Source organism: Stenotrophomonas sp. EMP41 (assembly GCF_047495535.1).
In the GTDB taxonomy this organism is placed as follows: Bacteria; Pseudomonadota; Gammaproteobacteria; order Xanthomonadales; family Xanthomonadaceae; genus Stenotrophomonas; species Stenotrophomonas sepilia.
Genome location: NZ_CP179923.1, coordinates 2,885,729 through 2,942,410, shown reverse-complemented (window position 1 = coordinate 2,942,410; position 56,682 = coordinate 2,885,729). Strand labels below are relative to the sequence as shown.

47 protein-coding genes (1 of these 47 running past the window's edge) are annotated in these 56,682 nt (G+C 67.6%); 28 read left to right on the top strand and 19 right to left on the bottom strand.

Annotated elements, in window-relative coordinates; translation table 11 throughout:
• The first annotated feature begins 441 nt into the window (after positions 1–441).
• Positions 442–945 carry a hypothetical protein gene (locus ACMGRF_RS13500; RefSeq protein ID WP_414485283.1) on the top strand — a complete coding sequence of 168 codons (504 nt, stop codon included), beginning with the start codon at positions 442–444 and terminating at the stop codon, positions 943–945.
• A gap of 341 nt (positions 946–1,286) precedes the next feature.
• Here the strand turns inward: ACMGRF_RS13500 and ACMGRF_RS13495 are convergent, their stop codons facing one another.
• Complete coding sequence (locus ACMGRF_RS13495; RefSeq protein WP_231109319.1) at positions 1,287–1,643, bottom strand: winged helix-turn-helix transcriptional regulator; 357 nt, start codon at positions 1,641–1,643, stop codon at positions 1,287–1,289.
• 142 nt (positions 1,644–1,785) lie between these two features.
• Here ACMGRF_RS13495 and ACMGRF_RS13490 point away from each other — a divergent pair, with 142 nt between their 5' ends.
• Positions 1,786–2,730, top strand: a complete 945-nt coding sequence (locus ACMGRF_RS13490) for an aromatic alcohol reductase (RefSeq protein WP_414485282.1) — start codon at positions 1,786–1,788, stop codon at positions 2,728–2,730.
• Between the two features lie 394 nt (positions 2,731–3,124).
• Here ACMGRF_RS13490 and ACMGRF_RS13485 read toward each other — a convergent pair whose 3' ends face one another.
• Positions 3,125–3,454: a hypothetical protein gene (locus ACMGRF_RS13485; protein ID WP_134709586.1), complete on the bottom strand. Its 330-nt coding sequence runs from the start codon at positions 3,452–3,454 to the stop codon at positions 3,125–3,127.
• An 83-nt stretch (positions 3,455–3,537) separates the two neighbouring features.
• Positions 3,538–3,894: a hypothetical protein gene (locus ACMGRF_RS13480; protein WP_049413338.1), complete on the bottom strand. Its 357-nt coding sequence runs from the start codon at positions 3,892–3,894 to the stop codon at positions 3,538–3,540.
• An 828-nt stretch (positions 3,895–4,722) separates the two neighbouring features.
• Here ACMGRF_RS13480 and ACMGRF_RS13475 point away from each other — a divergent pair.
• Together ACMGRF_RS13475 and ACMGRF_RS13470 are read left to right on the top strand one after the other, a co-directional pair.
• Positions 4,723–5,574 (top strand): alpha/beta hydrolase, encoded by an 852-nt coding sequence (locus tag ACMGRF_RS13475; protein WP_312549236.1) that lies wholly within the window; start codon positions 4,723–4,725, stop codon positions 5,572–5,574.
• Between the two features lie 82 nt (positions 5,575–5,656).
• Positions 5,657–6,595 (top strand): alpha/beta hydrolase, encoded by a 939-nt coding sequence (locus tag ACMGRF_RS13470; RefSeq protein WP_049441283.1) that lies wholly within the window; start codon positions 5,657–5,659, stop codon positions 6,593–6,595.
• 57 nt (positions 6,596–6,652) lie between these two features.
• Here the strand turns inward: ACMGRF_RS13470 and ACMGRF_RS13465 are convergent, their stop codons facing one another.
• Positions 6,653–7,075: a response regulator gene (locus ACMGRF_RS13465; RefSeq protein ID WP_049413341.1), complete on the bottom strand. Its 423-nt coding sequence runs from the start codon at positions 7,073–7,075 to the stop codon at positions 6,653–6,655.
• 92 nt (positions 7,076–7,167) lie between these two features.
• Positions 7,168–7,935 (bottom strand): type II CAAX prenyl endopeptidase Rce1 family protein, encoded by a 768-nt coding sequence (locus ACMGRF_RS13460; protein ID WP_414485281.1) that lies wholly within the window; start codon positions 7,933–7,935, stop codon positions 7,168–7,170.
• 150 nt (positions 7,936–8,085) lie between these two features.
• Here ACMGRF_RS13460 and ACMGRF_RS13455 point away from each other — a divergent pair, with 150 nt between their 5' ends.
• Entirely contained in the window at positions 8,086–8,409 is a 324-nt protein-coding gene (locus tag ACMGRF_RS13455; RefSeq protein WP_262224228.1) for a zf-TFIIB domain-containing protein, read from the top strand.
• 75 nt (positions 8,410–8,484) lie between these two features.
• Here the strand turns inward: ACMGRF_RS13455 and ACMGRF_RS13450 are convergent, their stop codons facing one another.
• The 6 genes from ACMGRF_RS13450 to ACMGRF_RS13425 all read right to left on the bottom strand — a co-directional run bounded on the left by ACMGRF_RS13450 (position 8,485) and on the right by ACMGRF_RS13425 (position 15,428).
• The gene (locus ACMGRF_RS13450) at positions 8,485–8,997 is read right to left on the bottom strand and encodes a GNAT family N-acetyltransferase (RefSeq protein ID WP_180879711.1); all 513 of its coding nucleotides are present in this window, start codon (positions 8,995–8,997) and stop codon (positions 8,485–8,487) included.
• Between the two features lie 81 nt (positions 8,998–9,078).
• A complete protein-coding gene (locus ACMGRF_RS13445) occupies positions 9,079–9,990 on the bottom strand; it encodes a copper resistance protein B (RefSeq protein WP_414485280.1) in 912 nt (303 codons plus the stop codon).
• Positions 9,987–11,798, bottom strand: a complete 1,812-nt coding sequence (locus ACMGRF_RS13440) for a copper resistance system multicopper oxidase (RefSeq protein WP_414485279.1) — start codon at positions 11,796–11,798, stop codon at positions 9,987–9,989. Before ACMGRF_RS13440 ends, ACMGRF_RS13445 begins: the two co-directional genes overlap by 4 nt.
• 75 nt (positions 11,799–11,873) lie before the next feature.
• A complete protein-coding gene (locus ACMGRF_RS13435) occupies positions 11,874–12,257 on the bottom strand; it encodes a CopL family metal-binding regulatory protein (protein ID WP_049413350.1) in 384 nt (127 codons plus the stop codon).
• A 168-nt stretch (positions 12,258–12,425) separates the two neighbouring features.
• Positions 12,426–14,231 carry a DNA helicase RecQ gene (gene recQ / locus ACMGRF_RS13430; protein ID WP_049441274.1) on the bottom strand — a complete coding sequence of 602 codons (1,806 nt, stop codon included), beginning with the start codon at positions 14,229–14,231 and terminating at the stop codon, positions 12,426–12,428.
• Positions 14,232–14,879: 648 nt separating this feature from the next.
• Positions 14,880–15,428, bottom strand: a complete 549-nt coding sequence (locus ACMGRF_RS13425) for a Dps family protein (RefSeq protein ID WP_005418469.1) — start codon at positions 15,426–15,428, stop codon at positions 14,880–14,882.
• Between the two features lie 86 nt (positions 15,429–15,514).
• Here ACMGRF_RS13425 and hrpA point away from each other — a divergent pair, with 86 nt between their 5' ends.
• Entirely contained in the window at positions 15,515–19,597 is a 4,083-nt protein-coding gene (hrpA, locus tag ACMGRF_RS13420) for an ATP-dependent RNA helicase HrpA (protein ID WP_414485278.1), read from the top strand.
• Positions 19,598–19,671: 74 nt separating this feature from the next.
• Here the strand turns inward: hrpA and ACMGRF_RS13415 are convergent, their stop codons facing one another.
• On the bottom strand, positions 19,672–20,196 hold the full coding sequence (locus ACMGRF_RS13415) for a hypothetical protein (protein ID WP_049414182.1): 525 nt from the start codon (positions 20,194–20,196) through the stop codon (positions 19,672–19,674).
• A gap of 130 nt (positions 20,197–20,326) precedes the next feature.
• Here ACMGRF_RS13415 and ACMGRF_RS13410 point away from each other — a divergent pair, with 130 nt between their 5' ends.
• Together ACMGRF_RS13410 and ACMGRF_RS13405 are read left to right on the top strand one after the other, a co-directional pair.
• Entirely contained in the window at positions 20,327–22,483 is a 2,157-nt protein-coding gene (locus tag ACMGRF_RS13410) for a RelA/SpoT family protein (RefSeq protein ID WP_049439524.1), read from the top strand.
• Positions 22,484–22,513: 30 nt separating this feature from the next.
• Positions 22,514–24,079: a hypothetical protein gene (locus tag ACMGRF_RS13405; RefSeq protein ID WP_414485277.1), complete on the top strand. Its 1,566-nt coding sequence runs from the start codon at positions 22,514–22,516 to the stop codon at positions 24,077–24,079.
• On the opposite strand, the gene ACMGRF_RS13400 is transcribed toward ACMGRF_RS13405, so the two are convergent.
• Positions 24,076–26,175 (bottom strand): glycosyltransferase, encoded by a 2,100-nt coding sequence (locus ACMGRF_RS13400; RefSeq protein ID WP_049414186.1) that lies wholly within the window; start codon positions 26,173–26,175, stop codon positions 24,076–24,078. The genes ACMGRF_RS13405 and ACMGRF_RS13400 overlap by 4 nt on opposite strands.
• A 96-nt stretch (positions 26,176–26,271) precedes the next feature.
• Between ACMGRF_RS13400 and mrcB the strand changes: the two genes are divergently transcribed.
• From mrcB to tsaB, 4 genes are all read left to right on the top strand, one after another.
• Positions 26,272–28,698: a penicillin-binding protein 1B gene (gene mrcB, locus ACMGRF_RS13395; protein WP_414485276.1), complete on the top strand. Its 2,427-nt coding sequence runs from the start codon at positions 26,272–26,274 to the stop codon at positions 28,696–28,698.
• Positions 28,695–29,231 carry a hypothetical protein gene (locus ACMGRF_RS13390; RefSeq protein WP_049414191.1) on the top strand — a complete coding sequence of 179 codons (537 nt, stop codon included), beginning with the start codon at positions 28,695–28,697 and terminating at the stop codon, positions 29,229–29,231. Before mrcB ends, ACMGRF_RS13390 begins: the two co-directional genes overlap by 4 nt.
• A 597-nt stretch (positions 29,232–29,828) precedes the next feature.
• Complete coding sequence (locus tag ACMGRF_RS13385; protein ID WP_262223387.1) at positions 29,829–31,877, top strand: ATP-dependent DNA helicase; 2,049 nt, start codon at positions 29,829–29,831, stop codon at positions 31,875–31,877.
• Positions 31,878–31,886: 9 nt separating this feature from the next.
• Positions 31,887–32,600: a tRNA (adenosine(37)-N6)-threonylcarbamoyltransferase complex dimerization subunit type 1 TsaB gene (tsaB, locus tag ACMGRF_RS13380; protein ID WP_049411606.1), complete on the top strand. Its 714-nt coding sequence runs from the start codon at positions 31,887–31,889 to the stop codon at positions 32,598–32,600.
• Positions 32,601–32,974: 374 nt separating this feature from the next.
• On the opposite strand, the gene ACMGRF_RS13375 is transcribed toward tsaB, so the two are convergent.
• Both ACMGRF_RS13375 and gshB read right to left on the bottom strand, forming a co-directional pair.
• Entirely contained in the window at positions 32,975–33,859 is an 885-nt protein-coding gene (locus tag ACMGRF_RS13375) for an energy transducer TonB (protein ID WP_414485275.1), read from the bottom strand.
• On the bottom strand, positions 33,859–34,806 hold the full coding sequence (gene gshB, locus ACMGRF_RS13370; protein ID WP_134709577.1) for a glutathione synthase: 948 nt from the start codon (positions 34,804–34,806) through the stop codon (positions 33,859–33,861). Before gshB ends, ACMGRF_RS13375 begins: the two co-directional genes overlap by 1 nt.
• 240 nt (positions 34,807–35,046) lie before the next feature.
• Between gshB and pilG the strand changes: the two genes are divergently transcribed.
• From pilG to ACMGRF_RS13335, 7 genes are all read left to right on the top strand, one after another.
• Positions 35,047–35,448, top strand: coding sequence for a twitching motility response regulator PilG (pilG, locus tag ACMGRF_RS13365; RefSeq protein WP_005418455.1), 402 nt, complete (start codon positions 35,047–35,049; stop codon positions 35,446–35,448).
• An 18-nt stretch (positions 35,449–35,466) separates the two neighbouring features.
• On the top strand, positions 35,467–35,829 hold the full coding sequence (locus ACMGRF_RS13360) for a response regulator (protein ID WP_005410717.1): 363 nt from the start codon (positions 35,467–35,469) through the stop codon (positions 35,827–35,829).
• A complete protein-coding gene (locus ACMGRF_RS13355) occupies positions 35,829–36,359 on the top strand; it encodes a chemotaxis protein CheW (protein ID WP_049415560.1) in 531 nt (176 codons plus the stop codon). Before ACMGRF_RS13360 ends, ACMGRF_RS13355 begins: the two co-directional genes overlap by 1 nt.
• A 41-nt stretch (positions 36,360–36,400) precedes the next feature.
• Entirely contained in the window at positions 36,401–38,437 is a 2,037-nt protein-coding gene (locus ACMGRF_RS13350; protein WP_049415562.1) for a methyl-accepting chemotaxis protein, read from the top strand.
• 100 nt (positions 38,438–38,537) lie between these two features.
• Positions 38,538–45,263, top strand: a complete 6,726-nt coding sequence (locus ACMGRF_RS13345) for an Hpt domain-containing protein (protein ID WP_414485274.1) — start codon at positions 38,538–38,540, stop codon at positions 45,261–45,263.
• A complete protein-coding gene (locus tag ACMGRF_RS13340; RefSeq protein WP_049415566.1) occupies positions 45,250–46,587 on the top strand; it encodes a chemotaxis protein CheB in 1,338 nt (445 codons plus the stop codon). The genes ACMGRF_RS13345 and ACMGRF_RS13340 overlap by 14 nt, the downstream gene beginning before the upstream one ends.
• A complete protein-coding gene (locus tag ACMGRF_RS13335; protein ID WP_005418442.1) occupies positions 46,584–47,048 on the top strand; it encodes a chemotaxis protein CheW in 465 nt (154 codons plus the stop codon). The genes ACMGRF_RS13340 and ACMGRF_RS13335 overlap by 4 nt, the downstream gene beginning before the upstream one ends.
• A 102-nt stretch (positions 47,049–47,150) precedes the next feature.
• On the opposite strand, the gene ACMGRF_RS13330 is transcribed toward ACMGRF_RS13335, so the two are convergent.
• Positions 47,151–47,888, bottom strand: coding sequence for a 16S rRNA (uracil(1498)-N(3))-methyltransferase (locus ACMGRF_RS13330; protein WP_099495361.1), 738 nt, complete (start codon positions 47,886–47,888; stop codon positions 47,151–47,153).
• Positions 47,879–49,270 (bottom strand): adenosylmethionine--8-amino-7-oxononanoate transaminase, encoded by a 1,392-nt coding sequence (gene bioA / locus ACMGRF_RS13325; RefSeq protein ID WP_414485273.1) that lies wholly within the window; start codon positions 49,268–49,270, stop codon positions 47,879–47,881. The genes ACMGRF_RS13330 and bioA overlap by 10 nt, the downstream gene beginning before the upstream one ends.
• A gap of 77 nt (positions 49,271–49,347) precedes the next feature.
• Here bioA and nudE point away from each other — a divergent pair, with 77 nt between their 5' ends.
• The 7 genes from nudE to gcvH all read left to right on the top strand — a co-directional run bounded on the left by nudE (position 49,348) and on the right by gcvH (position 54,030).
• Complete coding sequence (gene nudE, locus ACMGRF_RS13320; RefSeq protein ID WP_005418435.1) at positions 49,348–49,911, top strand: ADP compounds hydrolase NudE; 564 nt, start codon at positions 49,348–49,350, stop codon at positions 49,909–49,911.
• Positions 49,908–50,711 carry a 3'(2'),5'-bisphosphate nucleotidase CysQ gene (gene cysQ / locus ACMGRF_RS13315; RefSeq protein ID WP_414485272.1) on the top strand — a complete coding sequence of 268 codons (804 nt, stop codon included), beginning with the start codon at positions 49,908–49,910 and terminating at the stop codon, positions 50,709–50,711. Before nudE ends, cysQ begins: the two co-directional genes overlap by 4 nt.
• A gap of 13 nt (positions 50,712–50,724) precedes the next feature.
• Positions 50,725–51,564, top strand: coding sequence for a nucleoside triphosphate pyrophosphohydrolase (mazG, locus tag ACMGRF_RS13310; RefSeq protein WP_414485271.1), 840 nt, complete (start codon positions 50,725–50,727; stop codon positions 51,562–51,564).
• Complete coding sequence (locus ACMGRF_RS13305) at positions 51,561–51,890, top strand: YnfA family protein (RefSeq protein WP_049415583.1); 330 nt, start codon at positions 51,561–51,563, stop codon at positions 51,888–51,890. Before mazG ends, ACMGRF_RS13305 begins: the two co-directional genes overlap by 4 nt.
• Before the next feature lie 75 nt (positions 51,891–51,965).
• On the top strand, positions 51,966–52,268 hold the full coding sequence (locus tag ACMGRF_RS13300; protein WP_049415586.1) for a DUF962 domain-containing protein: 303 nt from the start codon (positions 51,966–51,968) through the stop codon (positions 52,266–52,268).
• Between the two features lie 159 nt (positions 52,269–52,427).
• Positions 52,428–53,540, top strand: a complete 1,113-nt coding sequence (gene gcvT / locus ACMGRF_RS13295) for a glycine cleavage system aminomethyltransferase GcvT (RefSeq protein ID WP_049438098.1) — start codon at positions 52,428–52,430, stop codon at positions 53,538–53,540.
• A 94-nt stretch (positions 53,541–53,634) separates the two neighbouring features.
• On the top strand, positions 53,635–54,030 hold the full coding sequence (gene gcvH, locus ACMGRF_RS13290) for a glycine cleavage system protein GcvH (protein WP_005418426.1): 396 nt from the start codon (positions 53,635–53,637) through the stop codon (positions 54,028–54,030).
• 292 nt (positions 54,031–54,322) lie between these two features.
• Here gcvH and ACMGRF_RS13285 read toward each other — a convergent pair whose 3' ends face one another.
• Positions 54,323–54,694, bottom strand: a complete 372-nt coding sequence (locus ACMGRF_RS13285; protein WP_134709580.1) for a hypothetical protein — start codon at positions 54,692–54,694, stop codon at positions 54,323–54,325.
• Between the two features lie 111 nt (positions 54,695–54,805).
• Here ACMGRF_RS13285 and ACMGRF_RS13280 point away from each other — a divergent pair, with 111 nt between their 5' ends.
• Positions 54,806–55,312, top strand: coding sequence for a hypothetical protein (locus ACMGRF_RS13280; RefSeq protein WP_049415591.1), 507 nt, complete (start codon positions 54,806–54,808; stop codon positions 55,310–55,312).
• A gap of 64 nt (positions 55,313–55,376) precedes the next feature.
• On the opposite strand, the gene ACMGRF_RS13275 is transcribed toward ACMGRF_RS13280, so the two are convergent.
• The gene (locus tag ACMGRF_RS13275) at positions 55,377–56,291 is read right to left on the bottom strand and encodes a LysR family transcriptional regulator (RefSeq protein ID WP_180881111.1); all 915 of its coding nucleotides are present in this window, start codon (positions 56,289–56,291) and stop codon (positions 55,377–55,379) included.
• Between the two features lie 114 nt (positions 56,292–56,405).
• Here ACMGRF_RS13275 and ACMGRF_RS13270 point away from each other — a divergent pair, with 114 nt between their 5' ends.
• Positions 56,406–56,682: the start of an SDR family NAD(P)-dependent oxidoreductase gene (locus ACMGRF_RS13270; RefSeq protein ID WP_111096398.1), read on the top strand. The gene runs 482 nt beyond the window's last position; the window shows 277 of its 759 coding nt (coding positions 1–277); it begins with the start codon at positions 56,406–56,408; its stop codon lies beyond the right edge, outside the window.

Genomic DNA, 56,682 nt, shown 5'->3' with positions numbered 1-56,682 from the left:
GGCGTAGGATCGAACTGCGCCAGCAGTCGTTCGCGACGGCACTGGTCAAGCCAGTGGTGCCAGATCTCCATTTCATCCATTAGTCCTGTGGCGCCGCAAGCTGGGCACGTGAGCGTGGTGCCCTTCGGATCCGTGTGAAAGCCTGCGTCCTTAGCCATTGAGGACCTCAGTCCACAGTTCTTACAGGTTGATCGCACCTGCTCCAAGCGGATGATCGCGCCATTGAGCGCAAGCAGGGGAAGGATCGAATGGATCCTGAAGGCGTTGGGAGGGTGCATGGCCGTGCCGTTTAAGGGCTGGACACGGGGGCAGAGGATTCTGCACCGGAGAAGAGCCGCGAGACCGCAGTGTGCGCCCCTCAGAGTGAACCCTTCATCACAGCAAGCTGAAGCGTCGACCGTCATCGCAGGATCTGCGACGGCCGGTCGTATCCTTCCGGCCATGTATTCCTCCTACAGCTTCCGCACCGCCCCGATCCCTACTGGCTGGGTCCAGGCCGGTGAGCGCTGGGCGCTCTGGTACAACGGCCGCGAGACGGCCAGCGTCACGCCCGATGGCGGTCCTGGGGTCCGGCTATGGATTGAAGGCCAGAAGATGTGGCAGGTGAAGGAAGTGCGCGCTGCCAACGTCCGGCAGGCGAAGCGGTACGCCGAGCGCTGGTGTGCGGCCAGGCTCTATCCCGATCTGCCCCTGCGTCAGGCGGTTGCCCGGCTGACCGACAGCACCCCGATCCAGCCGGGGTCCCCGCTGCCGGCCCTGCCGCCGACCCGCGAGCAGCAGCAACAGGCCCGGCGTCTGGCCGAGGCAGGAGCGAAGGAGGTCGAGCGGATCAAGGCGGCGCTTGAACCGCGCAAGCCGCCGGCAGAGACGAAACCCCGAGCGAGAGATGCCCGCACCAAGGCATGGGTAAGGGCTGGGTTGCAGCAGCTTCGGCGCGGTGTTTAAGTGGACCAAGGCCGTTCCGCAAAATTCCCCAACCCCTTGCGCCGCAAGACTTTGAAATGCTCGTTTTGATCGTCTATGCGGAACAGATTGAAGCGTAAGACGTTGAAAGATGTAGGGTTGTCTCGTGACTTTTAATCTTTTGGTCGAAGGTTCGAATCCTTCACGGCCCACCAATTGCATCAACGACTTAGGCGCCCTTGCGGCGCCTTTTTCGTGTCTCCGGAAAAATTGCCGGAAAAATTAGGTGGTTCCACGCTCAAGTGCGTTCCTCCTGCCGGGCGGTTGAACGACCGGCAGTTCATCGTCACCTTCGGCGATCCCGTGGAACGGACAGTGCATCTTCATTTCCCGTCTGAAGAATCAAAATTCTGCCGACATTGGCGGAATTCCTCCGCATGAGCCACTACCCATGTCCACATGGGAATCATCAGTACAAGAAGGTCCTTGCCCAGCGCTGTGATGCTGTACTCCACGTGCGGCGGTACTTCGTGGAAATCCTCCCGGCTGATCAACCCGTCACGCTCCAATTGCCGGAGGGTGCGCGTAAGCATGCGCTGGGTGATCCCCTTCATCCGTCGTGCGACCTCGGCATGACGCAGCGTTCCATACACGCCAAGCGCATGGATGATGCCCAGGGACCAGCGGCTACCAGCGTGCGCTAAAACCTCCCGGCGCAGTCCATCTTCGTCCTCGCTCATCCCGTCGCATATCGCTTGAGAGTGCCTTAGCAGTTCTTCCGGACTCATGAACGGTGCGGTCGGTATCATCGATGTGCCTTCTTACGTGTGGGCCAGTAGGCGAGCAGAATCGCCGCCATCGTACACACACAGGGCGATTTCCATGTCATCTCATATCAGCACTACCCCCTCTCGGTCGATCCTGGTGCTCGGCGCAGGCGAGCTTGGAATGCCTGTCATCCGGAACCTTGCACGTTTGGCCGTAAGTCATCCAGGCACACGGATCAGTGTGATGCTACGGGCGACGTCGATTGACTCAGAACTGCCGGAGAAGCAGCGGGTGGTCGATGAAATCCGCGCCTTGGGGGTGAATATCGTTGCTGGTGATCTGGTGACTGAATCGGTAGAGCCGTTGGCGGCTACCTTTGCGCAGTTTGACACAGTGATTGGATGCACCGGCTATGCCGCAGGCCGCGATACGCCAATGAAGGTTGCGCGTGCGGCGGTGAAGTCGGGTATTCCCCGCTACTTTCCTTGGCAGTTCGGTGTCGATTTCGATGCCATCGGGCGCGGTGGTCCCCAGGACCTGTTCGATGCCCAGCTGGACGTGCGCGAGTATCTGCGTTCGCAGACTGCGATGGACTGGGTGATCATCTCTACTGGAATGTTCACCAGTTACCTCTTCGAGCCGGACTTCGGGGTGGTCGACCTGGTTGGGCATAAAGTGAACGCGTTGGGCTCGGCGAGCAATGCTGTCACCCTGACCACGCCGGATGACATCGGCGCAATGACAGCGCGCATCGTGTTCCACGCACCTGCGATCCGCAACGAGATCGTGTATCTGGCAGGCGATACCATCCGCTACGGTGACCTTCCGGATATTCTGCAGAAGGCGTTCGGGGAACCTTTCGAGCTGGTGATCTGGGGCGTACCCCAGCTCATGCAGGAACTGGCTAACGACCCGGGCAACATGATAAAGAAGTATCGCGCCGCCTTTGCCCAAGGGAGGGGCGTTGCGTGGGATGTGGAGCGAACCTTCAATGCGAAGATCGGGGCCGAGCTACAGGGCGTGCAGGCGTGGCTGGATTCCAACGTGCAGCGCTCCTGATTTGCCGCTGGATTGTGAGGAGGCGCCCGCTGGGCGCCTTTTTCATTGCCGTTCCCGCCCGCACGCTCACGATGGTCGCACGTCGCGGCACACCAGTTCACCAGTGGCTCGGTAACCGGCGTCAAACGGTGGAACCTTGGTCGTGGACCCCGTGTATATCCCTTGAGAAGGCGGAAAAATTGTCGAGTGAGCTTAGGGTCGGCAATGGTTCCACGCTCGGCGGGCGGAAAAATAGAGCGGCGCACCCGGTTGTTTTCAAAGGAGTCGCAAGCCTTCTTTTGATCTTTTGGTCGAAGGTTCGAATCCTTCACGGCCCACCAATGCAATCAATGACCCAAGTCATTCAAAAAGGTACCGCTCAGCGGTGCCTTTTGTGTTGTTGCCCGCAAAATGCCTATTTCGCCTTGGCGCCGCGCGCCCGCGCCGCCTCGCGTTCGGCGGCTGCCTGCGCGGCGACCGCTGCGGCGTTGGCGGCAGCATTCGCAGAGCGTTCCGCTGTCGCACGATCCGCATCGAACCGCGCCTGCCGCTGGGCGCTGTAGGTGCGTTCCAGTTCCAGCGAGGCAAGGAAACTGTCTGGATGCTTCGCCGCACACGCCTGCTGTACCAGTTGCACAGCATGATCGGACAGCCCGGGCTGGATATTGCCCAGCAGGCAATCGGCATACGGAACGGACGCAGCGGGGCCAGCAGCCAGCGCGGCAACGATCACGACATTCAACACGCAAACCTCCTTGTAGGTTTCGATGGGACCCGGTGCCGGCCGGTCCGGCACCAGTATGGCCCGGTTCGCGGCACAGGGTGATGCTACTCCGGCCGCACATCCCGGCACACCAGCTCGGCCAGGCTGCGGCAGGCAAAGAACAGCCCTTCAACCACGCCTGCGTCCAGATGCCGGTCCGGCGTGGCCATTGCCCGGCAGCGGTCGGCGGCGTGCAGCATTTCCGCCACGGTCAGCATGCCGATGGCGGCCCGTTCCACCCGCGACAGGGCAACCCCGCGCCCGATGGAAACGCTGGTTTCAGGCCAGGGCAGGCCATCGGCGCCTTCGCCCGCGCGGATGCGCTTGAGGCAGCCTAGAAACGTGCTCAGTTCGGGCGAAGGGTTGTCGTCGTCATCGTGGGTGCTGGCGGTGTATGAAGCATAGGGCGGACGGTTGGCCATCTCGGCTTCCTCGACTCTGGAGTGGGCGTGCCACCGCGCAGAACGGGTGGCGGGCGATGCGTGGCTGCAAGCCGGAATGACATCACGCAGTAACCGGCGGGCCAGAAGGCCCCCACGCAGCGCCCGCCATGAAGGCCGACGGATCACCCGCCGGCACGGTCCAAAGACAGTGTCGGCGGGTGAGCGCAAACAACAGCGTGAATGTCATTACGGGCTTGCAGGCCCGCTGCCACCCGTTGTCGGTGGCGCAGCATGGTGTTTACGCCTGCGCATGGAACTCAATGAGGATTTTCCGAAGAACGATGCGGAATCCAGGCGCGCGGGAATGCTCGCGCAGGGGCAGCTATTGCAGCAAGCGACAGCTCGCGACGCATGTGCTCATGCGCTTGGCTGATCGCGTTGCAAAATGCTGTTAGCTGCCGCTGACGGCACGTTTGCCGTGATGGGGTACGTGGAAAGTGGGCGCCACGTTTGCCAGCCGTGGTGGTACGGAACAGCGGGTCACGCACTCAAAAATCGGTGCATCTGCGACGTCCAAGGTGTTGTAGAGCCGAGCCATGCTCGGCTGCGATTTGCGCGGTGGGCTGAGCCGAGCGTGGGCTCGGCTCTACAGTGATCCGTCCCATCCACGACGGTTGAGCTGTTGTAGAGCCAAGCCATGCTCGGCTGCGATTTGCATGGGAAACCGAGCCGTACCCGGTTGCGCGCGGGGAGGTCATCCCCGCATGGCATGGATCCACGCATCTGGCAGGGATGCTGAGCGTGCAGAAGCCGCCAATGCCTGCCGCTGGGCGCTATGCTCGGCCTCTTCCCAGGACGGGTCACCCCATGCGCTTGATCATGCTGTCGCTGTTGTTGTCCGCCATCTCCGTCGCGCCGCTGATGGCCGCCGAACCGGCACCATCCGCACAGGCATCGCCGGCAAACCCGCTGGTGATCGGCGAAACCTTCACCATCGAATCGAAGGCGCTGGGCGAGACCCGCCGCATCAATGTCTACCGTCCGCAGCCGTGGGGCCTGGACCCGAAAGCGCCGCTGCCGGTGCTCTACATGCCCGACGGCGGCATCGGTGAGGATTTCCTGCATGTGGCCGGGCTGGTGCAGGTGCTCAGCGGCAACGGCAGCATGCGTCCGTTCCTGCTGGTCGGCATCGAGAACACCGAGCGCCGCCGCGACATGACCGGCCCCAGCAGCGACCCGCAGGACCAGAAGATCGCGCCGCGCGTTGGGGGTTCGGCGGCCTACCGCGCGTTCCTGCGCGATGAACTGATGCCGCAGGTCCGCCAGCGCTACCCGACCACCGACGAGCGCGCACTGATCGGCGAGTCACTGGCTGGCCTGTTCGTGGTCGAGACGCTGCTGCAGGAACCGGCGCTGTTCAACAGCTACATTGCGCTGGACCCCAGCCTGTGGTGGAACCGGGGCACGATGCTGGCGGCCGCGGCCAAGCAGTTGCCGGCCGTGATGCGCGCGCAGCCGCGCGTGTTCCTGGCCAGCAGTGGGCAGCCGGAGCTGGCTGCGTCCGCCGCACAGTTGGCCACGCTGCTGCAGCAGGCGTCGCCATCGCCACTGGTGAAGTACCTGCCGCTGCCTGAGGAAACCCACGCCACGATCTATCACCCGGCCGCCTTGCAGGCGCTGCGCACGCTGTTCCCGGCGCCGCCGCCGGCCTCGCCCTGACCGCACTGGCAGCGGCGTGCACAGCATGCAAGGATGCGGCAGCGGCGCCATCCGGTGCGCCGCCCGCAATGGGAGCGTGTGGATGCAGCGTGTGCGTGGATGGAGTATGGCGGCCTGCCTGGCCGTGAGTGGCTGTGCGATGTCGGTGGCGCCACCGGCAACGCAGCCTGAAGCGAAGGGCGACGCGACCAAGGCCGCGACGGGCGTGGTGCTGCCGGATACCGAAGCGCTGCGCGTGCATGACCCGGTGGGGCGCGATTACCCGATCTGGGTGGCGCTGCCGGCCGACTATGCGGCGCATCCGGAAAAGCACTACCCGGTGCTGTACGTGACCGATGCGTTGTACAGCTTCCCGCTGGTGCGCAGCGTGCGCAACCTGGTGGGGCAGCAGGGCGTCAACATCGAGAACTTCATCCTGGTCGGGCTGCCGCCGCAGGAGGGCCTGACCTCCAAGCAGAGCCGCTCGCGCGATTACACGCCCAGCAATCCAGCGCGTACGGTCGATGGCTACTACAGCGATGACGTCACCTACGGCGGTGCCGCGCACTACCGCGATTTCCTGGCAGCGCAGGTGCTGCCGATGGTCGATGCACGCTACCGCACCGATCCCGCCCGCCGCATGTTCGCCGGCCATTCCTATGGCGCCTTGTTCGGGGCCTACGTGTTGACGACCCAGCCGGACATGTTCAGCACCTACATCCTGTCCAGCCCGTCGCTGTGGTTCGACCAGCTGCTGCTGCCGCGTATGCAGGATGCCGCTGTGATTCCGGCGCAGCCGACGCGGGTGCTGTTGTCGGTGGGAAGCTACGAGACGGACAAGCCGGGGCCGCGTTACTCAACCGGGAACGACATGCTGCGGCAGACTGCCGACTTCACTGCACAGCTTGAGCGCAGTGGCCGCAAGTTGAAGGTGGACAACGTAGTGATCGACGGTGAGGACCACCTGACCGTCTACCCGCGGGTGATCACCCGTGCGCTGCTGGACGTGATGCCGGGAGAGGGGCCGTATACCAGCGGCTGATGGCCGGTTGCATCCACGCGTGGCGCGGATACTGGGGTGTTGGCGCGGATGACTGCCTCACGCCGCCTGCGCGTCCGGCCCGATCAGTACGCCCACATCGGCGTGCCGGAAGCACAGCCGGATGGCGTCGAGCAGCTCGCTCATGTTGTAGGGCTTGGGCAGGAAATGAATGCCGTCGCGCAGCTGCGGCAGCACCTGGTGCTGGTCCATGCCCGACGTCACCAGGATCGGCAGCTGGGGATACAGGCTGCGAACCCGGTTGGCGGCTTCAATGCCGCTGATCGGGCCCAGGTTGACGTCGGTGAACAGCAGGTCGAAACGCTCACCGGCGGCCAGCAGGCCCAGTGCTGCTTCGGCAGAGCTCACACCCACCACGTGGCAGGCCTGGCTTTCCAGCGCAAGACGGCTCAGCTCGCGGGTTTCCTCGGCATCCTCGATCAGCAGGACGCGGGGTTCAACGTGGCGCTTGGACAGCAACATGACGCTACAGCTCCGGAAAGCAGCAATGAAAAGGCGCGCAAGTATGCGCAAGCCGGGGGTGATCCCGGCGTGCACGCCAAGCTAAGTGGGCGTTACAGCGAGCGCTGGCGCTGGCGGCGTACCTGCCAGGCCAGCACCGCCACCGCCAGCAGCGCGGTGCCGATACGCAGGCTGGTGGCCTGCCAGCCCAGCGCAACGACGTCGTCGAGGCTGAACACGTTCCACGCCATGTTCATCGATACGTGCAGCACCAGGCCGCACCACAGGGTGTCGCCGTCCAGATGGTCGAGCCAAGCGAAGATGAAGCCGCCCAGTGCGATGACCGCGCCGACGAACAGGGCAGTGACGCCGCCGTCGAAGCCGCCGAAGCCCAGCCAGTGCACCCAACCGAACAGCAGCGCCTGCGGCAGCGCAAGCAGGGACCACGGGCCACGCATGAGCTTCACCAGCAGCACGAAGCCGAGGCCGCGGAACAGCACTTCCTCGGCCAGTGGGAACAGCACGGCGAGCATCGTCGCATCGAGTGCGGTCAGTGCGGTGTTGGGCGTGCCCAGCACCGCCAGGCCCAGCCAGCAGGGCAGGCTGGCCAGCAGCACCCACAATGGGCCGCGCCAGCCGTTTCCGTGCAGCCCCAGGCTGGCCATCAGGCCCACCCCACGCGGGCGCAGCAGTGCGGCCAGGAGCAGGGCCAGCAGGACGGCCAGTGCGTTGTCCAGCAGGCTGCCGCCGTAGGGCATAGGCAACGCGGGAATCGGCGCGCCTGCGGCCGCAGCGACATCGCGCAGATTCAGGCCAACGCCGACGCCGAGCAGCACCAGCAGCAGGCGCGCGGCGTTGGGCAGGCGGGACAGGACGGTCATGCACGCACTCCCTGCGGAACCAGCGTGGAGTGTGGAAGGCGGCCGCGGACGCTGGCACGCGCCGGAAGTCCCTGTGCCATCGGTCATGTGTTGCCGCACAGTCATCGGTGGGCAGGTAAAGTCGTTGCCAGACCTTCAGGAGCCATGCCCATGCTGTGCCCCGTGTGCAAGACCCAGACCCTGCAGATGGCCGAGCGCCATGGCATCGAGATCGATTACTGCCCCGGCTGCCGTGGCGTGTGGCTGGACCGTGGCGAGCTGGACAAGATCATCGAACGCGCCGGTGCCGGCGCTGCGGTGCCGCCGCCGGCACCTGTGCAGGCGCAGCCGGCCGCTGCGACGCCGCCGCCGGTGATGCATCGCGATACCCGCCACCTGGGCCAGCGCTACGAGGACAACCGTGGCCAGCAGTACGGCCATGGGTACAGGAAAAAGAAGAAGGACAGCTTCCTGTCGGAGCTGTTCGATTTCTAGTTTGTAGCGTCGAGCCATGCTCGACGGGATGTTGCAGGCCCTGGTCGAGCATGGCGCGACTCTACAGAGACGCGATCACGGCCGCCGCAGGATGAACTCGCGGTCGTGCGTGTCACCGACGATGAAGTCGTACTCGCCCACCTTGCTGCAACCGTAGCGCGCGTAGAAGCGTTGCGCGCCGGAGTTTTCTTCCCATACGCCCACCCACAGGGTGCGGCGGCGCGGCTGGTCCAGCCAGGCCATGAACGCGTCCATCAGGCGTGCACCATGGCCGCCGTTCTGGTGTGCGGCCAGGATGTAGAACCGCTTCAGTTCGATGTCGCCCTCGCGGGCCTCGGCATGCGGCAGGGTGTTGGCACCGGCGGCCAGGTAGCCGACCACGGCGTCGCCGTCCATCAGCAGCCAGATGGCACTGCGTGGGTCGGACAGTTCGATGCGCTGCGGTTCGCTGCTGTAGTGCGCCTGCAGGAAATCATGCAGCTCCTGCGGCGGATAGGAATCGCCCCAGGTTTCATTGTAGGTGGCAATCGCGATGGCCGACAGGGCGTCGACATCGGCAAGGGTGGCGCGGCGGATCTGCAACGACATGGGGGTGCCTGCAATGGAGCGTGGCGCAGTGTAGCCGGCCCCGGCGGCTGCCGGGGCTGGCCATTGCTCACGAACCGCTGCTCAGAACCACATGCGCACGCCCGCCACCCAGCGCGTGTCGCGTGCGTGGTCGCCAGCATAGTCGGCGGTGTCGCCAAACGTGCGCTCGTGGCTGATGCCGATGTACGGCGCGAAACGGCGGCTGAACTCATAACGCAGGCGCAGCCCGGCTTCCACCTTGTTCAGGCCGCGGCCGATGCCGTACTCCGGTTCATCCTTGGCTGCGACGGTGGCTTCCAGCAGCGGCTGCAGGATCAGGCGGTTGGTCAGCAGCACGTCGTACTCGACCTCGGCCTTGGCCAGCACCTGGCCACCGGAGCCCATGTACAGCGTCGCCGAGCTCTCGAATTTGTACGGTGCAAGGCCCTGGATGCCGATGGCCGCCCAGGTACGCGAGTCGGCCGGCCGGAAGTCCTGGCGCACGCCGACCAGCACGTCCCACCACGGCGATACGCTGCGACCATACAGTGCTTCCAGTGACGACGATTCCGTACGGCCGCGGCTGCGTTCGCCATCGGTGCGCAGCCACAGGCGGTTGATGTTGCCACCGACCCAGCCGGTGGCCTCCCAGGCCTGTCCGTTGCTGTCCTTGCCGTCCCAATGCTCAAGCCGGTCGATCAGCAGCAGGCTGTTGATTTCCGGCGCATGCTCCATCGCGCCATGGGCGATCGGCGGGAAGGCCGCGGCGCGGTCGGCATCGGTGGGCACCGGGATGGGGTCGCGCGGTTCGGTTGGTGCGGGCGCGCCGTGCCCCATCGCTGCGTGGTCCATTGTTGAATGGTCCATCGTCGAATGATCGGCCGGTGTCGTTGCGGTCTTCGCCGGCGGCGCCATCGCGCCCATGTCATGCCCGGCATGCGATTGTGCGAACACCGGCAGTGCGGCAGCCAGGCCCAGGGCCAGCAGGCTGGGGGAAAGCAGTGAGCGGCTCATTCTTCGATCCTCACTTCGCGCATCATGCCCGCTTCCATGTGGTACAGCAGATGGCAGTGGTAGGCCCAGCGACCGAGCGCATCGGCACGCACGCGGTAACTGCGGCGGGTGCCCGGCGGCATGTCGATGGTGTGCTTGCGCAGCTGGAATTCGCCCTGCGCGTTCTCCAGATCGCTCCACACGCCGTGCAGGTGGATCGGGTGCTGCATCATGGTGTCGTTGACCAATACGATGCGCATGCGCTCGCCGTAGTTCAGTCGCAGCGGTTCGGCGCTGGCGAATGGAATGCCGTCGAACGACCAGGAGAACTTCTCCATGTGCCCGGTCAGGTGCAGCTCGATCTCGCGGCTCGGCTCGCGGCCATCGGGATCCTCGAACAGGCTGCGCATCGCGCCGTAGGTGAGTACCTGGCGGCCGTTGTCGCGCAGACCGATGCCGGGATCGTCCAGCTTCGGTTCGGTGGCCGAGCTCTGCATGTCCACCAGCGGGTTGTTGCGCTCGCTGGCCGGGTGCTTCGGTGCCCTGCTGGCGGCATCGCCGCCGCCGTGCGGGCCGTGGCCCATGCTGGCGCCGCAGCCGCCTTCCATGCCCTTCATCGCGGCCATGTCGTGGCCACCATGGTCACCACTACCCATGTCGTGCCCCATGTCGCTCATCGTCAGCAACGGGCGTGGGTCGCGCGCGGGAATCGGTGCCTGCAGGCCATGGCGGACCGCCAGCGTGCCGGCGGCAAAGCCGGTACGGCCCATGTCCTGGCAGAAGATGGTGAACGCGTCCTGCCCGGTCGGTTCCACCAGCACGTCGTAGGTTTCGGCCGGCGCGATGCGGAACTCGTCGATGCTGACCGGATGGATGTACTGGCCGTCGGCGGCGACCACGGTCATCTTCAGGCCGGGAATGCGCACGTCGAAGTAGGTCATCGAGGCGCCGTTGATGAAGCGCAGCAGCACTTTCTCGCCGCTGCGGAACAGCCCGGTCCAGTTGCCGGCCGGGGCGGTGCCGTTCATCAGGTAGGTGTAGGTATGCGCGTTGATATCGGAGATGTCGGTGGGCGTCATCCGCATCCGCCCCCACATGCCACGGTCGGACAACGCGGCCGACCAACCGTCGCGCTTCACGTCACGCAGGAAGTCGGGCAGGGTGCGCTTGTAGTAGTTGTCATGCTCGGCGAGCTTCTTCATGCGCCGGAACAGCGCGCCCGGATCCATGTCGGTCCAGTCCGACAGCATGATCACGTGCTCGCGGTCGTGCCGGTACGGCGCTGGCTCGGCCGGGTCGATGATCAGCGCACCGTACAGGCCGGCCTGCTCCTGGAACATCGAGTGGCTGTGGTACCAGTAGGTTCCCGACTGCTTCAGTTCGAAGTGGTAGTGGTAGGCCTCACCGGGGCCGATCCCATTGAAGCTCAGCCCCGGGACACCGTCCATGTTCGCAGGCAGCAGGATGCCGTGCCAATGGATCGAGGTCGGGTGGCGGGCCAGTGTGTTGCGCACGAACAGGTCCACGGACTGGCCTTCGCGCCAGCGCAGGATCGGCGCCGGCAGCGAGCCGTTGACGGTGATCGCCGGTCGGGTGCGGCCGGTGAAATTGGCCAGCGATTCGCCGATGGCCAGTTCGATGCGGGTATCGCTGAGCACGGCCGGAGCGCCGGCCAGGCGTGGGGTGGCAGTGGCTGCGGCAAGCGCGCGCTGCGGCACGCCGACGGCAGCAATGCCGGCGACCACGCCACCGGCGGCGAGGCCCTGCACGAACAGGCGGCGCGACGGCATGGGCAGGGCGCCCGGGCCGGGGGGATTACGGGTATTCATGAGGATGACTCCAGACACGGAAAGACGCCGGCAGGCCGCCGGCTCCGGTGCGCAGCGCGCACGCTGCGTGTGGAATCAGCCGATGGGAGGGCGTGAGATCGGCGGCAGCGGCGGCGCCGGCCGGCCGGTGGCCGGCATCGGCTGCGGGGCCAGCGACAGGCCGGGGCCCGCCAGGTACGGCAACGGCTGCACAACCAGCAACGGGTGCTGGGCACAGCTGCGCACGCAGTCCTTGATCTGGCAGTGGGCGTCGTGGGCCGGGGCCTGGGCCTGCGGGGCCGGGTCGGCCTGCATGCCGGCGTGGTGGTGGCAGTCGGCGTCACCGCCAGCTGCTGCGGCCGCGACGGCGTGTGCCATCCGCCCCATTTCTTCATGACCACTGGCCATGGCCGCGTTCAGCCCGTTGAGCAACAGGCTGAGCATGAGCACGACACGCAGCAGGGTCGAGGCCAGGGACATGACGCTAATCTAGCCGCAAGCGGGCGCGGATGCACTTCCGGCTGAATGGCCGGTTCAAGGTTGGAGCCGCACCAATGCAGAGCCGCACCAATGCAGAGCCGAGCCGGCGCTCGGCTGCTTCTGCGGCAATGGCAGCCGAGCGCCGGCTCGGCTCTACAGGAGCCCGGCTTACCCCTCTTCGCGCACGATCTCGACCAGGCGCGGGCCGTAGCGGCTCAGCTTGGTGCCGCCGATGCCACCGACCCGGGCCAGTTCGTCCAGGCTGGTCGGGCGCTGTTCGGCGATGTTGCGCAGGGTGCTGTCGTGGAAGATCACGAAGGCCGGCACGTTCTGCTCGCGGGCCAGTTCGGCACGCAGGCCGCGCAGCGCGTTGAACAGGGCCAGGTCCTGCGGCAGCACCGACAGGCCGGTGCGCTGCGCACTGCGCTCGCGTCCGCTGCTGCTGCTGGCCGGGTCGCGGCGCATGCTGATCTGGCGGCGGCCGGTCAGCACGTCGCGGCTGGCGTCGGTCAGGCGCAGGCCGCCGTGGCCCTCGCTGTCCACTTCCAGCAGGCTGGCGGCGACCAGCTGGCGGAACACGCTGCGCCAGGTGCGTGCATCCAGATCGCGGCCGATGGCATAAGTGCTCAGCTTGTCGTGGCCCTGCTGCCTCACCTTCTCGTTCTCGCTGCCGCGCAGGATGTCGATCAGGTGGCCGACACCGAAGCGCTGGCCGCTGCGGTAGACGCAGCTCAGCGCCTTCTGTGCCGGTATGGTCGCGTCCCACGAGGCCGGTGGGGTCAGGCAGTTGTCGCAGTTGCCGCAGGGCTGCGGATAGGTCTCACCGAAGCCGGCCAGCAGTACCTGGCGGCGGCACTGCATCGATTCGCAGTAGCCCAGCAGATGGTCGAGCTTGGCCCGCTCCAGCTGCTTGCGCTCTTCGCCCGCCTCGGACTGCTCGATCATCTGCTTGAGCAGTACCACATCACCCAGGCCGTAGCACAGCCAGGCCTCGGCGGCTTCGCCATCGCGGCCTGCGCGGCCGGTTTCCTGGTAGTAGCCCTCCATCGACTTGGGCAAGTCGGTATGCGCGACGAAGCGCACGTCCGGCTTGTCGATGCCCATGCCGAAGGCGATGGTGGCACACATCACGATGCCGTCCTCGCGCAGGAAGCGGCGCTGGTTGCTGGCGCGCACTTCCGGCGGCAGGCCGGCGTGGTAGGGCAGAGCGTTGAAGCCCTGGCCGCAGAGGAATTCAGCGGTCTCCTCGACCTTGCGCCGCGACATGCAGTAGACGATGCCGGCCTCGCCACGGTGGCCGCGCAGGAAGTCGGTCAGCTGCTTGCGGGCGTTGTCCTTCTGCACCACGGTGTAACGGATGTTGGGACGGTCGAAGGAGCTGACAAAATGGCGCGCTTCCTGCAGATCGAGGCGCTCGGCGATCTCGCGCTGGGTCGGCGGATCGGCGGTGGCGGTCAGCGCGATCCGCGGGATCTGCGGCCAACGCTCGTGCAGCACGGTCAACTGGCGATATTCGGGGCGGAAGTCATGGCCCCACTGCGACACGCAGTGCGCCTCGTCGATGGCGAACAGGGCGATCTGGCTGCGCGACAGCAGCGACAGGAAACGCCCGGTCAGCAGCCGCTCGGGGGCGACATAGAGCATGTCCAGTTCGCCGGCGAGCAGCTCGCGCTCGACGCGGCCGGCGGTCTCGGCATCCAGGGTTGAATTCAGGTACTCGGCACGCACGCCCAGCTGGCGCAGGGCTTCGACCTGGTCCTGCATCAGCGCGATCAGCGGCGAGATGACGATGCCGCAACCGTCACGCAGCAGGGCCGGGACCTGGTAGCACAGCGATTTGCCGCCGCCGGTGGGCATCAGCACCAGGGCGTCGTGACCGGCAGCCACATGCTCCACGATGTCCTGCTGCGGACCACGGAAATCGTCGTAACCAAAGACGCGTTGGAGCAGGTCGTGCGCGGGACGGGAAGCCATCCGCTTAGTTTACCCCGGCGGGGGAGTCGGCAGGGCTGCGCCCTGCACCTGCAGAAGCGTTCAAGCCAGGGCAACGTCAAAGGCAACAGCCGGCTCTGGGGTGATCCGTTGTTTGGTGGGGCGGTGTCGGATTGCGGGGACGCCGTAAACCCCCAGACCGGCCCAGCCGCTGGCGGCTGTGCGTTCGGGCGCTTGCGAAGCAGTGCTTCGCAAGCAAAGCGCCCTCACCCCTGGGGGCTCGATGGCGCCATCCATGGCGCCAACGGTCCTGCAAGCCCACACCGCCCCGCCTTCGACGGTTTCCCGGTGACGGTTGGGCCATCCACGCCATGCGTGGATGAAATCTGTCAGATATCGACAAACAAAATGGGGTCAGATCCCGTTTTCCTGCGGAAAACGGATCTGACCCCAATGGCTTTGCTGGCAGATCGCGGAAAACTGTCGAAGGCGGGGTGGGTCCGGTTGCGGGGGGCCAGATCAGTGAGCCGCATGGATGCGGCGACCGAGCCTACATGGACGTATTCACGGCGTCCCCCGCAACCGGACCTACCCCGCCAACCCACAGGAAACCCGCTTCTGCTCCGGCTGTTGCCGTTGCCGTTGCCTCTGCGGGTGCAGGGCGCAGCCCTGCCGAACCGCCCCCAACCCTTACTGCAACAGCGAGCGCAGCATCCAGGCGTATTTCTCGTGGGTCTGCAGCCGCTGGGTCATCAGATCCTCGGTCGGGGCGTCGTCCCCCTTGGCCGCCACGTCCAGGACTTCACGTGCCGTACGGCAGACCGCTTCGTTGGCGACCACCAACTGGCGTACCATTTCACGCCAGTCCGCACTGTCGGTCAGGCCCGGTTCCTCGACGATCGAGGTCAGCGCAGCGAATTCCCGGTAGGAGCCCGGGGCATTGAAGCCCAGCGCGCGGATGCGCTCGGCCACATCGTCCAGTGCCGCCCACTGCTCGGTGTACTGCGTCTCGAACATGGTGTGCAGCGAGTTGAACATCGACCCGGTCACGTTCCAGTGGAAGTTGTGCGTCTTCAGGTAGAGCGTGAACGCATCGGCCTGGAAGCGCGACAGACCGTCGGCGATCTTCTTGCGGTCGCCCTGGGTGATCCCGATATCGATGTTCGGCGCCGACGGTGCCGCCGCTGCAAGCTTCTGCTTGCCGGTCTTGGCCTTGGTCGTGCTCTTGGTCTTCGCCATGGGGTTCCTCCTTGTGGAATCGTTGGCCTTCACAATAAACCGGTCGTGATGACTGGTCGCTTTCAAAGTTTTGAACGAACCGATTGATGAACTCTATCGATAAAAATCCATCGCCCCGCCTGCGCCAACAGCGCGCCGCCATCGATGGCGCCATGAGCCGCGACCGGGGCCGTTTGCTGGGAATGCTCTCGCGTTGCCAGGCCAAGCCGCAGGATTCGGCACTGGCCGCTACTTTCGAGCAGGCCTTGCAGGCGTCGGTGCAGCGCCGGCAGGTGCGGGCGCAACAGCAGCCGTCCATTACTCTGGACCCGCAGCTGCCGATTGCGCGTGAAGCCGACGCGATCATCAAACTGATCCGCGACCACCAGGTGGTGGTGATCGCCGGTGAAACCGGTTCGGGCAAGACCACCCAGCTGCCGAAACTGTGCCTGGCCGCAGGCCGTGGGCAGGCTGGCATGATCGGCTGCACGCAGCCGCGACGGATCGCCGCACGTGCGGTGGCCAGCCGCGTGGCGCAGGAACTGCAGAGCGAACTGGGCCAGCTGGTGGGCTACCAGGTGCGCTTCAATGACAAGGTCAGCGATGACAGCCGCATCAAGTTCATGACCGACGGCATCCTGCTGGCGGAGATCGCCAGCGACCGCTGGTTGTCGAACTACGACACGATCATCGTCGACGAGGCACACGAACGCAGCCTCAATATCGACTTCCTGCTGGGCTACCTGAAGCAGCTGCTGCGCAAGCGCCCGGACCTGAAGCTGATCGTCACTTCGGCCACCATCGACACCGAACGCTTCGCCCAGCATTTCGACAATGCGCCGGTGATCAGCGTCGAAGGCCGCACCTACCCGGTGGAAGTGCGCTACCGGGCGCTGGAAGGCGAGGGCGAAGACCAGGGCGAGCGCACCGTCAATGACGCCATCGTGTCGGCCATCGACGAGATCACCCGTCTGGATGCGCGCGGCGACGTGCTGATCTTCCTGCCGGGCGAGCGCGAGATCCGCGATGCGCACCAGTCGCTGGAACGACGCAAGTACCGCAATACCGAGGTGCTGCCGCTGTACGCGCGCCTGTCCAACCAGGACCAGGACCGGGTGTTCAACCCCGGGCCGAACCGGCGTATCGTGCTGGCCACCAACGTGGCCGAGACCTCGCTGACGGTGCCACGCATCCGCTACGTGGTCGATCCGGGCTTCGCCCGCGTCAAGCGCTACAGCCCGCGCAACAAGCTGGATCGCCTGCACATCGAGCCGATCTCGCAGGCCAGCGCCAACCAGCGCAAGGGTCGCTGCGGCCGTATCGCCGAAGGCATCTGCTACCGCCTGTACGCCGAGGCGGATTTCCAGGCGCGGCCCGAGTTCACCGATCCGGAAATCCGGCGCTCCAGCCTGGCCGGCGTGATCCTGCGCATGCTGCAGCTGGGCCTGGGCCGCATCGAGGAGTTCCCGTTCCTGGAGGCGCCGGACGAGCGCGCGGTGGCCGATGGCTGGCAGCAGCTGACCGAGCTGGGCGCGATCGATGCCGAGCGGCGCATGACCACCATCGGCAAGCAGATGGCGCGCCTGCCGGTGGACGTGAAGCTGGCGCGCATGCTGGTCGCCGCGCAGGCCGCCGGTTGCCTGCGGCCGATGCTGGTGATCGCCTCGTTCCTGGGCATCCAGGACCCGCGCGAACGCCCGCCGGAAGCACGCGGTGCGGCCGACAGCGCGCATGCGCAGTTCGCCGATGGCCGCTCCGAGTTCGTCGGCGTGCTGCGCCTGTGGGATGCCTACCGGCAGGCCCATGAGGACCTGACCCAGTCCAAGCTGCGCGACTGGTGCGGCCGTCATTTCCTCGGGTTCCTGCGCATGCGCGAATGGCGAGAGCTGCATCGCCAGCTGCGGCTGCTGTGCGAGGAGCTGGGCTGGAAGGAAGAGGCCAGCGAGGCGTCGATGGCACCGTTGCTGGCCGGCAGCAGTGCGCCGGCACCGGCGCGCGATGACGCGGCCGCAGTAAAGGCCACCCGCGGCCAGTTGCATCGTGCCGCGCGCCTGGCCCGCGAAGGCAAGGCCGAGGCCGCACCGGCACCGGTGGCCGTGCGCGCGCAGAAGGAACAGGCGCCCGCCGGCGGCGGCTTCAGCGAACGTGTACGCGCTGCTGCCTACCAGACCCTGCACCGGGCGCTGGTGGCGGGCCTGCCGACGCAGATCGGCCACCGCACCGAGAAGGGCGATTTCCAGGCACCACGCCAGCGCCGCTTCCTGCCGTTCCCCGGTTCGGCGCTGGCCAAGCGGCCACCGCCGTGGCTGCTGGTGGCCAACCTGCTGGATACGCAGAAGGTATGGGGCATGACCCTGGCCGCGATCGAGCCGGACTGGGTGATCGCCGAACTGCCGCACCTGCTGCTGCGCAAGCACTTCGACCCGCACTGGTCGCGCGCGCAGGGCCAGGTGCTGGCGTCCGAGCAGATCAGCCTGTTCGGCCTGGTGCTGGCACCGAAGAAACCGGTCCATTACGGCCGCATCGCGCCGGGCGAGGCGCATGACATCTTCGTGCGCCAGGCACTGGTGACCGGCGAGATCAATACCCGCGCCAGTTTCGTCGCCGACAACCAGAAAGTGCTGGAGGTCGCGCGCGAGGAAGAAGCCAAGCTGCGCCGCGCCGGCATCGTTGCCGACGAAGACTGGCAGGCACGCTGGTACCTGGACCGGGTGCCGCCGCAGATCCACTCGGCGGCGGGACTGGATAGCTGGTGGAAAGGGCTGGCGCCGGAACAGCGCAAGGCGCTGCACTGGTCGTTGGCAGACCTGTTGCCCGGTGAGGGCAGCGAACAGGAGCGCTATCCGAAGTACCTGGCGCTGGGCCAGGCGCGCTTGCCGCTGCACTACCGCTTCGAACCGGGGGCCGACGACGATGGCGTCACCCTGGACGTGCCACTGCACCTGCTCAACGCTTTGGATCCGGTGCAGCTGGGCTGGCTGGCGCCGGGCTTTGTCGCCGACAAGGCCTCGGCACTGATCCGCAGCCTGCCCAAGGCGATGCGCCGCAACTACGTGCCGGCGCCGGACTTCGGTCGCGCGTTCTACGAGGCCTTCCCGCAGCCCAGCGCCGATGCCATCACCGGCGAGCTGGCGCGTTTCCTGTCACGTGCGACCGGCGCGACGGTGACCGCACTGGATTTCGAGCCGGGTTCGATCGAGCCACACCTGCACATGAACCTGCGGCTGCGCGACGAACAGGGCAAGGTGCTGGCCACCTCGCGTGATCTGGAAGCGCTGCGCGCGAAATTCGGTGGCCGTGCTGGCGATGCCTTCGCCGCGCGTGCCGGGCGCGAGATGGCGGCTGACGGCCTGCGCACGTTCCCGGCCACGCCGATTCCGCTGCAGGTGCCCGGTGAAGCCGGCGTGCCGGCCTATCCGGCGCTGCTGGACGAGGGCGACAGCGTGGCGCTGCGCATCTTCGCCGATCGCCAGCAGGCGCAGGAGGCCCATCCGCTGGGCGTGCGCCGCCTGCTGGAGATCGCCCTGGCCGAGAAGGTGAAGCAGGCACGCAAGCAGTTGCCGGTCGGCGCCAAGACCGGCCTGTTGTATGCCGCGATCGAATCGCAGGAGCGCCTGCGTGGTGACCTGGTCGATGCAGCGATGAACGCGGTGCTGGCCGAGGGCCTGGAAGACATCCGTGATGCGGCGGCCTTCGAGCAGCGCCGCGAGCATGCCGCCAAGGGCCTGTTCGGCGAGGCCATGTCGCGGCTGAAGCTGGCCGAATCCATCCTGGCGCTGGTAGCGGAGCTGAAGCCGATGCTGGAAGCGCCGTTGATGGGCTGGGCGCGCGGCAACCTGGACGATATGGAAGCGCAGCTCGCCGGCCTGATCCACCCCGGGTTCCTGCGCGATACGCCGGCCGATGCGCTGGCGCAGTACCCGCGCTACCTGAAGGCGATGATCCTGCGCACCGAGCGTGCCAAGCGTGATCCGCCGCGCGACCAGGCGCGCATGCTGGAACTGCATCCGTTCCTGGAAGCGCTGGAGGCGGGCGAGCAGCAGGGACTGCGTGATCGCCCGCAATGGCAGGCGCTGCGCTGGGATCTGGAAGAACTGCGGGTATCGCTGTTCGCGCAGGAGCTGGGTGCACGCTCTGGTATCTCGGCGAAGAAGCTGGCGCAGCGCGTGACTGCATTGCGCCAGGCCTGAGCGCGCCACGGTCGCCCCGCCGGGCGACCGTGGCCGGCCGGGCAGGGAGCCGGCACGGCCGGAATGCCCGGGCGTTACTTGGTGCGGCGAACCTTCGGCTGCACGTTCACCCCGTCCACCTTCATATACCAGGCGCCCATCACCCCTGGGCGCATGCTGACGCCCGGGGCGTCCTTGCGGCCACCGGAATAGTGCGTGGCGTCTATCTGCTCCCACTCCTGGCCGTTCTGCAGCACGTAGCGGCGGCCCTGGTCGAATCCACGGAATTCGCCCTGCAGGTTGCTTTCGATCGGTTCGCTGCTGCCGAAGTCCAGGAAGCCGCGGTTCTTCTTGATCACTTCCTGGCGGCCTTCTTCGCGCGCTGCGGCGACGGCCTGGGTGGTGGCCGCCTCGACCTTGCCCTGCAGCCAGCGGTTGAGCGTGGCCAGTTCACCGGCACTGAGCTTGTCCAGGCCGGCGGCCTTGAACTCGGAGGGCGACATCTGCTGCTGCAGGTCGCCCTCCACCACGCGCTGGGCCAGCGCAGGCGCGGACAGGGACAGCAGCACGGCGGCACAGGCCAGCAGCCGTGGACGGACGCGCGGGGCAATCGAAGGCATGGCGGGTCTCTCCTGGGTGTGTGGGCGAGTGTAGCGGCATGTCTTCATGCCGGGTGATGGTGGCTGCAGTGATTGTCCCTGAACGGCGCCGGCGCTAGTGTAGGGGTCTCTGTCTTGCCTGCTCGATGCTGTGAACCGCGCTTCCGTCCCTGGCCTGGATGCCTTGTTGAACCGTCCCTCGGCAGCGGTGCTGCCTGCTCCGCTGCGCCAGGCCCTGCGTGAGCATTGGGAAGCGCCGGATTGCGACCAGCAGATGCGTGCCACCTGGTCGGTGCTGGGCGATACCCTCGATGCGCTGGCGATGCTCTCGGCCGACGAAGGCGCGGTGGTGGCCGCATTGCTGTTCGACCTGCCGGGCCTGCGCGCCAGCCTGGACCAGCTGCCGCTGGGCAACCACAAGGCGGCGGTGGTCGGCCTGCTCGATGGCCAGGATGCGGCCGATCCGGTGTGGGCGCTGCATGCCGGCCGTGAGGCGGGGCGCAACAGTGAGGGCCTGCGCCGGCTGCTGCTGGCGATCATCCGCGACCTGCGCGTGGTGCCGATCCTGCTGGCGCGGCAGCTGGCACGGATGCGCGCGGCCGACAAGCTGGACGACGAGCAACGCCGCGCGCTGGCCCAGCTGACCCGCGACATCCACGCGCCCCTGGCCAACCGGCTGGGCATCTGGCAGCTGAAGTGGGAGCTGGAGGACCTGGCGTTCCGCCACCTGGAACCGGAAACCTACCGCCGCATCGCCCGCGAGGTGGATGAAACCCGCATCGCCCGCGAGCGTTACGTCGAGAACGTCAAGAAGGTGCTGTCGCGCGAGCTGGTCGCCCAGGGCATCAAGGCCGAAGTCAGCGGCCGCCCGAAGCACATCTACAGCATCTGGCGGAAGATGCAGAAGAAGCGGCTGGCCTTCGACCAGCTGTATGACATCCGTGCGGTGCGCGTGATGGTCGACGATGTTGCCGCCTGTTATGCCGCGTTGGGCGTGGTGCACGCGCTGTGGGCGCCGGTGCCGAGCGAGTTCGATGATTACATCGCACGCCCGAAGGCCAACGACTATCGCTCGCTGCATACCGCTGTGGTCGGCCCGGAAGGTCGCACCATCGAAGTGCAGATCCGCACCCATGAAATGCACTCGCAGGCCGAGCTGGGCGTGGCCGCGCACTGGAAGTACAAGGAAGGTGGCAAGGGCGCCGAGAAGTCCTTCGACCGCAAGATCACCTGGATGCGCCAGTTGCTGGAACAGGCGCAGGACGGGCAGGGCAATGAACTGGCCGGGGCGCTTGATGCCGAGCTGACCGAGGACCGGGTCTATGCGCTGAGCCCGAAGGACGAGGTGCTGGACCTGCCGCAGGGCGCTACGCCGCTCGATTTCGCCTACCAGGTGCACACCATGGTCGGGCACCGCTGCCGCGGCGCCAAGGTCAACGGCCGCATCGTGCCGCTGACCTACCGCCTGCGCAGCGGCGACCGCGTCGAGATCCTGACCGGCAAGGAGGCCGATCCGCGCCGCGACTGGCTGATGCCGGCCAACGGCTTCCTGGCCAGCAACCGCTCGCGCGAGAAGGTGCGCAGCTGGTTCCACAAGCTGGACCGCGCGCGCAACGTGCAGGCCGGTCGCGAACTGCTCGAGCGCGAGCTGAAGCGGCTGGGCCTGCAGCACGCGGACCTGGCCGTGGCGGCGAAGAAGTTCCATGCCGACAGCGTCGATGACCTGTACATCCAGGTGGCGCTGGGCGATACCGGCCCGAACCAGGTCAGCCGTGCGCTGCTGGAGGCGGAGCGCGCTGCCAGCCAGCCCGCACCCGCACCGGCCCTGCCGCGGCCGACCGCGCGCCGCGAGAACCTGGGCAAGTCCAAGTTCACCGTGCAGGGCGTGGGCAACCTGCTGGTGCAGCTGGCACGCTGCTGCCAGCCGGTGGCCGGCGAGCCGATCGTCGGCTACCTGACCCGTAGCCGGGGTGTCACCGTGCATCGTGCAGACTGCGCCGCGCTGGCCCGGCTGGCGGCCAGCAGCCCGCAGCGCATCCTGCCGGTGGAGTGGGGCCAGGCCGGGGGCGGCTACGAGGTGGACGTCGTGGTCGATGCGGTCGATCGCCGCTGGCTGCTGAAGGACATCACCAACCTGATCGCCCAGGAAGACGCCTACGTGCTCGACATCCACAGTGACAACGTGCGCAACAGTGGCCGTGCCCATCTGCGGCTGCGCCTGAAGGTCAGTGACTACGGGCAGTTGTCGACGCTGCTGGGCAAGCTCGATGCGCTGCCGGGCGTGAGCGAGGCGCGTCGCCTCGGCTGAGCTTCACGCTGCCCCGGCTACCCTGCACGCATGGAACGCGAGCCCCCGCATCGCCCGCATGGCGCTGAACATCCTGCGCTGGACCGCGTCCGTCGCGAGGGGCGTTGGTGGTGGCTGCAGGCGCGCCATGCGCGCCGGATCTGGCGCTGGGCGCTGCTCGCAGCGCTGGCCGTGTTCGTGCTGCTGGTCCTGCTGCGCAAGCCGTTGGCAGACTGGTTCTGGGATGAGCCGCAGATCGAACAGCTGCTGGCCGAGGGGGATCGTGCATTGGCGGCTGGGCGCCTGAGCGATGCCGATGGCAGTGGTGCGCGCGAGCGCTACCAGGCGGCGCTGGCGCTGGACGGTGATCGCCCGCAGGCGCGCCAGGGCCTGGCCAATACCGGCACGGCAGCGCTGCAACAGGCGCGCGATCGCCTGCAGGCGGATGACCTGGACGGCAGCGCGCAGGCCCTGGCACTGGCCCGTGAGCTGCAGGTGCCGCAGGGCGACGCCGATGCGGTCGCCCGCCAGTTGCAGGCGCGACGCAGCGCCGGAGCCGGTATTGGTGCGTTGTTGGCGCAGGCGCGTAACGCGTTCGCGGCCGGACGCCTGGATGACGGCGACAGCAGTGCGTTGCCCTTGTTCCAGCGCATCCTGGCCCTGCAGCCGGACAACCTGCCGGCGCTGGAAGGGCGCGAAGATGCGCTGAGCGACCTGCTGCTGCAGGCACGCACGCTGGCGGAGCGAGGGGAGTTGGCCGAGGCGGCCGCGCTCCTGCGTCGTGCCCGTCAGTTCGATGCCGGTCATGCCGATCTGCCGGCGAGCGAGGAGGCCCTCGCGCGCGCGGCCGACCGGCGCCTTCGGCAGGCGCAGCGTGCGTTGCGACGGCAGCAGCTGGAAGCTGCGGCCAAGGGTTTCCAGGCGGTGCTGGTGGTGGCCGCCGATGATTCCAATGCGCAGCGCGGGCGTGAGCAGACCCTGCAGGCAGTGGTTGCACGCAGCCAGAAGTCCGCCGACGACTTCCAGTTCGATGCGGCGCAACGTGATGCGGCCCTGGCGGCGGAGCTGGGGGCTTCGCAGGCAGTCCGGCAACAACTGGCGCAGCGCCTGCAGCGCGCGCAGCAGGCGCAGCGGGCTCTGCAGCAGCCCGCGGTCAGCACGGCGCAGCGCGAACGCCAGCTGCGCGACCACCTGCGGAAGATCGAACGTGCCGAGCGTGCGGGGCAGTGGATCAGCCCACCCGGGCACAGCGCGTTCGACGCGTTGCGCGAAGCCCAGTCGCTGGCTCCCCGCGATGCGCGGGTGAAGGCAGCCGCCGCACGCTTGCTGCCCGCCAGCCGACGCTGCTTCGACGACAATCTGCGGCAGAACCGCGTGCAGGCGGCAGGCGCCTGCCTGCAGGCCTGGCAGACGCTGTCACCGACCGCAGCCGGACTGCCTTCGGCGCGGCTGCGGTTGGCCCAGCGCTGGCTGGCGATCGGCAGCGAGCGGCTCGGTAACGGTGACCTGGCCTTCGCCGCGCATGCCGCCGAACAGGCGCGGTTGCTGCAGCCGGATCTGGCCGAACTGCCGGCGTTTGAAGATCGCCTGCGCCGCGCCGGTGGACGGGTGGACTAGGCGAAGAACACCCGCTGCACGGTCGCACGGGCGGCTTCGAGTGAGAAATGTTCGGCGACGTTGGCCAGGCCGGCATCGGACAACTGCTGCCACAGCTGCGGGTCCTGGTACAGGCGGACCACCGCATCGGCGAAACCGGCAGCGTCATCGGCCACCAGCACGTCCTGGCCGGGATGCAGGTGCATGCCTTCCACGGCGCAGGTGGTACCGACCACCGGCTGGCCATGGGCCATGCTCAGGTTGATCTTGCCTTTCACGCCGGCACCGAACCGCAGCGGTGCGATGGCAATGCGCGCGCCGTCCATGTAGGGCGTGATGTCTTCGACGAAGCCGTGCATCTGCACGCCGGGGTGGCGTGCGGCCAGTGCCAGCAACGATTCCGGCGCCGCGGCGCCGATGCAGTGCAGGCGTACCTCCGGCAGCCGGGCGCGGATGTGGGCGAAGACCTCGCCGATGAACCACTCCATGCCGTCCAGGTTCGGCGGATGGCGGAAGCCACCGACAAACACCAGATCGTGTCGTTGCTCGTAGACGGCGCCGGCGCCGGCAACCTCGTGCAGGTTGGAAATCAGTTCCACCCGTACCCGCGGCGCATCGGCCTGCAGCTGCTCCCGTTCGGCCGCACTGACCAGTACGGTGATGTCGCACTGCTCCATCACCGCCAGCTCACTGCTGCGGGTGCGTTCTGCTGCGCGCAGCAGAGCCGCATCACCCGCCACTTCGGCACCGCGGCGTTCGCGCAGGTAGTGCAGGTCGACCGTGTCGAACACGGTTCGTGCCTGCGGCGCATAGCGCTTGAGCAGGGGCAGGCACTCATGGGCGACGTGGTGGCGCACCAGCATCGCCACGTCGAAACGCGACCCATGGCTGCGCAGCCAGCCGGCCACGCCGTCCAGGAAGGGCGCGTACCAGACTTCCACGCCCATCCGCTGCAGCGCCTCGGTCGCCGCGCCGGCATGCTCGCGCCGGGTCGGTACGAACACCACATGGGCCCCGCCCTGCAGCAGCAGGCGGATCAGATTGACCTGGCGCAGCGACCCGGAATCGCGATCGGGCTGCGGTACTTCCTCGTCCAGGATCAGCACCTGGCGCCGGCCGCGCAGCAGCAGCGCTGGCGACGGCACTGCGCCGACCGCCGGATGGCAGGCCAGCTCGGTGGCCCAGCGAGCGGCGAAGACGGCCTGGTTGCGCACCTGGTAGGCCTTCACCCCGCTGCCGGTGTCCGTGCCGTTGCTGGTGCCTTCGTCGTGGATCACCCGGCTTGCCGGCTGCACCAGCACGCGCAGGCCCTGTGCACGCACGCGGAAGGCCAGGTCGGTGTCCTCGTAGTACGCCGGCTTGTAGCGGGTATCGAAGCCGTCCAGCTGCTGCCAGAGGGCACGCGGCAGCATCAGCGCCGCACCGGAGCAGTAGTCGACGTCGCGCAGGCTGGCAAAGCGCGGGTCGTCAGCGGCCTCGAAGCGGCCATAGCTCCAGCCACTGCCATCGGCGAAGATCACTCCGCCCGATTCCTGCAGGCGGCCATCGGGATACAGCAGCTGGCTGCCGACCAGGCCGGCGTCGGGGACGCTGCCGAAGGTGTCCAGCAGAGCGTCGAGCCAGCCCGGCTGCGGCACCGTATCGTTGTTGAGCAGCACCACGTAGCGGCCGCGTGCGCGCGATACACCGTCGTTGCAGGCTTCGATGAAGCCGCCGTTGTGGGCACGCACCTCATAACGCAACCCCGCCACCTGCGGCATCCACTGCGCGGTGGCGTCGCTGCTGCCGTCATCCACCACCAGGATCTCGCACGCGGCTGCGGGCGGGTGTGCCGCCAGGGCGCGGAGGCAGGCCAGGGTGTGGCCGACATGGTTGTAGACCGGGATGACGATGCTCACCTCCGGCGACTCGCTGAACGGCACCGTGAAGGGGGCGAAAGCCTGTGCTGGCGGCAGGAACAGGGGCGTGCGCGGCGCGGGAACGGCGCGCTGGGTGTGCACGCGGATGCGCTGCCAGGTGGCCCGCCACCCGCGGGTGCGCAGGCTTGCCAGGCTCCGGCGGGCCAGGCCCGACAGGCGGTTGATCAGGTATCGGATCTCGGCCAGGGACATCGCCATCCGGTTGCAACTCCAGCTTAAGCAGGGGAACCCGGGAGAATTCGCCAGCCGCAGTGGCTGGGGTAGACTCGCCAGACCCTACATTCTCGCATTCCCGTGCCCCGACGCTACGATTCCGACGACATCGACGATTTCGACGACGACCAGCAGGACAGCGGTCCGCTGTGGCGGCGCCGGCTGATCACCTGGAGCATGGCTGCGGTCGCATTGGGATTGGGTTTCCTCATTCCCTATACGCTGTACCTGAACCAGCAGGTGACCCAGCGTTTCGGCGAGCTGCGCTGGCAGATTCCGACGCGCGTGTATGCGCGGCCGCTGGTGCTCACCCCCGGCAAGGCGATGGATGCGCCCACGCTGAAGACCGAACTGGCCGCCTCCGCCTACCGTGATGACGGTCAGGGCAAGGAGCCGGCCACCTATGCGGTGAACGGCGGTCGCTTTGTGATCTCCAGTCGTGGCTACAACGACGTCGATGGCCGGGTGGCCCCGCGCCGGGTGGAGCTGTCGCTGGCCGATGGCGGCGTGGCCTCGCTGCGCGACGCCGACAGCCGCAAGGCACTGAAGGCCGCGCGGCTGGATCCGGCGCGCATCGCCACGCTGTACGGCCAGAAGCAGGAAGAACGCCGCCTGATCCGCATGGACGAGGCGCCGGACCTGCTGGTGACCGGCCTGCAGGCGGTGGAGGACAAGGACTTCAACCGCCACCACGGCATCGACCTGTCCGGCATCGCGCGCGCGGTGTGGGTGACGATCCGTTCCGGTGGCCAGAGCCGCCAGGGCGCTTCGACGCTCACCCAGCAGCTGGCCCGCAGCGGCCTGCTCGGCATCGGCAAGGAGCAGACGCTCACCCGCAAGTTCAATGAGGTGCTGTACGCGCTGATCATGGAGGCGCGCTACGACAAGCGCACCATTTTCGAGGCGTATCTCAACCAGGTGTACCTGGGCCAGCGCGGCAGCCAGGCGATCCATGGCATGTCCTCCGGCGCCGAATTCTGGTTCGGGCGTGACCTGCAGTCGCTGGAGACCGAGCAGATCGCCCTGCTGATCGGCCTGGTCAAGGGGCCGTCCTTCTACGACCCGCGGCGCAACCCGGAACGCGCGCTGGATCGCCGCAACTTCGTGCTGGGCAAGCTGCACGAGGCCACGCTGATCGACGATGCCGAGTACCAGCGCGCGCTGAAGGCTCCGTTGGGCGTGCCCAAGACACCGGGCCTGGTGGCAGCCAACCGCTTCCCCGCCTACGTCGACCTGGTCCGCCGGCAGCTTGCGCATGACTATCCGGAATCTGCGCTGCAGGGCGCGGGCCTGAGCGTGATGACCGGCATGTCGCCGTCCGCGCAGGCCTATGCCGAAGGCGCGGTGACCCGCACCATCAAGTCGCTGGAAAGCCAGCGTCGCCCTGAACTGCAGGCCGGCATGGTGCTGACCGACGTGCACAACGGCGACGTGCTGGCGGTGATCGGCAGCCGTGAGGTGTCCGAGGTCGGCTTCAATCGTGCGATCGAGGCGCAGCGCCCGGTCGGTTCGCTGCTCAAGCCGTTCGTGTACCTGCTGGCCCTGGCGCAGCCGGACCGTTACTCGCTGGCCAGCTGGGTCGATGATTCGCCGGTGACGGTGCAGCTCGGCCGCGGCCGCAACTGGAGCCCCGGCAACGCCGACAACCGCAGCCACGGCACGGTGCGCCTGATCGATGCGCTGGCGCATTCGTACAACCAGGCGACGGTGCGCTTGGGCATGCAGGTCGGCCCCGAGCGCGTGACCCAGCTGATCCATGTGCTGGCCGGCATCAAGGCCGAGGCCAATCCGGCGGTGATCCTCGGCTCGACCGACCAGAGCCCGTATGCGATGGCGCAGCTGTACCAGTTCCTCGCGTCCGGTGGTGAGATCCAGCCGTTGCACGCCGTGCGCGGCGTGCTCGATCCGCAGGGCAAGCTGCTCAAGCGCTACGACAAGACGCCGGCACCGGCACAGGAAGGCGATTCGATTGCCGCCAACCTGATCAGTGTCGGCCTGCAGCAGGTCGTCGCCAGCGGTACCGCGCAGCGGCTCAATGCTGATGGCCTCGGCCGTCTGCAGCCAGCCGGCAAGACCGGCACCACCAACGATGGCCGTGACAGCTGGTATGCCGGCTACACCGGCGATCACCTGGCGGTGATCTGGATCGGCAACGATCAGAACCAGCAGGCCGGCCTGTACGGCGCCACTGGCGCGATGCGGGTCTGGTCGGGCATCTTCCAGCGCCTGCCGAGTGCGCCATTGCGGGTCAGCAACAAGGGCCTGGATTGGCAGCCGGTGGCTCCCACCGGTCTCAACAGCACCGATGAAGGCTGCCCCGGCGCGCGTCGTTTCCCGTTCGTGGTGGGCTATGCGCCCGCCTATGCGCCGTGCGCGCCGGCCGCGTCGCCCGAGGGGCAGGGCGAGGCTGAAGGCGAGGGCGGTGGCTGGCGAAGCTGGTTCGGCCTGGACCGCAAGCCGGAAGCACCCGCCGAATCTGCCGCCACCCCTTCTCCCCCGAGCCGATGATGCCGATGAACATGCGAACCCTGCTGCAGCCCCTGGTCCTGACCGGTCTAAGCCTGGCCCTGGCCGCCTGCGTGAGCAGCGCGCCGCCGGTAGTCAAGCCGGTCGATACCACCACGCCGGCGCAGCGCCTGGCGGCCGTGGATGCTGCAGCGGGTCCGGACGACAAGGAACTGTCGGTGCAGCCGCTGCGTGATTCGCAGGTGGAAGACCTGAGGCTGGCCGCACAGGCGCAGCGCCAGGCCAACGACCTCGCCGGTGCCGCCAGCAGCCTGGACCATGCGCTGGAGATCGTGGCCGGTGACCCGGCGGTGCTGCAGGAGCGTGCCGAACTGGCGCTGCTGCAGGGGCAGTGGGCACAGGCGGAGACGTTCGCGCGCAAGGCCGTGGATCTGGGCTCGAAGACCGGGCCGCTGTGCCGCCGGCACTGGGCGACGATCGAGCAGTCGCGGCTGGCGCGGGGCGAGAAGGAGAATGCGGTGTCGGCGCACGCGCAGATTGAAGGTTGCACGGTGCCTGGGATCAAGCGTTACTGAGTTTTCAGCCAACGGCACAGCCCCTCGTGGCTGGCTGCTTGGCCGAGTAAAGCAAAAGCCGCGCTTGGCCGGGCGGGGTGGGTTCGCGGGGGACGCCGTGAACCCGTCCCTGGGGGCTTGGCCGCGGCATCCATGCCGCGGACACCCCCGCGAACCCACCCCGCCCGACCTCTGACAATTTCCGTGTGCGGCCAGCCACGGAAAAGAAAAAGAAAATCAAAAGCGGGTCGCGCGCTGCGCGCACTCGTTGTGGGGTCGGATCCGTTTTCCGCAGGAAAATGGATCCGACCCCTTCTTGTTTCCGTTCCACCCACCGCTTCTGAATCAGTCGAGCAAGCGCGACGCCACGAAGCACGTCCATCCGTCACCGGGAAACTGTCGAAGGCGGGGCGGGAGGGGCAGGCAGGACCGTTGGCGCCATGGATGGCGCCATCGAGCCCCCATGGACGGGTTTACGGCGTGTCCTGCCTGCCCCTCCCGCCCCGCCAAACACGCAGCAACCCAGAGCCATGAACCACGCTGTTGCTGTTGCCTTTGCCTGCGCTCTGGCTTGAAACGGGTGCCGGGCAGCGCCCGGCCGGGTATCCTTTCCCTCTGATGTCCGACCTTGTCCATGCCAGCCGCGAAGCCCTCAGCGAAGGCGGCGCGCTCGCCTCGCATCTGGATGCCTTCGTCCCGCGTCCGGCACAGCTGCACCTGACCGCAGCCATTGCCGATGCGCTGCAGCAGCGGGACCTGCTGCTGGCCGAGGCCGGTACCGGCACCGGCAAGACCTTCGCTTATCTGGTGCCGGTGCTGCTGTCCGGGCTGCGCACCATCATCTCCACCGGTACCCGCGCGCTGCAGGACCAGCTCTACCACCGCGATCTGCCGCGCGTGCGCCAGGCGCTGGGCGTCGGCCTGCGCAGCGCGCTGCTGAAGGGGCGCGCGAACTACCTGTGCCGCTACCGACTGCAGCAGGCGCGGGGCGAGCCGCGGTTTTCCAGTCCCGAACAGGCTGCGCAGTTCCAGCGCATCCTGGCGTGGTCCGGCCGCTCGGAGTTCGGTGACATCGCCGAACTGGAGGGCCTGGCCGATGACTCGCCGCTGCTGCCGATGGTCACCTCCACTGTCGACAATTGCCTGGGCACCGATTGCCCATTCTGGGACGACTGCTTCGTGGTGCGCGCACGGCAGCGTGCGCAGGCCGCCGACGTGGTGGTGGTCAACCACCACCTGCTGCTGGCCGATCTGGCACTGAAACAGGACGGCTTCGGCGAGTTGCTTCCGGGGGCGCAGGCCTTTGTCATCGACGAGGCACACCAGCTGCCCGAACTGGCAGCGCAGTTCTTCGGCGAAGGTTTCGGCATGCGCCCATGGCAGGAACTGGGTCGCGACTGCCTGGCTGAAGCGCGCGGCGTAGGGGGCGCGCAATCGGCGCTGCAGGAGCCGGTCGACCAGTTGCAACAGGCGTTGCTGGCGTTGCGTTCGGCGATGGAGGGGCTGCCGCCGCGGGGTACGCAGTGGCGTGCGCTGGCCATGCCACAGGTCCGTGACGGCTTCGATACGGTGATGGCGGGGTTGGTGACGCTGGAGCAGGCCTTGCAGCCGCTGCGCGAAGCCGCGGCGGGCCTGGATGCCTGCCATGCGCGGGCGCGCGAGGCGGTGTCGCGGTTGCAGCGCTGGCTGGGCGATGATGAACCCGCTCTCGATTTCGATGCCGATCCGGCGGACCACGCCAGTGCCGCCGATGTGCTCTGGTACGAGCTCACGCCGCGGGGTTTCCGCTGCCAGCGCACGCCGATGGATGTGTCCGGCCCGCTGCGCGAGCACCGCGAGCGCAGCCGCGCGGCATGGATCTTCACCTCGGCCACGCTGACCGTGGGCAATGGATTCGACCACATCGCCACGCGCTTGGGCCTGGACGATCCGCATACCCTGGTCCAGCCGAGTCCGTTCAACTGGCCCGAGCAGGCGTTGTGCTACCTGCCGGAAGGCCTGCCTGATCCGGCCGCACGGGGCTTCGGAACCGCGCTGATCCAGACCCTTCGGCCGGTGCTGCAGGCATCGCAGGGCAGGGCATTCCTGTTGTTCGCCTCGCACCGTGCATTGCGCGAGGCGGCCGAGGCACTGCGCGACGGGCCATGGCCGTTGTTCGTGCAGGGTGAGGCACCGCGCGCGACGCTGCTGCAGCGCTTCCGTGAATCGGGCAATGGCGTGCTGCTGGGCTCGGCCAGCTTCCGCGAGGGCGTGGACGTGGTCGGCGAAGCGCTGAGCGTGGTGATGATCGACAAGCTGCCGTTCGCGGCACCGGACGATCCGGTGTATGAGGCACGCCTGGAGGCGATCCGCAGCCAGGGCGGCAATCCGTTCCGCGACGAACAGTTGCCGCAGGCGGTGATCGCACTGAAGCAGGGGGTCGGTCGCCTGATCCGCAGCGAAAGCGACCGTGGCGTGCTGGTCCTGTGCGATCCGCGCCTGCTCAACCGCGGCTATGGCCGAGTCTTCCTGGATTCACTGCCACCCTTCCGCCGCACCCGCAGCCTGGCCGATGTGCAGGCCTTCTTTACGCCACAATGGGTGCCCGTGGCTGATGATGCGGCTGACCCGGCCGCTGTTGCGCCGGGCCCGGAGCCGGCTCCCGGTGCCACGTTCCCCCTGTTCTGACCTGATCTGATGAAACTGCTTGCCTTTGAAACCGCCACCGAAGCCTGCTCCGTTGCCCTGCATGTCGATGGGCGGGTGCTGGAACGCTTCGAGATCGCCCCGCGCCGGCATGCCGAACTGAGCCTGCCATGGGCCGAGGCGCTGCTGGCCGAAGCCGGCATCAGCCGTCGCCAGCTCGATGGCATCGCGCTCAGTCGCGGCCCGGGGGCGTTCACCGGTGTGCGCCTGGCGATCGCCATCGCCCAGGGCATCGCGTTGGCGTTGGACCGCCCGCTGCTGCCGGTTTCGACGCTGCAGGTGCTGGCGCTGCGGGCACCGGCGGAAGAAACGCAGATCCTGTCGGCGATCGATGCACGAATGGGCGAGCTGTATGTCGCGCGCTTCGAACGCGTGGACGGCCTGCCGGTCGCGCAAGATGCCGAGCGCGTCTGCGCGCCCTCCGTGGTGACGCTGCCGGAAGGAATGCCGGCCTACGGTGTCGGTACCGGTTTCGGCGCGGGCGACGGCGCGCTGGTGGCACAGTTGGGCAGTGGCCTGCGCGGTTTCGATGCTGCGGCATTGCCGCGGGCGTCGGACGTGCTGGCACTGGCGGTGCCGGCGTTCGCGCGTGGTGAGGCGATCGCACCTGAGAAGGTCGAGCCGGCGTACCTGCGCGACAACGTGGCACTGACCCTGGTCGAGCAGCAGGCCGCGCGCGAGGCGAAGGCGAAGGCCAACGGCTGAGCCCCTCGTGGCGGGGTTGGTTGATCGCATAAACCAAACGCCGCGCTTGGCCGGGCGGGGTGGGTTCGCGGGAGACGCCGTAAACCCCCAGTCCGGCCCAGCCGCTGGCGGCTGGGCGTTCGGGCGCTTGCGAAGCAATGCTTCGCAAGCGAAGCGCCCTCACCCATGGGGGCTTGGCCGCGGCTTGCACGTGTGCGCTGTCCTGCGCACACGTGCAAGCCGCGGCTAAGCCTGCACGGACGTACTTGCGGCGTCCCCGCCGCCCGACACCGCCTCGCCACGCTTCAGTACACCAACCGCCGCTGTCGCTGTCGCTGTTGCCGTTGCTCTAGCCTTTCAGCGGGTCCCGGGCCGCAGGCCCGGGCAACAAAACCCTACCGATCGTCGTGCAGGGTGCCACCCGGCAGGAACACCCAGGTACGGGTGACCTGCAGGATGTCGATCTCGTCCTCGGTCTTTGGCAACGGCGGGAATGGCTGCGCCAGCTTCACCACCCGCAGCGCCGCTTCATCCAGCAGCGGCGTTCCGCTTGAACGCAGGATGCGGCTGCTCTCCACGCTGCCATCGCGGCGCACGCCCACGCTGATCACCACCTGGCCGCCGAGCCGTCGCTGCCGGGCCTCGTCCGGGTAATTCAGGTTGCCTATGCGCTCGGCACGGTCGACCCAGGCACGCAGGTAATTGGCATAGGCATATTCACGCGTGCTGGCCGACACGAACTTGCGATTCGGGCGCTTGGCATACTGCGCCGAGCGCAGATGCACTTCGGCCGCCAGTCGCGCCATCTCCACATCGCGCTGCTCACGCGCGCTCAGCGGCGCATCCGGCTCAGGCTGTTCCGGCGTTGGACGGGACTGCGCCTGCGCCACGGTGTCCTCCCCATTGCGGCTGCTGACCACCCGTGCCTGCGGCGGCGGAACCGGCGCGGCCGATTGCTGTTGCTGGGGAACCGGGCTGAGTCCGGATTGCGCCTGCGGCACGATGCCGGCCTGGTTGTCGCGCGGACGCTGTGCGCGGTCGTGCTCGCCACCGCCTTCCTGGTTGGCGGCGGCAAGGAAATCAGCCTGCTTTGGCGTCAGTGCGGTGCGCGTCTGGCTGAAGATCACTTCCAGCGTCGGCACCAGCGGAGCATCGCCTTTCACGGCGAAGCCCACGCCCAGGATCAGCAGGGCGTGGACCAGCACCGACAGTGCGATGGTGGCCCCCAGCCGTTGCGCTTCGCGTGGCGGCGGGGGCAGAACGGCGGGTGCGGACGGCATCAGCGCAGGCCGGCCTCGAGCGCGTCGAACAGGGTGCCGGCAATGTTCAGGCCGTACTGCGCGTCGAGCTCGCGCACGCAGGTCGGGCTGGTCACGTTGACCTCGGTCAGGTAATCGCCGATCACGTCCAGGCCGACGAAGCGCATGCCACGACGCTTCATCTCCGGGCCAACCTGGCCGGTGATCCAGCGGTCACGCTCGCTCAGCGGGCGCCCTTCGCCACGGCCGCCGGCCGCCAGGTTGCCGCGGAACTCGTCACCCTGGGGAATGCGCGCCAGGCAGTAATCGACCGGTTCGCCGTCGACCAGCAGGATGCGCTTGTCGCCGGCGGTGATGTCGGGAATGAACTTCTGGGCCAGCGCCAGCTTGCGGCCGCCGTCGGTCAGGGTCTCCAGGATCACGTTCAGGTTCGGATCGCCCTGGCCGCTGCGGAAAATCGAGCGGCCGCCCATGCCGTCCAGCGGCTTCAGCACGGCTTGGCCGTGTTCGAGGGCGAAGGCCTTCAGCGCCTTGGCATCGCGGCTGACCAGGGTCGGCGGGCAGCACTGCGGGAACAGCAGGGCTGCCAGCTTCTCGTTGTAGTCGCGCAGGCCCTGCGGGTTGTTGACCACGCAGGCACCGGCAGCGGCGGCCACGTCCAGCACCTGGGTGTCGTAGATGTACTCGGCGTCGACCGGCGGGTCCTTGCGCATCAGCACGATCTGGCCGGGCCCGAACTCGGTACGGCTGAACTCACCCAGCTCATACCAGCCCGCCGGGTCGTCGCGCACCTGCAGTGGCGCGGTCCGGGCCACCGCCACGCCACCTTCCAGGGCCAGTCCGCCCGGCCGCACGTAGTGCAGGGCATGGCCGCGGCGCTGGGCTTCCAGCAGCATGGCGAAGGTGGTGTCCTTGGCGATCTTGATGTGGGCGATGGGGTCCATCACCACGATGACGTTCAACGGCATGGGCGCACCTGTCAGGCAAGGCGTTGATGGTAGCGGCAACGCCGGCCGCGCGCCTCCCTGCCATACTGCAACGCAGCGTCCGCCCGGCGGTCGCGCACCCATTGCGAAACCCGTCACGTTCAGGAGGGCGCCATGCCCCGCGCCGTGGGGCGGCCTTGAAGCGGGCGCGGAAAGTGCGATATAGATACGCTTTCGCAGCGGCCCCCGCCAGAGATCGGGCCGTGCGCTTGGGGATAGGCAATGACTGAAAACACGACTGCGGGCGGGGAACTCGCAGGACTCCGGGTGATGGTCATCGATGATTCGAAGACCATCCGCAGGACTGCGGAAACGCTGCTCAAGCGCGAAGGCTGCGAGGTGGTCACCGCCACCGACGGCTTCGAAGCGCTTGCCAAGATCGCAGACCAGCAACCGCAGATCATCTTCGTCGACATCATGATGCCGCGCCTGGACGGGTACCAGACCTGCGCGCTGATCAAGGGCAACCAGCTGTTCAAGGCGACCCCGGTCATCATGCTGTCGTCCAAGGATGGCCTGTTCGACAAGGCGCGGGGACGCATCGTCGGCTCGGAGCAGTACCTGACGAAGCCTTTTACGCGTGAAGAACTGCTGGGTGCCATCCGCACATACGTCAACGCCTGACCAGGGGGGAAAGGCACAATGGCTCGTATCGTCCTGATCGAGGATTCACCGACCGACCGCGCGGTGTTCACCCAGTGGCTGCGCCGTGCCGGCCACGAAGTGCTGGAAGCGGACAATGCCGAGGATGGCCTGCAGCTGGTCCGCGACCAGGTGCCGCAGCTGGTGCTGATGGACGTGGTCCTGCCTGGCATGAGCGGCTTCCAGGCGACCCGTGCGATGGCCCGTGATGCGGCGATCAAGCACATCCCGGTGATCATCGTCAGCACCAAGGCGATGGAAACCGACAAGGCCTGGGGCCTGCGCCAGGGCGCAGCCGATTACATCGTCAAGCCGCCGCGCGAGGATGAACTGATCGCGCGGATCAACGAACTGGTGGCCTGATGCGCTCGCCCTTCGACATCCTTGAAGCCTATGAACGGCGCAGCCTGGCCCATGCGGTGCAGCTGCCCGGAAAGCAGTTTGCTCAGGACCTGTGGCGTGGCGTGGGTTACCGCGTCGGCCAGCGCCGGCTGGTGTCCGATTTCCGTGAAGTGGTGGAAATCGTGCCGATGCCGCCGGTGACCCCGGTACCCTGCGCGCAGCCCTGGCTACTGGGCGTGGGCAACCTGCGCGGCAACCTGTTCCCGGTGGTCGACCTGAAGTACTTCCTGGAAGGCACGCGCACCGTGCAGCAGGAAGGCCAGCGCGTGCTGATCATGCGCCAGGCCGGCGGCGACGTCGCACTGACCATCGATGAACTGTTCGGCCAGCGCAGCTTCGAGCTGGACCAGCAGATCGAAGCGGGCACGCTGGCCGAAGGTCGCTACGGCCATTTCGTTGACCGTGCCTTCCATGCCGACGGCCACGACTGGGGCGTGTTCTCGCTCTCGCTGCTGTCGCGCACCCCTGAATTCCGGCAAGCCGCGGCCTGAGGCCGGGCATCGCCCCCTGCATTGAAGATCGAGGTTGAACGATGAGTACTGCTTCGGACGCCACCAAGACCGGCAAGCTGCGGCTGGGCGGCAGCAACCTGTGGCTGTTCCTGCTGCTGGCATCGATGATCCTGTTCGGCGTCAATACCGGCGTCGCCACCTGGCAGGGCAGCCGCCTTGCCGACGCCGGCTCCAAGGCCGCCGACCTGCAGGTGCTGTCGCAGCAGCTGGCCAACCAGGGACGTGACGCGGTCGGCGGCAACGCCCAGGCCTTCACCGCCTTCAAGGCCACCCGCAACGCGATCGAGCAGAACGTGTCGACCCTGCAGGGACGCTACGGCAAGGAGCCGGGCGTCGCCGGTGCCATCGCCACCCTGGGCGAGACCTGGGCGCCGCTGGGCAAGCAGGCCGGGCAGCTGGTGGCCAGCGAACCGGCCGTGCTGGCGCTGGCCGGCAACGCGAACAACTTCACCGGCGCGGTGCCGGGCCTGCAGGCCCAGCTGAACGAGCTGGTGCGTGCGATGTCCGCTTCCGGCGCGCCGTCGTCGCAGGTGTACAGCGCGCTGCAGCAGGTCGTGGTGGCCGGTTCGATGGCCCGCCGCGTGACCGAAATGCGTGCCGGTGGCAGCGCCGCGGCGACCTCCGGCGATGCGCTGGCACGCGACATCACCGTGTTCTCGCAGGTGCTCGACGGCCTGCGCAACGGCAACGAGGAACTGGGCATCACCGCCGTGCGCGGTGCCGCCGCCGTGGCCGCGCTGGAACAGTCGCAGCAGAAGTGGGAAGCGATGAAGCAGGACGCCGACGCGATCCTGGCCAGCTCGCGCCAGCTGTTCGCCGCGCAGTCCGCTGCCACCGCGCTGGGCCAGGGTTCGGCCCACATGCTGGATGACAGCCGCAAGTTGTTCGATGCGTTCTCCTCGTTCGGCTCGGTATCCGACACCCGCCTGTTCCCGAACTTCTGGATCGGCGTGGTGTCCGGTGCGCTTTCGCTGATCGCGATCATCGGCTTCGTCTCCACCAACGTGCGCAGCCGCTCGCGCGAGCAGGAACTGCGCTACCAGACCCAGGTGGAATTCAACAGCCGCAACCAGCAGGCGATCATGCGGCTGCTGGACGAAATCTCCTCGCTCGGCGAGGGCGACCTGACGGTGAAGGCCTCGGTGACCGAGGACATGACCGGCGCGATCGCCGACGCGATCAACTACGCGGTCGACGAGCTGCGCCACCTGGTGACCACCATCAATGACACCTCGGCCAAGGTCGCGATGTCCACCCAGGAAACGCAGGCCACCGCCATGCAGCTGGCAGAGGCCGCGGGGCACCAGGCCAACCAGATCACCTCGGCTTCGGACCGCATCGGAGAGATCGCGGCGAGCATCGAGCAGGTGTCGCGCAACTCGGCCGAGTCGGCCGACGTGGCACAGCGCTCGGTGGTGATCGCCGCCGAAGGCGCCGGCGTGGTGCGCGAGACCATCCAGGGCATGGACCAGATCCGTGACCAGATCCAGGAAACCTCCAAGCGCATCAAGCGCCTGGGCGAGTCGTCGCAGGAAATCGGCTCGATCGTGGAACTGATCAACGACATTTCCGAGCAGACCAACATCCTGGCGTTGAACGCGGCGGTGCAGGCCGCGTCGGCCGGTGAAGCGGGCCGCGGTTTCGCGGTCGTGGCCGACGAAGTGCAGCGCCTGGCAGAACGCACCTCGGGTGCGACCCGACGCATCGAAAACCTGGTCCAGGCCATTCAGGCCGACACCAACGAAGCGGTCACCTCGATGGAGCAGACCACCGCCGAAGTGGTGTCCGGTGCACGCCTGGCCGAGGATGCCGGCACCGCGCTGACCGAGATCGAGCGCGTGTCCAATGCACTGAACACCCTCATCAAGAACATCTCCATCGCCGCCCAGCAGCAGTCGGCTGCGGCCTCGGACATCACCCGCACCATGGGCGTGATCCGGCAGATCACCGGCCAGACCTCGCAGGGTGCCGGACAGACCGCCGAATCGATCGGCCACCTCGCGCAGCTGGCGGCGGACCTGCGCCGTTCGGTCGCCGACTTCAAGCTGCCGGCGTGACGCGGGCAGGGCGGCGAGCAAGGAACCAGTCGATGAAGCATTTCCATTCCCCACGCCAGAACTCGCGCGGCTTCCGCGCGGCGGCGAACGGAGCGCGTCCATGAGCAGTCTGCGCGATGCGATGAGCCACGCAGCGCTGGGCTGGGTCAAGCCCGAGCTGGACGAGACCCTGCGCCAGGTGCGCAACGAAGTCGAGTACTACGCGGAAGACCCGACCGACGCCAGCCGCATGCGCATCTGCGCCGGCTACCTGCACCAGGTGCAGGGCACCCTGCGCATGGTCGAGCTGTATGCCCCGGCGATGGTGGCCGAAGAACTGGAGCAGCTGGCCAATGCCATCGGCGCCGGCCGCGTGGCCGACCGCGATGAAGCCTGCGCGACCCTGATGCGTGGCAGCGTGCTGCTGCCCGACTACCTGGAACGCCTGCAGAACGGCCATCGCGACATTCCGATCGTGCTGATGCCGCTGCTCAACGAGATCCGTGCGTCGCGCGGCGAAGAAGGCGTCACTGACAGTGTGCTGCTGGCCTTTGCGCCGGACAGCGTCACCGCCACCGAGGCCGAGCTGGACCATGCCCGTGGCAGCCTGAGCGGGCGCAATCGCGAACTGCTCGACACGGTCGGCAGCGCGGTGAAGGAAGAGCTGCTGCGCATCAAGGATGCGCTGGACCTGCACCTGCGTACCGGCGGTGCGCCGGAACAGCTGCAGACCCAGGCCAACGAGCTTGGCGCCGTGGCCGATACGCTGGGCATGATGGGCCTGGGCGTGGCCCGCAGCGTGGTCGTGCAGCAGCGCGATGCGCTGCGCGGCGTGGTCGAAGGTCGCCAGCAGATCGACGAGAACCTGCTGCTGGATATTGCCGGTGCTCTCTTGTACGTCGATGCCTCGCTGGACGACCAGGTTGCCCATCTGGGCGCCGGCGGCAGTGGCGAGGACGACCCGAGCGCGGTCGAGAACCGGCGCACGGTGGAGGTGCTGGCGCACGAAGCCATCGCCAACTTCGCCGCTGCCCGCGAGCATTTCGTCGCCTTCATCGAAACCAGCTGGAACCATGCCGAGCTGCAGGATGTGCCACGCCTGCTGGGCGATGTGTCCGGCGCGCTGCGCATGCTCGACCTGGGTACCGCCGCCGATTACCTGCGTGGCGTGCAGCAGTACATCGAGGCCGAACTGATCGGCCGCCAGCGCGTGCCCAGCGGCCGCCAGCTGGACACCCTGGCCGATGCCATGGCCAGCCTGGAGTACTACCTGGAAGCGCTGCGCGACCGCCGCCCGGGCCGCGAGGACATCCTCGAAATCACCCGCAGCAGCCTCGAGGCTCTGCGCTACTGGCCGCTGCCGGAGCACAATGCCGTCGCGCCGGAAGCGCCGGCACTGCTGCCGGTCGAACGTGAGCCGGTTGCGTTGCAGGCTGAGCCGCTGCAGCCGGAGCGCATCGAGGTTCCAGTGCAGCCTGCGGCGCCCACTGCCGGCGACGTGCCGGTGCCACTGCCGGACTTCACCTTCGATCCGCCGCCGGCCTCGCCGGCGCCGATGGTGTCCGACAACCGCCTGATGTTCGGCGCACTGGGCACCGTGGCAGCCGTGGCCGCCAGCACGGCTGATACCGATGCTTCGCCGTTGCCGACGCACGACGATGCGGAGGCATCGCTGGTCTTCGCGGCGTCCAGCGCACCTGCGCCGGATGTCCCACAGTGGGAGCTGGCGCCGTTCCATCCGGCGGCCGACGCCATCGCGCCTGCCGATGACGAGCGCAGCCCGACCTTCGCCAGTTTCGATCCGGTCAGCTTCGAACTGGCCGACGGTGATCACTCCGGTGCACCGCAGTGGTCGCTGTCCGAGGCGCCGCAGATGCTTGAGGAGACCGCAGCGCCGTCGATCAGTGAGACGACGGACGCGGTGGCTTCATCGGGGGCCGCTTTCGATGCTGCACCGGTGTTCGACCCGGTGGCAGCCGAACAGGATGCGGCTGCCGTCGCCGACGACGTGGTGTTCCGCTTCGATGCCGACGCGCTGGACAACGCTGACGACGTGCTGTCGCTGCATGCAATGGAAATGCTGTCGCTGGATGATGATGCCCGCTTGCAGCCGTCGCTGGAGATCGTCGATGCCGTGGCGCCGCCGCTGGCCGATGCATCGCTTGGCGCGCTGGTCGAGGTGGATCAGGCCCCGGATGAGCTGACGGTACCGTCGATCACGCCGCCGTTGATCGATGCGCCCATCCCGGCGGCGGAAACCTCCGCTCCGGCCGTGTCGGTGATCGATATCGACACCATCGCGCCGATCGATTTCAGCGAAGCCGATGCCCAGTTCTTCGCCGAGCTGAGTGCGGCCGCTGCCGGCTTCAATCCACAGGCGATGGCCGCTGCGGCAGCGCCGGAGGCAGTGGATTCGGCCGTTGCCGGGACCGACGCCGACACCAATGCGGGCTTCGACGCCGGCTTTGACGACGATGCCGAGAACATCGACGAGGACATCCGCGAGGTGTTCCTGGAAGAGTTCGATGACGAGCTGGCCAATCTCGGCACGCTGCTGCCGGCATGGCGGATGCAGCCGGACAACATGGACCGGCTGCGCCCGATCCGCCGCATCTTCCATACCCTCAAGGGTAGCGGCCGCCTGGTCGGCGCACGCACCCTGGGTGAGTTCGCGTGGAAGATCGAAGGCATGCTCAACCGCGTGCTGGATGGCAGCCGCGCCGCGTCCCCCGCCGTGCTGGCGATGGTCGACAACGCGCATGCGGCGCTGCCCCAGCTGAACGCGGCGCTGCGCCATGGCCAGCGCATCAGCGTCGACCTGCAGGCCATGCAGGCCATCGCCGATCGTGTCGGTGCAGGCGAGGAAACCTACTACGTACCCCTGCCTGGGGCCACTGCACCGGTTGCACCGGTGGCCGAAGCCGAAGGCGAAGACGAGATCAGCCGCATTCTCGACGCGGAGATGGCCGCTTCGGCGCTGGCCGATACCGCCGAGGAGGCCGAAGCCACCGGCACGCCGGCCAACATCGACAGCGTGCTGCGCGAGATTCTCGAGGCCGAGGTGGAAGTCCACCAGGCCACCCTGCAGGACTGGCTGCGTTCGGCGCAGCAGGCACCGCAGCCGGTCAGCGACGCCCTCCTGCGCGCAGTGCACACCATGAACGGCGCCTTCGCGATGACCGAAGTGCCCGAGATCACGGCTGTAACCGGCGGTGCCGAGTCCTACATCAAGCGTGCACTGGCCGCCGAAGTGGTGCCGGGTGATGAAGGCGTGGCCGCGCTGGATGCGACCGCGCAGGCGATCACCGCCACCATGGAAGCGCTGCAGGCCGAACAGCCGCGCATCGCACCGCTACAGGTACTGGCACAGCGCCTGCAGGCGCTGGCCAGCGAGTTGCCGGAAGCGCGCTGGCCGATGGTGGGCCTGGAGGACGACGAAGCCGAGCTGGCGCTGGATGACGAACCGGCGGCGGAACGGGATGCGGACGCCTTGGCAGCCGTCGCGCCTGAAACCGATGCGGTACCGCCTTCGTTCGTCGTGCCGGAGCAGGAACCACAGGCAGTTGTCGATGCCGCCGAAGCCCCGGTCGAGGATGCGGCGATCGAGGGCGAGGGCGGGCTGGAGGTCGGTGAGCTGACCGCCAGCGACGATCTTTCGCGCTACTTCGATGCCGGATGGCCGTCGGTACCGGGTGAGGGAGCGGCGTCGCTACCGGTGGTCGAATCGATCCGGGTGGCCGACGATGCTCCGGGCGTTGAGGTAGACGGTGTCGAGGCGGAGGCCGAAAGCGCGCCGCTGTTGTCCGACGATGCCGGTTTGACCGTCGTGGACGATCTGTCGCCGTACCTGGATGCCAGTGCGCTGCCGGTCGACGACCGCGATGCCGAAGAGATTCCTGATGCTGTCGAAACCGTCGCATCTGACCTGAATGCGTCCTCGTTCGATCACGTGCACGTCGCGGACGCTGAGGCATTCGAGACGCCTGCTGCACTGCCACTCGACAGCGAGCTGTCGAGCCTGCAGGATGAAATGGCTGCGCCGGGGTTTGCAGAACCGGTCTCGCTGGACGCCGCGCTCGAGGCCGGCCTGCACGTGATCGACGAAGAGCAGCCCCTGGCCGACGACGGGCAATGGTCCGTGCTCGGCCTGCAGGCCAGCGAACTCGCGCCGGGCGAGGCGGAAGCCTTTGCCGAGGATGCGGACGTCGGCGGGGAGGCGGCGATCGGTGAAGGAGAGAGCGCCGATCAGCCGTCCCCGGCGACGGTGAATGAGGTGATCGCGGAGGCCGCGGCGCCGGCCACCGCCGGGCCGGTGCGGTTCTTCGAACTGGAAGACGCGCCGGGCCAGGTGCAAGTCCACGCCGAAGGTGCCGATGCCGATACCGTGTCGGATGCCCCGGCCGTTGGCGCGCCTGGCGCCGACGTGGCTGATGTCGTGGCACCCGACGTCCTTGACATCCCGGCGCCGGAAGACAGCGCTGATACGCTCGACTTCAGCGTCTACGATCGCGAGCTGGTCGACATCTTCGTCGAGGAAGGCAAGGACCTGCTCGACCACTGCGATGGCCTGATCAGCGAGCTGCGCGATGCGCCGCAGGACCGCGAGGTGCTGGCCGGCCTGCAGCGTGACCTGCATACCCTGAAGGGTGGCGCACGCATGGCCGGCATCAACGCCATCGGCGATCTTGGCCACAGCATCGAATCGTTGCTGGAAGCCGTCGCCGCTGGTCGCACCGAGATCGAACGCCGCGATGTGCAGTTGCTGGAGCGCGGATTCGATCGCCTGCACCAGCTGCTCACCCGCACCGGCAACCACCGCGTGGTGGAACCGGCGCAGGACCTGGTCGACGCGTTCGAAGTGCGTACCACCACCGATATCGCTGCGGCGGCTGCTGCAGCCGCAGCCAACGTGGCGAGCGTCGCAGAAGCCACTTCGGCACCGGTTGCCAGCCCGGCACCGCCGCTGCTTGATGCGCCGTTGTCGGCACCGCTGCCGGCCGAAGGCGTGGTCGATGAAGATCCGCTGGCACGCCCGCAGCAGGAACAGGTGCGCGTGCGCGCGGATCTGCTCGACCGCCTGGTCAACCATGCCGGTGAGGTGGCGATCTACCGCTCGCGCCTGGAGCAGCAGCTCGGTGCCTTCCGAGGCGCGATGGGCGAACTGGAGCGCACCAACGCGCGTCTGCGCGACCAGCTGCGCCGCCTGGACCTGGAAACCGAAGCGCAGATCGTCGCCCGCTACCAGCGTGAGCAGGACCAGGCCGATCAGAAGTTCGATCCGCTGGAACTGGACCGCTTCTCCACGCTGCAACAGCTCAGCCGTGCGCTGAACGAATCGGCGGCCGATCTCGGGGGCCTGCAGGGCGTGCTCGACGATCTGTCACGCCAGTACGATTCGCTGCTGCAACAGCAGTCGCGCGTCAGCTCCGAGCTGCAGGACGGCCTGATGCGCGCGCGCATGGTGCCGTTCGATGGCCTGGTGCCGCGCCTGCGCCGCGTGGTCCGCCAGTCCGGCATGGATACCGGCAAGCAGGTGCACCTGACCCTGGAGGGCACCCACGGCGAACTGGACCGCAATGTCCTCGACCGCATGGTCGCGCCGCTCGAACACATGCTGCGCAACTCCGTGGCCCACGGCCTGGAAGCGCCGGAACAGCGTCGCGCCGCCGGCAAGCCCGAAGAGGGCGAAGTCGCCATCCGCCTGCACCGTGAAGGCTCGGAAATCGTGCTGGAAGTGGCCGATGACGGTGCTGGCCTGGACCGTGAAGCTATCCGCCGCCGCGCCATCGACCGTGGCCTGTTGGCCGCCGATGCGCAGCCCAGCGAGCAGGAACTGGACAACCTGATCTTCGCCTCCGGTTTCTCCACCGCCGACCAGGTCAGCCAGCTGGCCGGTCGTGGCGTGGGCATGGACGTGGTGCGCAACGAAGTGCGCCAGCTGGGCGGCTCGGTCGACATCCAGTCGGTGCGCGGCCAAGGCGTGCGCTTCACCCTGCGCCTGCCGCAGACGCTGGCCGTCACCCAAGCGGTGTTCGTGCAGATCGGCGAGACCACCTTCGCCGTGCCGGTGGCCTCGGTCAGCGGTATCGGCCGCCTGTCGCGCGAACGTTTCGAGGCCGCCGACAGCAGCTACCGCTACAGCGGCGAAGACTATCCGTTGTATGACCTCGGCAGCCTGGTCGGGCAGGCTCCGGCGCGTGCCGATGGCCAGGACCAGGTGCCGCTGCTGCTGGTCCGAGCCGGTGACCTGCGCGCGGCCGTGGCGATCGACCAGGTGCTGGGCAACCGCGAAATCGTGGTCAAGCCGGTCGGCCTGCAGATCGCATCGGTACCGGGCATCTACGGTGCCACCATCACCGGCGATGGCCGCGTGGTGGTGATCCTGGACGTCGCGCCGCTGGTGCGCCGCTTCCTGGCCAATCCGACGGCACCGGTGCTGGCCAATGCGCCGCGCGACGAACGCCAGGTGCCGCTGGTGATGGTGGTCGATGACTCGCTGACCATGCGCAAGGTGACCGGCCGCATCCTCGAACGCCACAACTTCGAAGTCAGTGTCGCCCGCGATGGCGTGGAAGCACTGGAGCGGTTGGAAGAGCGCGTGCCGGACCTGATGTTGCTGGACATCGAGATGCCGCGCATGGACGGCTACGAGCTGGCCACTGTGATGCGTGCCGATCCTCGCTACAGGGATGTGCCGATCGTGATGATCACCTCGCGCAGCGGCGACAAGCACCGCCAGCGTGCCTTCGAGATTGGTGTCCAGCGTTATCTGGGCAAGCCGTACCAGGAACTGGACCTGATGCGTAACGTGTACGACCTGCTGGGGATCGCCCGTGTCCGTGAGTGAAACCCATCCGGCCCCGGCCGTCGCCCTGCTGGCCCGCCCCGGTGCGGCGCGTGAACGCCTGCGCGAGGCGCTGGCGCATGCCGATGTACAGCTGGTCCTGGAAGATGATCCGAACGGCCTGGAGCCGCAGGCCCTGCAGGCCGCGGATCCGCAGTTCGTGGTGATCGCGCTGGAAGCGGCCATCGAGGACGCACTGGAACGGTTGGAAGCCGTGCTCTCGGCACCGGGGCTGACCCTGGTGTTCGATGAGGCGGAGCTGGCCGCCCGCCGCGACGGCTGGGAGGCGCAACGTTGGGGGCGCCACCTGGCCGCCAAGCTGCACGGCCACCAGCAGGTGTTGCCGCCGGGCGCCGAAGAAGAGCCCAGCCTGCAGCTGGAGCCTGGCCACCCGGCGCCCGCGCCGGCGCCGCAGGAAGAAGCCCTGCGGCCGCATCTGGAACAGGCGCTGAGCTGGGCCGATGACGTTCCGGCCGACGGCCTGTATTCGCCACCGGCAGACCTGCACGAACCGATCGCGCTGGAGCAGGCCCTGGCGGCGCTGCAGCCGGTCGTGCCCGAGCCTCTCGATCCGCCTTCGGCGCCGCAGGCACTGGCCGAACCGGCGGCGCCCGCGACACCGCCGGTCTCCTTCGATCACACCGCCTGGTCGCTGGTCGAAGAATCGATCGAAGCACCGGTATCGGCAGAAGCCGTGGCGTCGGTCGTCGCGCCGCAGCCCTCGTTCGATACCGATCATTTGAGCCTGGTCGATCTGGATGCCGCCGCCCCGGCCGGTGCGCGTGCCGCATCGCTGCTGGTGCTGGCCGGCATCGGTGGCCCGGATGCGTTGCGTCGCCTGCTCGGCGCACTGCCCGCGTCGTTGAGCGTGCCGGTCCTGGTGCACATGCGTCTGGATGGTGGCCGCTACGGCAACCTGGTCAAGCAGATGTCCCGTGTTTCGCCGTTGCCGGTGCAGCTGGCCGAGGCCGGCCAGCACGCGGTGCCGGGCGAGGTGCACGTGCTGGCCGATGATATCGGCGTGCGCGCGGCCAGCGATGGCCTGCATTTCCAGAGCGATGCCAATGGTATTTCGCTCGCTTCGCTGCCGGCCGAACACACCGCGCTGGTGCTGCTCAGCGGTGCCGACCTGGCCCACGTAGGCCCGGCGCTGGACCTGGCGGCCGCCGGTGCGTGGGTGGCCGGGCAGGTGGGCGAGGGCTGCTATGACCCGGCGGCGGCCACCGCCGTGGTGGCTGCCGGCATGGTGGCCGGTGAACCGCAGGAACTGGCGCAGGCAATTGCCGCGCGCTGGGGTGAGCAGGACGACAACGGAGAGGCACCATGAGCTACGCCAGCAATGACGAAATCCGCGGCGTCCTGATCCAGGCCGGCAACGAGCGCGTACTGCTGCCCAATGCCACCGTGGCCGAAATGATGTCGCGCGTGCCGGTGCAGCCGGTCTCCGATGCGCCGCGCTGGCTGGTTGGCGAGATCGGCTGGCACGGCTGGCAGGTGCCGCTGGTGTCGTTCGCACGCCTTTCGGGGCTGGGCGAAGAGACGGTGGCCGGCCACAACAAGGTGGTGGTGCTGAAGTCCCTCAGCGGCAACGCGCAGCGCCCGTACTACGCGCTGCTGACGCAGAACTTCCCGCAGCTGATCTCGGTGCCACGCGATGGCCTGCTGGCCGACGCCTCCGAAGAAACCCTGCCGCAGACCGTGCACATGCGCGTGCTGCTGGGTGAGCAGAGTGCGCTGCTGCCGAACCTGGATGCGTTGGAAGCGGCGCTGGATTCGCTGGCGGCTTGATCGCGATTCCGCCGGTCGGATCCCCGCTAGTGCCGGCCGCTGGCCGGCAACCCCATGATCCCGTGGATGCCGGCCAGCGGCCGGCACTACCACGAAGCAGCCTTACCCCAGATCGCCCAACCGCGCCTGCAACGCCGCGACAGCGGCCAGCCCGGCCGTTTCCGTGCGCAGGATCCGCGGGCCCAGCTGCAGTCCCTGGAACCCTGCCGCTGCCAGCTGGTCGCGGTCGCGCGGCGACCAGCCCCCTTCCGGGCCGATTGCAATCACGATACCGCCAGCGGGAGCGGCTCCCAGCGTCGACAGGCGATGTGCTCCCTGCGGATCCAGGGTCAGCCGCAGCGAATCGGCTGGCAGCGCCGCCGCAGCCTGTGCCAGCGACAGCGGGGATCCTACCGGCGGAATGCGCGCACGCCCGGACTGGCCGCAGGCCGAGGTCACCACGTTGTTCCAGTGCGCCACGCGCTTCTCGGCCCGTGCTGGATCGAGTTTCACCTCGGTGCGCTCGGCGTTGACCGGAATGATCGCCGCCACGCCCAGTTCGGTGGCCTTCTGCAGGATCAGGTCCATCTTCTCGCCACGGGCGATGCCCTGCAGCAGGGTGATCGCCAGCGGTGATTCATTGTCAATGGCCTGCATGGCGTCGATGCGCACCTGCACCTCGCGCTTGCCGGCCACGGTCAGCGTCGCGCTGTAGTCATGGCCGTCGCCGTTGAACAGCACGCAGGTGTCTCCCTCGCGCAGGCGCATCACCCGCACCAGGTGGTTGGCCGTCTCTTCCGGCAGGGTCACGGTCTGGCCGCTGTGCAGCGCCAGGTCGATGGGGCAGCGGGTCACGCGCATGCAATCGCCTCGTCGATGGCCGCCAGCGTGGTGTGTGCCAGCAGCTCCAGTTGTTCGTCATCCACGCAGTAGGGTGGCATCCAGTACAGCACGTCGCCCAGCGGGCGCAGCACCACGCCGCGCTTGAGGGCGGCCTTGTAGGCGTGCAGGCCCAGCCGCAGGCCCGGGTCGAACGGCGTGCGCCTGTTGCCGTCGCGCGACAGCTCGAAGGCCACCACCATGCCGGCCTGGCGCACGTCGGCCACGTGTGGATGGTCGGCAAACGGTGCCGCCAGCGTGCCCATCACCGAGGCGATGCCCCGGTTGCGCGCAATCACATCGTCGTCGCGGAAGATGTCCAGCGTCGCCAGTGCCGCCGCGCAGGCCAGCGGATTGCCGGTGTAACTGTGCGAATGCAGGAAGGCGCGCTCGCGCGAGTCGTCGAGGAAGGCGTCATACAGCGCCTGCGTCGCCAGCACGGCGGCCAGTGGCAGGAAGCCGCCGGTCAGGCCTTTGGACAGGCACATCAGGTCCGGCATCACCCCTGCCTGCTCGCAGGCGAACAGGGTGCCGGTGCGGCCGAAGCCGGTGGCGATCTCGTCGGCGATCATGAACGCGCCATGGGCATCGCACAGTTCGCGCACGCGCTGCAGATAGACCGGGTCATGCATGCGCATGCCGCCGGCACACTGCAGGCGCGGTTCCAGGATCACCGCGCAGATCTCGCCCGGATGCTGGTCGAACAGCGTGGCCAGGCCGTCGGCAGCCTGCCGCGCGCGGTCGGCCGCGCTCTGGCCGGGTTCGGCCAGGTAGGCATCGGGCGACGGCGCGAACAGCCCTTTGGCCAGCAGCGGCGCATAGACGCGGCGATACAGCGGGATGTCACCCAGCGCCAGCGCGCCCAGGGTCTCGCCGTGGTAGCCGTTTTCCAGTGCAATGAAACGCGTGCGCCGCGGCTGCCCACGGTTCTGGAAATACTGGAAGGCCATCTTCAGCGCCACTTCCACGCCGGCCGAGCCGTTGTCGGCGTAGAACACCTTGGCCAGCGGCTCGCGGCCGGGCTGGCGTGGTGCCAATGCCAGCAGGCGTTCGGCCAGCGTGATGGCCGGCTCATGGCTGAAGCCGGCCAGCATCACCTGTTCCAGCTGCGTGGCCTGGGTGGCAATGGCACCGCCGATGCGCGGTTCGGCATGACCGAACAGGTTGGTCCACCAGCTGCTGACGGCGTCCAGATAGCGGTGGCCGTCGTGGTCGATCAGCCACGCGCCTTCGCCACGGGCGATCGGCACCAGCGGCAGGGTGTCCGGATGCTCACGCATCTGCGTGCACGGGTGCCACAGCACCTGCAGGTCGCGCTGCCGCCAGTGGCGGGCCAGCGGGGAGGGGGTCGGGTCTGCTAGCATTTCGGGCTCATGAACATGTTGCTGCCTGCACATTCTATCGGCCCCGGCGCAGCCGCCGGTCGCCGCGGAGATTCCGCATGAACGATGACCGTGCCGGCCGTCGCTTGCCGATCATCCATCGGATCACCGATGAGGAGAACGGCCCCTTCCAGCGCCAGCATCTGGACCTGGAATTCTCCAACGGTGAACGTCGCCGTTTCGAGCGCCTGGTCAGCCGTGGTCACGGTGCAGTGGTGGTGGTGCCGATGCTCGACGATGAAACCGTGCTGCTGGTGCGTGAATACGCCGCCGGCATGCATCGTTACGAACTGGGGCTGGTGAAGGGCAGGATCGACGCCGGCGAGACCCCCGAGCAGGCGGCCGACCGCGAACTGAAGGAAGAGGCCGGTTATGGTGCGCGCCGGGTCGACGTGCTGCGCGCGATGACCCTGGCCCCGACCTACATGAGCCACCAGTCGTGGCTGGTGGTGGCGCGCGACCTGTACCCGGAAAAGCTGGCCGGCGACGAGCCGGAAGAACTGGAAGTGGTGCCGTGGAAGCTGGCCGAACTGGACCAGCTGATGTTGCGCGAGGACTTCTCCGAGGGACGTTCGCTGGCGGCGCTGTTCATTGCCCGCCAGTGGCTGCAGGGAACGCGATGATCAAGCTGACGACGGACCTGCGCGAGACCGCCATCGCCATCGCCCAGCAGGCCGGCCAAGCCATCATGCAGGTGTATGCCGATGGTTTCGAGGTCCAGATCAAGGACGACAACAGCCCGGTCACCGCGGCCGACCTGGCGGCCAACCAGGTCATTGAGCTGGGCCTGCGGCAGCTGACACCGGACCTGCCGATCCTGTCCGAGGAATCGGCGCAGGTGGGCTGGGAGCAGCGTCGCCATTGGGGCGCTTACTGGCTGGTGGATCCGCTCGACGGTACCCGCGAGTTCGTCAAGCGCAACGGCGAATTCAGCGTCAACATCGCCTTGATCTACCAGGGGGCGCCGGCATTCGGCGTGGTGCTGGCGCCGGTCACCGGCATTGTCTGGCATGCCATGCGCGGCGAACTGGCCTATCGGCGGCAGGGCCTGCATGACACCGTGCTGCGCACCCGCACGCCGGCCTCCGCCCCGTTGCGCGTCGCCGCCAGCCGCTCGCACCGTTCGCCGGAAACCGAGGCGCTGCTGGCGCGCATGGGCCGCATCGAGACCATCGCGCAGGGCTCGTCGCTGAAATTCTGCCGGATCGCCGAAGGCGGCCTGGATGTCTATCCGCGGCTGGGCCCGACCTCTGAATGGGATACGGCCGCCGGCCAGTGCGTGCTGCATGCCGCCGGCGGCGCGGTGCTGTCGGCGGCGACCGGCAAGCCGTTCCGCTACAACCGCCGCGAGAGCCTGTTGAACGGCGATTTCATTGCCCTTGGTGATACCAGCCTGCCATGGCGCGACTGGTTGTCCGACTGATCCTGGAGGCCGCATGAGCGCGCACGACACCCCCACCACCGGCAGCGCCGCAAGCAACGAACTGGAGCGCCTGCTGGCGATCATGGCGCGGCTGCGCGACCCGCAGGGCGGCTGCCCGTGGGATCTGGAGCAGAACTTCGCGACCATCGCCCCCTACACCATCGAAGAAGCCTATGAGGTCGCCGATGCGATCGACCGCGGCGACCTGGACGATCTCTGCGACGAGCTGGGCGACCTGCTGCTGCAGGTGGTATTCCATGCGCGCATGGCCGAGGAGCAGGGCGCGTTCGGCTTCGCCGAGGTCGCCCGCGCGATCAGCGACAAGATGCAGCGCCGCCACCCGCACGTGTTCGCCGATGTCAGCGTGGACGATGCGGACGGGGTGACGCGCAACTGGGAGGTGATCAAGCGCACCGAGCGTGCCGCCAAGGGCGAGCAGGACACCTCCGCACTGGCCGGTATCTCGCGCGGCCTGCCGGAATGGCAGCGGGCGGTGAAGCTGCAGTCGCGCGCGGCCAAGGTCGGTTTCGACTGGCCGGGCCCGCTGCCGGTGCTGGACAAGGCGGCCGAGGAGCTGCAGGAGCTGCGCGAGGAGTTCGAACGCGGCGATGTCGCGGGCAACAAGGCGCGCCTGCAGGAAGAACTGGGCGACCTGCTGTTCGTCTGCGCGAACCTGGCGCGTCATGCCGATATCGATCTGGGCGCTGCACTGCGCGGTGCCAACCACAAGTTCGAGCGTCGCTTCCGCGCGATGGAAGCGCAGGCCGACGCACAGGGTGAGGCGTTGGCCGCATTGGACCTGGATGCGCAGGAAGCACTGTGGCAGCAGGCCAAGGCAGCAGAGAAGGCGTGAAAACGCTCGGCCTGTTCCTGCTGACCGCGCTGGCCGAGATCGTCGGCTGCTACCTGCCATGGTTGTGGCTGCGCAAGGGAGGCAGCGTCTGGCTGCTGCTGCCGGCGGCGGCCAGCCTGGCCCTGTTCGCCTGGCTGCTGACCCTGCACCCGACGGCCAGCGGACGGGTCTATGCCGCCTACGGTGGCGTGTACATCGGCACCGCGCTGTTCTGGCTGTGGCTGGTCGAAGGCATTCGTCCCAGCCGCTGGGACCTGCTGGGCGCAGCGCTGTGCCTGGCCGGCATGGCGGTGATCATGTTCGGGCCGCGCACGCCTTCGGTGTAGAGCCGGGCATGGCTCGGCGCAACAAGGTCAGCGATGGCGCATGATGGGGGCGCCCCTGGCCCCCGGAGCACGCACATGTCCCGCTTCGCCAGCTTCCGCGAGTTCTATCCGTTCTATCTCAGCGAGCACCGCCACCCGGTCTCGCGGCGCCTGCATTTCATCGGCAGTTGCGGGGTCCTGCTGCTGGTCGCCACTGCCTTGTTGCGTGGCCAGCCGCTGTTCCTGCTCGGCGCCCTGTTCTGCGGCTACGGGTTCGCCTGGGTCGGCCATTTTTTCTTCGAGAAGAACAGACCGGCGACGTTCCGCCATCCGCTGTACTCGTTCATGGGTGACTGGGTGATGTTCCTCGACATCCTGCGTGGGCGGGTGCGCCTGTAGCGGGCGGCCCCGGTGCTTTGCGGGCATTGCCTCGCCGGCAGAGGAAAGGGCCCGGCGGGCCGCGCTTCCGCTTCCACGAACCGCTGCGCTGCGGCACGCCTGCGGGCGGCCGATCTGGGATAATGGGGTTTCTTGTTTCCTCTGCTGCCGGACCCGGTCATGACCCAGAAGACGCTGCTCAACGATACCCACCGCGCCCTTGGCGCCAAGATGGTCGATTTCGGGGGCTGGGACATGCCCATCCACTACGGCTCGCAGCTGGACGAGCACCATCTGGTGCGCCGTGAGTCCGGCGTGTTCGACGTCAGCCACATGACGGTGGTCGACCTGCGTGGTGACCAGGTCAAGCCGTTCCTGCGCCGCCTGCTGGCCAACTCGGTCGACAAGCTGAAGGTGACCGGCAAGGCACTGTACTCGTGCATGCTGAATCCGCGCGGCGGCGTCATCGACGACCTGATCGTCTACTACCTGGGCGACGACTTCTTCCGCATGGTGGTCAACGCCTCTACCCGCGAGAAGGACCTGGCCTGGCTGCGCGAGCAGGCTGCGCCGTTCGGCGTCGCCGTCGAGCAGCGCCCGGACCTGGCCATCCTCGCCGTGCAGGGCCCGCAGGCGCGCGACATCGTGATCGGCCTGGCCCGCGAAGCCGACCGCGCAGCGTTGACCAAGCTGGGCCGCTTCGCCGCCCTGCAGGTGCAGTCCGATGACGGCGTCGAGCTGTTCGTCGCGCGCACCGGCTACACCGGTGAAGATGGTTTCGAGATCCTGCTTCCGCAGGACGCCGTGGTCGCCTTCTGGAACCGCCTGCTGGCGGCGGGCGTGAAGCCGGCCGGCCTTGGCGCGCGCGACACCCTGCGCCTGGAAGCGGGCATGAACCTGTACGGCCAGGACATGGACGAAGAGATCAGCCCGTACGAAGCGGCGCTGGCCTGGACCGTGTCGCTGGACGAAGGCCGCGACTTCATCGGCCGCGACGTGCTGGAGGCGCAGAAGAGCGCCGGCACCGCGCGCCAGATGATCGGCCTGGTGATGGACGAGAAGGGCGTGCTGCGCCACGGCCAGACGGTCACCACGGCCAGCGGCCAGGGCGAGATCCTGTCCGGCACCTTCTCGCCGACGCTGGCCAAGGGCATCGCCTTCGCCCGCGTGCCGGCCGGTGAACTCGGCGAGGTCACCGTCGACATCCGCGGCCGTCAGGTGCCGGTGCGGGTGGTCAAGTTCCCGTTCGTTCGGGAAGGCCAGGCGCAGCCCGGCGTGCTGGCCGACGCCTGATCCTTACGTGCCGGTCGTCACTGACAGCAGTGGCGGCCGGTTGGTTACACTAGCCTCGTTTTTTCCACCCCCTGCATATCTCTGGAGCAGTCCCATGAGCGAGATCCCCGGCGACCTCAAGTTCCTCAAGTCCCATGAGTGGGCCCGTGTCGAAGGCAATGGCCGCGTCACCGTCGGTATTTCCGACCACGCCCAGGGCCTGCTGGGTGACCTGGTCTACGTCGAACTGCCGGAAGTCGGCGCCGACGCCAAGGCCGGCGAGCAGATCGCCGTCGTCGAGTCGGTGAAGGCCGCCTCGGACGTCTACAGCCCGATCAGCGGCAAGGTCGTCGAGGTCAACTCGGCCCTGTCCGACAAGCCGGAAACCATCAACGAAGATGCCTACGGCGAAGGCTGGATGTTCGTGGTCGAACTGACCAACGCCGATGAGGTCAACGAGCTGCTGGACCCGGACGCGTACGCCGAAGCCCTGGAGAACGAAGACCACTGAGTCGTCGTTTCCGGATTCTGGAACGGCCACCTTCGGGTGGCCGTTCTTGTTTTGGCGACTGCACCGGACTCATGACGCGGGGTTCGCTGCGCACCCTCGGCGTGGCATCAGCCGACAGGCGAACGGTGCCGATGGGCGTGCGCAGTTTTGCGCAAATCCGCGTTTCAGCCCCGCGCCGACGCACTCGGATGTGAAAAGTTTTCGCCCCCTGTTGCGGCGCCGTTGTGCTGGCGTTGGTGGCGTTGCCGGTGACCATCGACGTCGCACGCGCGATGCCGTTGCGAGTCTGCGTCTATATGCGCGGAGTGCTTATTTCAAGTGTTTTTTGTTCAACGTATGCATCGATGCCGGTGCATGCAGCGCGCTTGCGCGACGTTTCAACCGCCATGGCGGGCCGCGTAGAGCAGTGGCGCCGACGGCGCTCGGAAAGGCGCGGATGTGAAAATTTTTCGCGGGGGTTGTTGACAGTAAAAAAAACCGTGATTAGGTTTCGCCTCAGCAGACCTTGCCTGCCCAACCGAGTGCGCAGAATCAATCGTCCGATGCGAAGCAGCCCCTTCAAGACCACCGCGACCCTGATGACGGTGGACACGGCCCCGCTTCCCCCGGAGAAATGCAAGGCACCTCCCGTTCCGATGTCCGCTCCGCCGATCGAGGCGGGCATCGCCGCATCCGTAACGGCGCGCCTGACGCGCCGGCGGTCCCCGCACGCAGCATCCGCGGGTTTGATCCAACTGGGCGTTTCAACTCCCTATCACTGACGAGGAGCCATCCCATGGCAACCAAGAAAGCTGCGAAGAAGAAGCCCGCCGCCAAGAAAGCGGTGAAGAAGGTCGCGAAGAAGGCCGCTGCCAAGAAGGCAGTGAAGAAGGTCGCGAAGAAGGCGACTGCCAAGAAGGCAGTGAAGAAGGCTGCGAAGAAGGTCGCCAAGAAGACCACTGCGAAGAAGGCAGTGAAGAAGGCGGCGAAGAAGGTCGCCAAGAAGTCCACTGCCAAGAAGGCCGTCAAGAAGACCGCGAAGAAGGCGGCCAAGAAGGCCACCAAGAAGACTGCCAAGAAGGCTGCGGCCCGCAAGCCGGCCAAGAAGGTCGCAAAGAAGGCGACTGCCAAGAAGGCCGTCAAGAAGACCGCCAAGAAGGCAGTAAAGAAGACCGCGAAGAAGGCCACCAAGAAGGCTGCCCCGAAGAAGGCAGCGAAGAAGGTTGCCAAGCGCAAGCCGGCCGCCCGCAAGAAGAAGGCCGCTCCGGTCGCTCTGCCGGCAACCCCGGCGCCGCTGATCTAAGTACTTCCCGATAGCCGCATCCTGAAACCCCCTTCCCTGGCTGCCCAGCGGGGAGGGGGTTTTTTTATGGGCCGCTTCGATCGCCTGGTGGGGTGACTACCGGCGGGAATCGTTCCACCAGGAAGTCGAGGAAGCTGCGCAGGCGGGTGGAGTGGTAACGGTCGTGCGCATAGACCACGTGCATCGGCCGACCGGCCTGGCCGTGCCCTGGGAGCAGCTGCACCAGACGCCCCGCCTCGACATCGGCGGCCAGCAGCAGCGTCGACTGCAGGACGATGCCCAGGCCATGCAGCGCCGCCGAACGCAGCGCTTCGCCATTGTTGATCTGCAGTCGGCCGTCGGGCACGTGGTCGAGCTCGCCAGCGTCGTCCTGCAGCCACTGTGCAAGCGCACTCGGTTCGAACGACAGGCATTGATGGCCGGCAAGTGCATGCACGCTGCGTGGCGTGCCATGCCTGGCCAGATACGCCCGCGAGGCGCACATCATCAGGCGATAAGGGGCCAGGGCTCGCGCCACCAGCACGCTGCTGTCGGCCAGCGTGCCGATCCGCAGTGCCGCCTCGAAGCCCTCTTCGGCAAGGTCGACCACGCGATCAGTCAGCGTCGCTTCGACCCGGACATCCGGATGGCGCGCCATGTACTCGGCCAGTGCCGGTACCAGTGCATGCGTACCAAAGATCACGGGTGCACTGATTCGCAGCGTGCCCGCCGGTGCCAGGTGCTGGTGCTGCGCCTGCGCATCGGTTTCGTCCACCAGGCGCAGGATCTCCCGGCAGCGCGTGTAGTAGTCCTGGCCGAACGGCGTCGTGTGCTGGCGCCGGGTGGTTCGGCTCAACAGCTGCATGCCCAGCCGTGCTTCCAATGCACGCAGATGCTTGCCGGCCATCGTCGCGGAGATGTCCATCGCCGCAGCTGCCGCACTGAGGCTGCCCTTGTCCACGATCAGCACGTAGACCCGCATGCTTTCCAGCAGGTTCATCTGACACCCCGGGTGTTGAATGCTGAAACCTGCGCGGAGTTTATCAATCAGGGGTGATCAAACAGCATGTCGTGCAAGGGCTGGATTGGCCGGCCATGCGGACAGGAGAACACCATGGACTTGAATCTTGCAGGCCGTACCGCCTTGGTGACGGGCGCGGCCAGTGGCATCGGTGCCGCCGTCGCCAGGCAGCTGGCGGCCCAGGGCGTGCGCGTTGCCATCACGTCACGGCAGCGGGCACCCCTGCAGGCGCTGGCGGCGCGGATCGAAGCCGAAGGCGGCGCGGCACCGGTCGTCGTGGCCGGCGATGTCACCGTGGCCGGTGACGTCCGGTACATCGCGCAGGCATCCCGGGAGGCATTGCAGCGCGTCGACATCCTGGTCAACGCCG

Coding starts and splice junctions, on each gene's coding strand:
- mazG (WP_414485271.1), top strand. CDS start 50,725: ATGAGCGCGCACGACACCCCCACCACCGGCAGCGCCGCAAGCAACGAA.
- cysQ (WP_414485272.1), top strand. CDS start 49,908: ATGATCAAGCTGACGACGGACCTGCGCGAGACCGCCATCGCCATCGCC.
- ACMGRF_RS13345 (WP_414485274.1), top strand. CDS start 38,538: ATGAGCAGTCTGCGCGATGCGATGAGCCACGCAGCGCTGGGCTGGGTC.
- gcvT (WP_049438098.1), top strand. CDS start 52,428: ATGACCCAGAAGACGCTGCTCAACGATACCCACCGCGCCCTTGGCGCC.
- ACMGRF_RS13360 (WP_005410717.1), top strand. CDS start 35,467: ATGGCTCGTATCGTCCTGATCGAGGATTCACCGACCGACCGCGCGGTG.
- tsaB (WP_049411606.1), top strand. CDS start 31,887: ATGAAACTGCTTGCCTTTGAAACCGCCACCGAAGCCTGCTCCGTTGCC.
- ACMGRF_RS13455 (WP_262224228.1), top strand. CDS start 8,086: ATGCTGTGCCCCGTGTGCAAGACCCAGACCCTGCAGATGGCCGAGCGC.
- ACMGRF_RS13440 (WP_414485279.1), bottom strand. CDS start 11,798: ATGAATACCCGTAATCCCCCCGGCCCGGGCGCCCTGCCCATGCCGTCG.
- gcvH (WP_005418426.1), top strand. CDS start 53,635: ATGAGCGAGATCCCCGGCGACCTCAAGTTCCTCAAGTCCCATGAGTGG.
- ACMGRF_RS13280 (WP_049415591.1), top strand. CDS start 54,806: ATGGCAACCAAGAAAGCTGCGAAGAAGAAGCCCGCCGCCAAGAAAGCG.
- hrpA (WP_414485278.1), top strand. CDS start 15,515: ATGAACTCTATCGATAAAAATCCATCGCCCCGCCTGCGCCAACAGCGC.
- ACMGRF_RS13335 (WP_005418442.1), top strand. CDS start 46,584: ATGAGCTACGCCAGCAATGACGAAATCCGCGGCGTCCTGATCCAGGCC.
- gshB (WP_134709577.1), bottom strand. CDS start 34,806: ATGCCGTTGAACGTCATCGTGGTGATGGACCCCATCGCCCACATCAAG.
- ACMGRF_RS13415 (WP_049414182.1), bottom strand. CDS start 20,196: ATGCCTTCGATTGCCCCGCGCGTCCGTCCACGGCTGCTGGCCTGTGCC.
- ACMGRF_RS13490 (WP_414485282.1), top strand. CDS start 1,786: ATGTCATCTCATATCAGCACTACCCCCTCTCGGTCGATCCTGGTGCTC.
- ACMGRF_RS13405 (WP_414485277.1), top strand. CDS start 22,514: ATGGAACGCGAGCCCCCGCATCGCCCGCATGGCGCTGAACATCCTGCG.
- ACMGRF_RS13465 (WP_049413341.1), bottom strand. CDS start 7,075: ATGTTGCTGTCCAAGCGCCACGTTGAACCCCGCGTCCTGCTGATCGAG.
- ACMGRF_RS13300 (WP_049415586.1), top strand. CDS start 51,966: ATGTCCCGCTTCGCCAGCTTCCGCGAGTTCTATCCGTTCTATCTCAGC.
- ACMGRF_RS13350 (WP_049415562.1), top strand. CDS start 36,401: ATGAGTACTGCTTCGGACGCCACCAAGACCGGCAAGCTGCGGCTGGGC.
- ACMGRF_RS13470 (WP_049441283.1), top strand. CDS start 5,657: ATGCAGCGTGTGCGTGGATGGAGTATGGCGGCCTGCCTGGCCGTGAGT.
- ACMGRF_RS13285 (WP_134709580.1), bottom strand. CDS start 54,694: ATGCCCGCCTCGATCGGCGGAGCGGACATCGGAACGGGAGGTGCCTTG.
- ACMGRF_RS13385 (WP_262223387.1), top strand. CDS start 29,829: ATGTCCGACCTTGTCCATGCCAGCCGCGAAGCCCTCAGCGAAGGCGGC.
- ACMGRF_RS13435 (WP_049413350.1), bottom strand. CDS start 12,257: ATGTCCCTGGCCTCGACCCTGCTGCGTGTCGTGCTCATGCTCAGCCTG.
- ACMGRF_RS13355 (WP_049415560.1), top strand. CDS start 35,829: ATGCGCTCGCCCTTCGACATCCTTGAAGCCTATGAACGGCGCAGCCTG.
- pilG (WP_005418455.1), top strand. CDS start 35,047: ATGACTGAAAACACGACTGCGGGCGGGGAACTCGCAGGACTCCGGGTG.
- ACMGRF_RS13375 (WP_414485275.1), bottom strand. CDS start 33,859: ATGCCGTCCGCACCCGCCGTTCTGCCCCCGCCGCCACGCGAAGCGCAA.
- nudE (WP_005418435.1), top strand. CDS start 49,348: ATGAACGATGACCGTGCCGGCCGTCGCTTGCCGATCATCCATCGGATC.
- recQ (WP_049441274.1), bottom strand. CDS start 14,231: ATGGCTTCCCGTCCCGCGCACGACCTGCTCCAACGCGTCTTTGGTTAC.
- bioA (WP_414485273.1), bottom strand. CDS start 49,270: ATGCTAGCAGACCCGACCCCCTCCCCGCTGGCCCGCCACTGGCGGCAG.
- ACMGRF_RS13500 (WP_414485283.1), top strand. CDS start 442: ATGTATTCCTCCTACAGCTTCCGCACCGCCCCGATCCCTACTGGCTGG.
- ACMGRF_RS13475 (WP_312549236.1), top strand. CDS start 4,723: ATGCGCTTGATCATGCTGTCGCTGTTGTTGTCCGCCATCTCCGTCGCG.
- ACMGRF_RS13330 (WP_099495361.1), bottom strand. CDS start 47,888: ATGCGCGTGACCCGCTGCCCCATCGACCTGGCGCTGCACAGCGGCCAG.
- ACMGRF_RS13495 (WP_231109319.1), bottom strand. CDS start 1,643: ATGAGCGAGGACGAAGATGGACTGCGCCGGGAGGTTTTAGCGCACGCT.
- ACMGRF_RS13450 (WP_180879711.1), bottom strand. CDS start 8,997: ATGTCGTTGCAGATCCGCCGCGCCACCCTTGCCGATGTCGACGCCCTG.
- ACMGRF_RS13480 (WP_049413338.1), bottom strand. CDS start 3,894: ATGGCCAACCGTCCGCCCTATGCTTCATACACCGCCAGCACCCACGAT.
- ACMGRF_RS13400 (WP_049414186.1), bottom strand. CDS start 26,175: ATGGCGATGTCCCTGGCCGAGATCCGATACCTGATCAACCGCCTGTCG.
- ACMGRF_RS13460 (WP_414485281.1), bottom strand. CDS start 7,935: ATGACCGTCCTGTCCCGCCTGCCCAACGCCGCGCGCCTGCTGCTGGTG.
- ACMGRF_RS13275 (WP_180881111.1), bottom strand. CDS start 56,291: ATGAACCTGCTGGAAAGCATGCGGGTCTACGTGCTGATCGTGGACAAG.
- ACMGRF_RS13390 (WP_049414191.1), top strand. CDS start 28,695: ATGATGCCGATGAACATGCGAACCCTGCTGCAGCCCCTGGTCCTGACC.
- ACMGRF_RS13425 (WP_005418469.1), bottom strand. CDS start 15,428: ATGGCGAAGACCAAGAGCACGACCAAGGCCAAGACCGGCAAGCAGAAG.
- ACMGRF_RS13445 (WP_414485280.1), bottom strand. CDS start 9,990: ATGAGCCGCTCACTGCTTTCCCCCAGCCTGCTGGCCCTGGGCCTGGCT.